Origin of the sequence: Humidesulfovibrio sp. (genome assembly GCF_031082295.1) — a bacterium.
Lineage (GTDB): Bacteria > Desulfobacterota > Desulfovibrionia > Desulfovibrionales > Desulfovibrionaceae > Humidesulfovibrio.
Map to the genome: position 1 here is coordinate 1 of NZ_JAVHLD010000026.1, position 42,822 is coordinate 42,822.

Below are 42,822 nucleotides of genomic sequence, written 5' to 3' on the forward strand. Positions count from 1 at the left end.
CCCCCGCCAAAGGTCCTGAGGCCCTCTGGCGGGGGTCCAGGGGCGGCGCCCCTGGATGTGAAGCGAACTACGTAAAAACTTTGGAGTTTACATGCGTCTGTACAACACCCTCGGCCGGGCCAAGCAGGAGTTCATTCCGCAGCGCGGCAACGATGTCTCCCTGTATGTCTGCGGCATCACGGCCTACGACCTGTGCCACGTGGGCCATGCGCGCAGCGCGGTGGTTTTCGACGTGCTGGTGCGCTACCTGCGGCACAAGGGGTACAACGTCACCTTCGTGCGCAACTTCACCGACGTGGACGACAAGATCATCAAGCGCGCGGGCGAGTTGGGGCTGAGTTCCCAGGACGTTGCCGAGAAGTACATCGGCGAGTTCTACGTCGACATGGACGCGCTGAACATCCTGCGCGCCGACGTGGAGCCCAAGTGCACCGAGCACATCGGCGAGATGATCGAGCTGACGCAGGGGCTCATCGCGAAGGGCCACGCCTATGCCACGCTCGGCGGCGACGTGTATTTCAAGGTTCGCAGCTTCCCCGGCTACGGAAAGTTGTCAGGCCGCAACATCGAGGACCTGCAAAGCGGCGCGCGCGTGGAGCCGGGCGAGGAGAAGGCCGACCCGCTGGACTTCGCCCTGTGGAAGGCCGCCAAGCCAGGCGAGCCCTTCTGGGAAAGCCCGTGGGGCAAGGGCCGTCCCGGCTGGCACCTGGAGTGCAGCGCCATGAGCGAGAAGTACATGCCGCTGCCCCTGGACATCCACGGCGGCGGCCAGGACCTTTCGTTCCCGCACCACGAGAACGAGATCGCCCAGAGCGAGGCCGCCACGGGCAAGGATTTCGCCAAGTTCTGGGTGCACAACGGCTTCGTGCAGATCAACTCCGAGAAGATGTCGAAATCGCTGGGGAATTTCTTCACCATCCGCGACATCCTGGCCCAGTTCCTGCCCGAGACCCTGCGCTATTTCCTCCTGTCCATGCACTACCGCAGCCCGCTTGATTTCTCCTTCGACGCGCTGGAGGAGGCCGAGAAGGGCGTGCGCCGCATCTACACTGCGCTTGCGCAGGCGCGCGAGGCCGTGGCCGGGACCAAGTGGTCGAAGAGCCCGCTGCCGCAGGAATTGCTCGACGAGCTCTCCGGCTACGAGCAGGGCTTCGAGGCGGCGCTTGAGGACGACCTGAACACGGCCGGGGCGCTGGGGCATCTGTTCGGCCTGGTGCGCCTGGCCGGGCGCATTCTGGAGGACAAGACCCTGCGCAAGGCCGAGGCCGGACGCGACGCGCTTTCGCGCATCCTGGCCGGGGTGGACAAGTGGTCCGGGGTGCTGGGCGTGTTCGGCCGCGAGCCCCTGGAGCTGCTGGCCGAGCTCAAGGCCTGCCGGGCCTCGCGCAAGGGCATTGACGCCGCAACGGTGGAGGGCCTGCTGGAAAAGCGCCAGGAGGCTCGCAAGAACAAGGATTTCGCCGCGTCTGACGCCATCCGCGACGAGCTTGCGGCCCTGCAGGTGGAGGTCAAGGACACCCCCGCGGGCCAGGTCTGGGACGTGCTGTAGATATCTGACGGTACGCATTTTCTGGCTCCCCCTTCCCTTTCCCAAAAAGGGAGGATATGGTTCAAGGCAGGCATCCCGCATCTGAACCGGAGGTAAGTCATGCTCGAGCGTCCCGATGTCGTCACCATGCGCGGCAACCCCCTCACCCTCCTCGGGCCGGAGCTCAAGGTGGGCGACGCGGCCCCGGATTTTTCCCTTGTGAACAACGACATGGAGCCGGTCACCCTGGCCGACTACAAGGGAATGCCCCTGGCTTTGGTCAGCGTGCCCTCCCTGGACACCCCGGTGTGCGCGGTGGAGACCCGCCGCTTCAACGCCGAGGCCGCCAAACTCGACCCGAGCGTGCGCATCCTGACCGTCAGCATGGACCTGCCCTTTGCCCAGAAGCGCTGGTGCGGGGCCATGGGCATCGACAAGGTCATCACCCTCTCGGACCACCGGGAGGCCTCCTTCGGGCTGAACTACGGCGTGCTCATCAAGGAGCTGCGCCTGCTGGCGCGGGCCGTGTTCGTGGTGGACCGCGAGGGCATCCTGACCCATGTGGAGCTGGTGCGCGAGATCGCGGACGAGCCTTACTACGCCGGGGTGCTAAGCGCCCTGGGCCGGGTCGCGGGCTAGGCTGGGCGGTAGGGATATCATGCGCATACTTGTTGTCGACGATGACCGCGCCGCGCGGGTGCACTTGGACAAGATGCTGAAGCCTCTGGGCGAGGTGTCGGACACCGGTTCCGGGCAGGAGGCGCTGGACGCCTTTGCCAACGCCCTGGCCGAGGGGCGGCCGTTCAACCTGGTGAGCATGGACATCATCATGCCCGGACTGGACGGCCAGGCCACGCTCCAGGCCATGCGCGACCTGGAGAAAAAGCACGGCGTGCAGCCCGGCAAGGAGGCCAAGGTCATGATGGTGACCGGCCTGGGCGACGCGGGCAACGTGACCAGGGCCTTTTTCAAGGGCCAGGCCGACGGCTACGTGACCAAGCCGCTGCAGCAGAGCGCCATTTACAAAACCCTGCGCCAGATGGGCTTCAAGATCGGCTAGCGGCGCGGGACCAGCAAACAACAAAAGGGCCGGGTGCAACGAAGCACCCGGCCCTTTGTTTTGCGGGGGAGGCGGTTAGGCTAGCCCAGCGTCTCGCGCTCGCGGAAGCCGATGAGGTAGAGGATGGCGTCGAGCCCCAGGGTGGAGATGCTCTGGCGCGCGCCGGCCTTGACCTTGGGCTTGGCGTGGAAGGCTATGCCCAGGCCCGCGATGCCCAGCATGGGCAGGTCGTTGGCGCCGTCGCCCACGGCGATGACCTGCTGCAGGTCGATGCCTTCCTTGTCGGCCAGGCGGCGCAGCAGCTCGGCCTTGCGCGCCCCGTCGACGATTGCGCCGGAGACCTTGCCCGTGAGCCGGCCGTCCTTGATCTGCAGGGTGTTGGCGTAGACGTAGTCGATGCCCAGGCGTTCCTTCAGGCGCTGCCCGAAGTAGGTGAACCCGCCGGAAATGATGGCGATCTTGAAGCCCAGCCGCTTCAGGTTGGAGATGAGCCGCTCCGCGCCTTCGGTCAGCGGCAGGGTGGCCGCCACATCCTCCAGCACGGCGGCGTCCAGCCCTTCCAGCAGGGCCAGGCGGCGGCGCAGGCTCTCCTTGAAATCGTACTCGCCGCGCATGGCCCCGGCGGTGATGGCCGAGACCTCGTCGCCCGCGCCGCAGCGCTTGGCCAGCTCGTCGATGACCTCCACCTGGATGAGCGTGGAGTCCATGTCGAAGGCCACCAGCCTGCGGTTGCGGCGGAACACGTTGTCCTCCTGGAGAGCGATGTCCACGCCCATTTCCGAGGAGATATCCATGAATTCCCTGCGGATGGCCGCCCAGTCCGCCGTGCTGCCGCGCACGGAGAACTCCACGCAGGCCGGGCGCGCGGCTCCGGCCTCGGCCACGGAAACGCGGCCGGACAGGCGGTTGATGATGTCGATGTTCAGCCCGTGCTTGGCCAGGGTGCCGGTGAGCCGCGAGAGGTGCGCGGCCTCCAGGCGCCGCGCCAGCAGGGTCACGATGTGCCGGGGCCTGCCCTGCACGCCGACCCAGGTCTCGTAGTCGGCCGGGCTGATGGGGGTGAGCTTGAGCTGTATCCCGGACTCGTGGGCCTTGAACAGGAGGTCTTTCAGCACCGGCGCGCTCTGGGTTTCGTTCGGCAGCGCCACCAGCATGCCCAGGGTGAGGTGGTCGTGGATGACCACCTGGCCGATGTCCAGGATGTCCACCCCGCAGGCGGCCAGCACTCCGGTGAGGATGGAGGTGATGCCGGGGCGGTCCTCGCCGGTGGCGTGGATGAGGATGATCTCGCGCATGTGTCGTTTCTACCTGGAATGACTCGGCTTGACCGGGTGCTGCTTGGCCTCGTGTGGAGCAGTGGTGTGAGGCTGCCCCGGCGGCTGCCCCTGGTCTGCTCAAGTGCCGGAAAGCCCACGTGCTGTCAATGTTCCGGCGGGGGGGCATGGCTCGCCCCGTAAGGAAAGGTACCCGCCCAATCGGACAAGGTCTGCTCCACGTGCGACAGGCAGCGGTGTTCTGGATCAAGAGATGCCAGAGCGCAGCCGCGATGGGCCGTCTGCCCGCGCTTTCACCGGGGCGCAATGCATGGGCGCCAGGCGCAGCACCCAAGCCATCAGGGGCGTGGCGGTTCAGTGTGCGGCGATGAGCGAGAACAGCCCGACCATGTTGGTGTTCAGCCCTATAATCCGCAGCATGAGATTGCTTGTGCGGTTCAGGAGCAGAAGGGTCGCGAGGGCCAGCGTCCCCGAGAGCGCCGCCAGTTCGAGGGTGATGTTGTCATGCCCCAGCAGGTCGCGCCAGGCAAAGGTGTGGGCGAAGATGACGTGATCGCCGGGGTGGTGTGTCACCACGAAGAGCAGGCTCATGCCCAGCAGGGGCAACAGCAGGGCGGTGATGGCTGGCCCCTCGCAGCCGCACCACAGGTTGGCGAGCCTTTGGGGGTATAGCAGAAAGTAGGTGCCGACCGCCAGCAGGCCAAGGGCCGAGCCGTCATGAAGCAAGTCTTGAGCCATGAGGTCGGACAAAGGGCCGAACTCCCAGTGGCCCGCTCCGAAGGCGGCCAGCAACAGCAGCAACGCCGCCGCACTCCCTCCCATGACCGCGAGGCGGTTGGCCATGGCGGACTGGCGGAACAGCGCCGCGATTCCGGAGAGGCCGTAGCGCCGCAGGCCGGTGAGGGTGCCCAGGCAGACTCCGGTCACGGTCACCACGTGGTGGGCGGCCATAAGGCCGAGATAGGGCAGGACGGTCTTCCAGCCGCCGTGGCCGTGGGCAGCCGGGATGTGGCCGAGAAGTCCCGCGCTATAGAAGCTGGCCAGGAAGGACCAGAAGAACAGCGCCTGCCCGGAGAGTAGCACCGTGAGCAGGAACGCTGCCCAGGGAAAGGCCGCCACTGCCAGTACGGGCAGGATGCGGCCATACAGCCAGGGGTGGGAGACGAGCTTCTCGCCGGTGCGGCGGCGCAGCCGGAAGCGGTACCGCAGGTAGTCAAACACGGAATCCGGGTAGCGGTCATGGCGAAGGCTCAGGCGGGGTTCGTTGGCGAAGCGCGCCACCTCGCGGGCGCGCATGCAGAACTCGAAGTCGTCCATGTCCCAGGGGATGTCCTCGGCCAGTGGTCCGGTCAGGGCGAATATCCGGCGCGGGATGACGCAGTTGCAGAACGGCACCTGGTACCAGCACACCGACTCACAGCGTTGGTTGACGTGGGACTTGGTGCCAGCCCCGAGCTTGCTGCGCGAGACGGCGTAAACGAGCTGCGCTTGCGGCCCCTGGGCCACGGGGCGCTCCGGCCCGGTGAGGATGGTGTCGCCGTCCGGGTCCAGCCCAAGGGCCGTCTCCACCCAGTGCGGGTCCGGGATGGTGTCGTCGTCCAAAAGACCCACCAGTGCGCCGCGTGACCTGGCGATGCCGATGTTTCGCCGCACGTTGGCGTGACGCGAGGCGCAGGGGACGAGGGCCAGGGCGAAGCGGGATGGCTGGAAGTCCATGCCGTCCACGTCGCCCACGGCGAAGACCTCGAAGGGTTGGCTGCCCGCCTGCGCCTCCAGCCCGCGAAGACAGTCTTCCAGGGCCTGGGGCCGCGTCACAGCGATGATGATGCTCAACTGCGGCGGTTGGGTCAGCATGCGCCGCCCACAAGACGCCGAGCCAGGATTCCAAGCCCTCGGATCGCGAGTTCCGGCATCATGCCCGGCGTGACGGCGATGGCCGTGTGCATGGCGCAGGACCATGTGCAGTTGCACTTGCCCGGCCCCAGCCTCGCGGCCCGGAACTCCGCGTAGGGCTTCCCGGCCAGGATCGGGCGGGGATCGCAGCCGGTGTCGCGCAGGTTGCCGATGCAGTGCCACAGGGGTTCGCAAGGAAATACCCGGCCCTCCTGGTCGATGACCAGCATGTGCCGCCCGGCCTCGCAGTAGCCGCCCGTGCTCCTCGCGCCGGAGGAGGCCTCCATGAGCAGGCGGCGGTACATGCCCTTCACGGCCAGCATCCCGGCCACGTGGAGGTCGGCCCGGCGGCGGCAGGGGCTGGCCTTGGCCAAGGCCCGCTCGGCCCGCGTGGCGTAGGCGGTTGCGTCCGCATGCACGGCCTGGTCCCCTCCGCTGGGCAGCAGCAGCTGGGGGTAGGACACGCTCATGCGGTCAAAGGCGAAGGTGCGGGCCAGCTCCGCCAGCACCTCGTCCAGGCGCTCGGCGTTGGCGGGCAGGTACAGGGTGCTGCCCTTGATGCGCAGGTTGGGCCGCCGTTCCCGCAGTTCTGCCATGGCGCGGAAGCTCTCCCGGGCCTTGGCGAACAGCCCCGGCACCTTGCGCGAGGCGTCGTGTCGCTCGCCAAGATCGTCCAGGGAGAGTTGCAGGTCGAAGGCCACCTCCGGGTTGGCGGCGGTGAGGCGATCCATGACCGCCCGCATGGCCTTGGTGAAGGTGAAATTGGAGGGGATGTCCACCACGCGCACCTGGCAGTGGTCGATGAAGGCCTGGACGATGTCGGCCAGATCCTCGCGCACGAAGGGTTCGCCGCCGGACACGGCCAGATAGTGCAGCGGTCCGTAAGCGCGGGCCAGGGCCTCGTATTCCTCAAGGCGCATCTCCGTGTCGCGGGCGGTGGGGTTGTCCACGGCGTGGCGATACAGGCAGAACTCGCAGCGGGCGTTGCAGCGGGCCGTGACGAAGAGGTTCAGCGTCTGGGGCAGCAGGCCCGGCTGCCTGCGGAAGAGCAGGGCCGAGGACAGGGTGTTGGCAAGCGACTTCAGGGGGGGACCTCTCCATGTTTCCAGACAGAAATGAGACGAAATATATCCGCCTAACTTTGAGCCGTCAATGAGTCCCCGCGTGATCAAAGGAGTAGGATGGCATTACTCAAGCGAAGGGCTGATGCGATGCCGCGAGGCGGAGAAGGATCCGGGCCGCGATGACCGGCCCCGGTTGTTCGCCGCGTGAAAGTGGGCGGCAACCAGCCGTCGGCAGGTCTTTCCAGTTCAGGGGGGCGGGGGGCGCGCTATTCCTTCACCGGCATGACGTGGATGGCCTTGATGAAGACCTGGATCTCGTCGCCGGGCTTGAGGCCCAGTTCCTCCACGGACTCCGTGGTCAGCACCGAGGCCATCTCGCCGGGCTCCGTGACCTGGAACTTCACCAGGGCCATGACGTCGCCCTTTTTCACGCTGGTGACCTTGGCCCTGAGCTTGTTGCGCGCGCCGTACTTCATCGCTTCCTCCTCGTGTTGCCGTTGTCCCGCAGTCTCGCGCGGGCCGATGCGCCTTTGCCTTGAGGCTGTCAGAGCAGCTCGTCCATGAGGGCGAGCAGCCGCTCCTTGTCGTCCAGGTCCTCCCGGGCCACGGCCTCCAGCCGGGCGCCCTCGCGCAGCACGAACATGCGCCGGGATTGCCGTTGGGACATGCGCCTGGCCTGGTTCAGGTTGTGCGACACCAGGAGCACCGTGTAGCGCCCGGCCAGGTCCAGCAGCAGCTCCTCCACCCCGCGCGCGGACTTGTGGTCCAGGGAGGCCGTGGGCTCGTCGAGGAGCAGAATCTTCGGGCGGAAGGCCAGGGCGCGGGCCAGGCACAGGCGCTGCTGCTGCCCGCCGGAGAGGGTCCGGGCCGGGTGGTCCAGCCGGTCCTTGACCTCGTCCCAGAGGTGGGCCTCGCGCAGGGCCAGCTCGGCGCGTTCGGCGCGCTCCTGCTGGCCAAGGCCAAGCGCCAGTTCCAGCGGCAGCTCCATGTTGCGGGCCACGCTCACGGGCAGGGGGTTGGGCGTCTGGAAGACCATGCCCACGCGCTTGCGCAGGGCCTCGGGGCTTGTTCCCGGGGCGTAGGCGTCCAGCCACTCGTTGCCAAGGCGCAGCTCCACCGAGCCGCTGGTGGCGCAGTCCGGCAGGCACTCGTTCAGGCGGTTCAGCGCGCGCAGCAGGGTGGTCTTGCCCGAGCCGGAGCGCCCCACCAGCACCGTGGGGCCGCCGGAGTCCACTTCCAGGCTCAGGGTGTCGAGCACGGTCCGGCCCGCAAAGGCCACGGAGAGGTTCTTGATGCGGATGGCGGTGGTCATGCGGTGGTCCTCTGGTAAGCGCTTGTGCCGTTGCCCCAGCGCCGCGATTTCCCGTTGAGCAGGCTGGCGCGCAGGCTCCGGGCGAGGGCGAAGAGCAGGGCCGTGAGGCAGAGCAGGGTCAGGGCGGCGCCGAAGGCCAGGTCCAGCTCCTGGGGCGACTGGTGCTCGGCGGCGAGGTAGTAGATGGTGAAGGGCAGGGCCTCGAACTTGTCCGTGAGCGCGCCCGGGGTGCCCGCGCCCACCACGACCCCCGTGAGCATGATGACGGCGGTGTCCTCGGCGGCACGGCCCACGGCCAGGATGATGCCGCCCAGGACGCCACGGCTGGCCGCCGGGAGCAGCACCCGCGACACGGTCTGCCAGCGCGTCAGGCCCAGGCTGGCGGCGGTGAGGCGCAGCTCCCGGGGCAGGGCCTCCAGGCAGGTGCGCGTGGCGCTGATGAGGTAGGGCAGCACCAAGAGGGCCAGGCACAGGGCCGAGAGCAGCAGGCAGGTGTTGGCCCGGGGCCACAGGGTGTGGCGCAGCAGGAGGATGAGCCCGAAGCCGAACAGGCCCATGAGGATGGACGGCACCCCCGCCAGCAGGTCCACGCAGGAGGAGATCAGCCGCCCGGCCCGGCCTGTGGCGAACTCCGCCAGGTGGATGCCGCTGGCCACGCCCAGGGGAATGGCCAGGCAGGAAGCCACCAGCACCAGGTACAGCGTGCCGAGGCAGGCGGGCCACAGCCCGTCGAAGACCGCCGCGCCGTGCAGAAGGGCGTCGAGCGGCGGGGTGTCGCCGAAGAACAGGGCCGCCCCCAGGGTGGGCAGCCCGCGCCAGAGCAGGTAGCCCAGCAGCGCGCAGACCCCCGCCGGCACCGCCAGGGCCGAGGTCCAGGCCAGGGCGCGGGCCAGCCTCTCCAGGCTGAGCCGCCGTGGGGCGGAAAGGGTCGCCTGAACGGGCCGCAGGCCCCGGAGGCCCAGGTTCACGGCCTGGGACATGCCGAAGAGCAGCGCCCCGCAGGCGAAGAGCGAGGTGTAGGCCGCGCTCTGGCTGTCCGTGGCCACCACCAGTGCGATGTGCGCCGTGAGGGTGCGCAGGGAGTCCAGCGGGCCGCCCGGCACCTGGGCCGCGTTGCCGGAGAGCATGAGCGGGAGGAGTGTGTCGCCCACGGCGCGGCCGAAGCCCAGCACCGCCGCGGTCTTCAGCCCGCGTCCGCACAGGGGCAGGGCCAGGTGCACCAGCTCCTGGGTCCTGGTCAGCCCCAGGGCCGCCGCCGTGAGCCGCAGGCCGGGCGTGACCAGCCGGAGCTGGCCGTCCAGCACCAGGACGATGGTGGGCAGCACCAGGAGGGCGAGCGTCAGCGCCGCCGCCAGCCAGGAGAAGCCCGAGCCGCCCGAAAAGCCGGAGCGCACCAGGGGCACAAGCAGAAACACCGAGGCCAGCCCGTAGACCACCGTTGGGACGCTGGTCATGAGCCGCACCAGGGCCATGAGCGGGCGCGCCGGATTGAAGTTCGGCCAGGCCGGGCCAAGCCCGTGGGCGAACAGGGTCAGGCCCAGGCCCAGCGGCCAGGCCAGCAGCAGGGCCGAGGAGCCGAGGAGCAGCGAGCCCACGGCCATGGGCAGGATGCCGAACTGGCCGGAGGCGGGCCGCCAGGTCCAGGAGAGGACGGAAGCGGACTGGCCTTCCGTGACCAGCGGCAGGCAGAACCAGGCCAGGAAAGCCAGGATGCCCGCCACGCAGAGCACGGACACGGCGGACGCGCCGAAGAGCAGGGCCGTGACGATTCCTTCGCCTGGAAGGTCGCCACGGCCCATGCCGCGAGTCTTCTGCTGCCGGGAGTCGGCCATGACCGCCGGGACGCCCGCTACTTCGTGGGGATGTAGCCGTCCGAGGCGGTGATGGCCGCGCCTTCCGGCCCCTGGATGTAGCTGATGAAGGCGGCCACGACGCCCGTGGGCTCGCCCTTGGTGTTCATGTAGAGCTTGCGGAGCACCGGGTACTTGCCGCTCTTGGCGTTGTCCTGGGTGGGGGCCACGCCGTCCAGGTCCGGGGCCTTGATGGTCTGGTCGATGTGGCCGATGGACACGTAGCCGATGCCGTCCATGTCGCCGGACAGGGCGGACTTCATGGCGCCGTTGGAGGACACGACGTTGGCCGAGGGCGCGATCTGGCCCTTCTTCAGCATCACCCCCCAGAACACCTCGCGGGTGCCGCTGGCCTCGTCGCGGGTGTACAGGTGGATGGCGGCGTCGCGCCCGCCCACCTGCTTCCAGTTGGTGATCTTGCCCGCGAAGATGTCCTGCACCTGCTGGTGGGTGAGGGCGTTCACCGGGTTCTTGGGGTGGACCACGGCGGCCACGCCGTCGATGGCGAAGGCGAAGGACTTCAGGCCGTACTTGGCCACCTCGGCCTCGCTGAGGGCGCGGCCCGTGTTGCCGATGTCCACCAGGCCCTCGCCCACCTTCTGCACGCCCACGCCGGACCCGCCGCCGGCAACGGTGATGCGCAGGCCGGGAGCCTTCTGCATGATGCGCTTGGCAGCCTCCTTCATCACCGGGATGTGCGCGGTGCCGCCCGCGATGTCGATCTTGCCGGTCTTTCCGGCGAAGGCGTCAAGCTCGGAGGCCTGGGCCGGGAGGGCGAAGAATGCAACGGCGAGGATCAAAAGCAGCATGGTCTTGCGCATGGTCATGTCTCCTGTGTCGACGGGCTGTTGGTAAATATAATTCCTTGAATATTCTGATGCGTGGAATTGACGTTATCTATGTCATCCTGGCCTGGGACGCAACAGGAGAGCCTCTTCGTCAACTCTTGGCACCACGAGGACGAGACTGCCGCCGCGCCGGATTTGCCCAAAGACATGCGCCGCGCCGATGATTTGTCTATTGACAAAAGATGGGCGGGCGACTAGTATTCGCCATGACGTTGGCAAGGGGCCAAGCCGGCCCGCCACAAGGAGGAGACATGCACAAGAACGGCGACGTGCGCTGCGGCGATTGCGAGAACTTCACCGACGAGGGCTGCGAGCAGGCGGCCGAGGCCCTGGTTTTGGACGGCTGGCCGCGCATGAACGCCTGCCCGGACGACTCCGCCGACGCCTCGCGCTGCCCGGAGTTCAACGCCAGCGCGGGCTACGCCCAGGCGCTCGACGAGGAGGCCAGCGCGGCCAATGCCCACGCCAGGGTCTCGGCCATCAAGCACTACCAGGGCTGGTAGGCCGCAGGCAAATCCCCCCGATTCCCCCGGCGGCCCAGGCGCGCAGCCCCCACCCTCGCGCCACGGCCTGCCCCTGCGGCCCGGCCCTGACGGTCTCCATTCCGGCCAGGCGCCGGGCCGCCATCTTTCAGCATTTTGTCATCCGGCAATGTGCGGACGGAAGCGGATGCCCACGCAGACCCCCGGGTTGGCCTGGGCAATGCGCAGCTCCCCGCGCAGCTGGTGTCGCACCAGGCCGCGGATGAGCTTCATGCCCAGGCTCTCGGCGTTGTCGGGGTCCAGGCCCTCGGGCAGTCCCGGCCCGTCGTCCTCGACCTCAAGGGAGACCTGCCCGGCGGGGTCGCGCTCGGCGCGGATCTCCACCCGGCTGGCCCGGCTGGCCAGGCTGGCCAGGCCGACGTCGACCCGTTGCGGCGGGCAGGCGTGCTTGAACACGTTGGTCAGGGTCTCGTTCAGGGCCAACCCCAGCGGCACGGCCTGGTCGAGGGACAGCGCCAGGTCGCCCAGGCGCAGCGTCAGCGACAGGTCGAGCCCGCCGGAGTAGATTTCGCGCAGCTGGTGGAACAGCGCCTGGACGAAGCGCTCCAGGCTGATGCGGCCATCGCTCCCGGCCCCTTGCAGCTGCGCGTGGATCAGGCTCATGGCCTGCACCTTGCCGCGCAGCTCCATCAGGCTCTGGCGCGCCTCGGGGTTGGCAAGCCGCCGCCCGGCCATGTCCATGAGCGAGGAGATGACCTGCAGGTTGTTCTTCACCCGGTGGTGCACCTCGTGCAGCAGGGCCTCCTTCTCGCGCAGCGAGGCGCGGATGCGCTCCTCGTCGCGCCGGGTGCGCACCTCGCGCCACATGCCGTCCAGCAGCAGGGTGGTCTGCAGGGTGTCCTCCGCCGTGTAGGGCTCGTCCTTGCCTATCAGGCCCAGCACGGCCACCGGGCGCGCGCCGTCCAGGGCAGGCACGCCGAGGAAGCGCGAAATGTCCGTGTGCCCGGGCGGGACGAGCGGTGAGCATTCCGAGAAGTCGTTGATCAACAGCGGCAGCCCGCTTTGGAGCACCGTGGCCCAGGGCAGCGGCCCGCTGGAAGGGAAGCTCGGCACCTGGCCCTCGGCCATGTCGTCCCCGGTTTCCCAGGCCTTGGGCACAAGCTGCTGGCCGTCTTCGCTGACGAAGAACAGCACCCCGGCGCTGCTGTCCGTGAGGCGGATGGCCTCGCGCAGGGTGAACGAGGCCAGCTGGAACTCCGTGGCCGGGGTGAGGCGCGAGAGCTCGTACAAGGCCTCGAACCGGGCCTGGTTGCGCCGCAGTTCGTGCTCCATGCGCGCGCGTTCGGTCAGGTCCACCACGCCGCACACCAGCCCCTCGAAGCGCCCCTGCTCCTCCATGACCGGCGAGGACAGCACGTGCGCCGGGAAGCGGCTCCCGTCCTTGCGGATGAGCACATAGTCCGTGGCGCCGGAGTAGCCGGCCTCCAGGTCCGAAAGCTGGCTCTTGGCCACATGGCGCTGGGGCCATTCCAACACGTCAGTGGGCGACATGTTCATGAGCTCCGCCGAGGCGTAGCCGAGCATGGCGCACAGCCGCTCGTTGACGAAGGTGGTGCGGCGGTTTGCGTCCACGGCCCAGACGCCCTCGTGCATGGACTCCAGCAGCTTGCGCGAGAGGCGTTCGCTCTTGAAGAGCGCCTCCTCTGCCTGCTTGCGCGCGGTGATGTCCGTGTGGGCCCCGGCCATGCGCACCACCCGGCCCGTGGCGTCGGCCAGGGCCGCGCCGCGCCCGTAGATCCAGCGGTACGAGCCGTCCTTGTGGCGCAGGCGGTACTCCACCTGGAACACCGGCACCTCGCCCAGGATGCACTGCTTGTTGGCCTCCATGATGCGGTCGAAATCGTCGGGGTGGATGCGCTCGGCCCACTCGGAAGCGTCGTGGCGGATCTCCTCCGGGGCGTAGCCGATGATCTCCTTCCAGCGGTCGGAGAAGTACACCTCGTCCTTGAGCAGGTCCCAGTCCCAGAGGCCGTCGTTGGCGCCCTTGAGGGCCAGGGCGTAGCGCTCCTGGCTGATGCGCAGGGCCTCTTCGGTGTGCTTGCGCTCGGTTATGTCGGACAAGAGGAACTGCACCGCGGAGGGCGCGCCGGTTTCGTCAAGCAGTAGCGCGCCACGCTGGTAGACCCAGCGCCGACTGCCCCAGGCGTCGAAGACCTCGTACTCGTATTCCGGCCGCAGCACGCCGTTGGCGGTTTCCTGAATCCACTGGAACACCTGCTCCCGCCACTCCGGGGCCACGGACCCCAGCACCTTCGGGTCGCCGTTCAAGTACTGCTCCGGCGTGTAGCCGAAGAGCCGCTCCACGCTGGGGCTGACGTACTCGTGGCGCATGGTGCGCAGGTTGATGCGCATGAGCACGTGCTCGGTCCAGCTTTCGGCCAGCTGGCGGTAGCGCTCCTCGCTCTCCCTCAGCGCCGCTTCGGCGCGTTTGCGTTCGGTGATGTCTCGGGCATTGACGACGATGCCCCGGATGTCCGGGTTGTCCAGCTGGTTGGTCCCCCAGGCCTCAAGGTGGACCCAGGAGCCGTCCTTGTGCCTGTGCCGGTAGTGCGCCCCACATTCCCCGTCCCTGAGGATTGTGGCGAAGGCCGCCGCCACCTGCTCCTGGTCTTCCGGGTGGACCATCTCCTCGATGATGGAGATGTTCGTCAGCTCGGACGGCGTGTAGCCGACGATGCGTTCGGCGGCCTCGCTGGCAAAGATCTGGGTTCCATTGGCGTCGAGAATGGTGATGGAGTTGGAGGAGTGCCTGATGAGCTCCGAGAAGCGCTGCTCGCTGCTGCGCAGGGCCTGCTCGGCGCGGATGCGCTCGGTGATGTCGCGGGAGGTGCCGCAGTAGCCGGTGATTTCGCCGTTCGGGCCGCGCATGGGCCGCACCAGAACCTCGAGCGGCAGCAGGGAGCCGTCGGCGTGGCGGATGTGCATCTCCTGGCGGTAGGCCTCGTCCTTTCCGCTGGGCGCGGGCTCCCGCCGCCTTTTGGCAATAAGCCCGGCGATGAGGCTCATGGACTCGGGGGTGAACAGCTCGTCGAAGCGCATGTCCATGAGCCGGGCCAGCGGGATGCCCGAAAGTCTCTCTGCGGAGGGGCTCAAGTACGTCCAGCGCAAGTTTTCGTCCGTGGTCCAGATGACGTCCACGACGTTCTCGGCCAGCAGGGCGTAGCGGGCGTTTGTGTCGCGCAGGGCCTGCTCGGTGCGCTTGCGCTCGGTGATGTCGACGAACATGGCGAAGGCGCCGTCAAAGCTCCCGGCGTCATCCCACAGCGGCTTGGCCGAGGCCAGAACCCACAGGGTGGTGCCGTCCTTGCGCCGGAAGCGGCGCTCGTAGACCTCGTCCTTGCCGGTGCGGCGCGTCGCGATGCGCTTCCTGTGGGCCGGAATGTCTTCCGGGAAGAGAAACGACTCGGTCGTGCGCCCCAGCATCTCCTGCGGGGTGTAGCCCATCATCTCGGCCATGGCGGCGTTGACGAAGGTGGCGCGCTCCAGGGCGTCCACGCTCCAGATGCCCTCGGTAGCGGTCTCCACGATGAGCCGGTTGCGGGCGTTGCTTTTCCGCAGGGCCTCCTCGGCGCGCTTCTGGTCGGTGATGTCGCGCACGATGGCCCATAAACGCCCGGGCTGGCCCGAGTCGTCTGTCTCCAGGTAGGTGCGCAGGGACACCGGGAAAAGGGAGCCGTCCTTTCGCCGGTACTCTTTCTCGTACACGTCGGAGTAGCCCCGGGTGAGCACATGCTCCTTGAGGATGCGCTCCTCCTCCGCGTGCCAGCGCTCCGGCGTGATGTCGAAGTAGGTCAGCTTCGGGATCTCCTCGTCCGTGTAGCCCAGCATGTCGCGGAAGGCGCTGTTGTGCTCCACGATGAAGCCGTCCTTGTCCACCGAGGCATAGCCGTCGCGCATGCTCTCGTGCAGGGTGCGGTACTTGTGCTCCGAGGCGGCGAGCTGCTGCTCCAGGCGCTTGCGCTCGGTGTTGTCGTAGAGCACCCCCTGCACCGCGGCGGGCGTGCCGTCCGAGGCATGGAGCAGGGTGCAGCGCAGGTGCACCCAGCGCCGCTGCCCCCAGGCGTCGATGAGCTCGAACTCGTACACCGGCTTGAGCCCCTCGCGCCAGGCCTCGGCCATCCACTCCTGCGCCGCCTCGCGCCATTCCGGCGCCACGGTGTTGCCCACGATGCCGCGCGCGCCCTGGTAGAACTCCTCCGGCGCGAAGCCGAACAGGCGCTGCATGCCGGGGCTCACGTACTCGTAGCGGTTGGTGTGGAGGTTGATGCGGATGACGGCCTGGTCGAGCCAGCCCTCGGCCAGCTGGCGGTAGCGCTCCTCGCTGGCGAGCAGGGCCTCTCTGGCGGCGTGCTCCTCGGTCTGGTCCGAGGCCACGCCCTGAAGCAGCACGCCCTGGCCGTCCGGCGTGGGCACCAGCACCAGCCGCTCCTCGATCCAGCGCAGCCGCCCGTGCCTGTCCACGATCTCGAACTCGTACTTGTCGCGCAGCTTGCCCTGGCTGACCTCGGCCATCCAGCCGCGCATCTGGTCGCGCCAAGCCGGCGCCACGCAGCGCATGAACAGGCCCGGGTCGTCGTAAAAGGCCTGCGGGGGGTGGCCGTGGATGTCCTCCACCCTGGCGCTGATGTATTCGTAGCGGCCTTCCGGCAGGCGGAAGGTGAAGAAGATGTCGCGGGAGTTCTCCGCCAGGGAGCGGAAGCGCGCCTCGCTCTCGGCCAGCGCCTTCTGCGCCTCGCGCAGGGCGGTGACGTCGGTGGCCACGCCCTGAAGCAGCGCGCCCTTGCCGCTTGGGGCCGGCACCAGCACCTGGCGCTGGCTGAGCCAAAGCAGGCGTCCGCCCTTGTCGCGCACCTGGTATTCATAGCTCTCGGCAACGCGGCCCTGGGCGATCTCGGCCATCCAGCCCTGCACGGTCTCGAGCCAGTCCGGGGCGATGCAGCGCATCAGCGTGCCCGGATCGTCGTAGAACTCCTGCGGGGAGATGGCGAAGAGGTCCTCCACGCTGGGGCTTATGTACTCGTAGCTGCCCTCGGGGAAGCGCATGGAGAAGAAGATGTCGCGGGAGTTCTCGGCCAGGAGGCGGAAGCGCGCATCCCGTTCCTTCAGGGTCTGCTGGGCGTGGCTGCGCTCGAAGATGTCGCGGGCGTTGCCGATGAGGGTGTGCGGCACGCCTTGCGCGTCGCGCAGGATGCGGTAGGAGTCGCTGATGACGCGCCAGCCGCCCTCCGGGGTGCGCAGGCGGTAAACCGCCGGGTTCTCGGGCAATTGCTCGTCGGAGCGCGAGGAGACGATGGCTGCCATGATCCTGGCGACCCGGGGCGTGTCGTCGAGATGCACGGAGGCGAGGTACTGGCTGAAGTGGTAGCCGCGCTCCAGGAAGTCGTCCGGCAGGCCCATGCGCCGGGCAAAGGCGGGCGTGGCGTAGAGCATGTGAACGTCGGGGGTGAGCGCCACGGCGTAGAGCACGTCCTGGGAAGAGTCGAGCAGGTGGCGCAGGATGTCTGCGGAAAGCGGCACGCCGCCAGCCCCGACCAGTGCGTCGTCCGCCATGTCTTCCCCCCTCCGCGCGCTTGTGCTCGACCTGGAAAAAATGTAGCATGGTTGTCGGCGGTTTGCACCCGTCCCGGAAGGTGAAAATCTTTGGGGCTTTTCTCCTTGACAGGTCCCCATGGTCCGGCTAAAAGGGCCTTCCTTCGGGGGCCGTTAACTCAGTTGGTAGAGTATATCACTTTTAATGATAGAGTCGATGGTTCGAGTCCATCACGGCCCACCAAAGACTCTTTATTTAGTCCCCATCGTCTAGTGGCCTAGGACGCTGGCCTCTCACGCCGGTAACGGGGGTTCGAACCCCCCTGGGGACGCCACACAAAATCAGGCGGTTAGCTGAAAAGCTGACCGCCTTTTTCTTTTGCCGAAGCAGACTCGGCTGGAAGTGTCACCCCGGTCCGGCGTAGCGCGGGCATGCTCAAGTGCCGGTCGGGACAAAGGAAAATTACCGACCGTTTCAGCGATGCTGCGCGCCCACTGTCCGCGCCAGCGCCTCCTGAAGCATCTCCATCTGGACCGGCTTGGTGACATAGTCATCCATGCCCGCGCCCAGGAACCGCTCGCGATCACCGGGCATCGCGTAGGCGGTCAAGGCGATGACCGGGATGTTCGCCATTTTTTCGTCCTCCGCAATGCTTCGAATGAGCCTTGTGGCCTCGACGCCATCCATGACGGGCATCTGGATGTCCATGAGGATGCAGTCGAACTCGCCCTTTCGCACAAGCTCCACAGCCTCCTTGCCATTGCCCGCGGTGGCGACGTCATGGCCCATGCGCTTGAGCATGACCTGCAGGCCAAGCAGGCCGACGGTTTCGTCGTCCACAAGCAGGATGCGCAGCCTCGGCAGGCAGGGCGGTGCATCTCCCGCGGCGCATTGCGCCACCGCCGCCGCGGTGTCCGCGGTGTCCATCAGCAGGTGCAGGTAGGCGGTCGTTCCCACGCCCTCCTCGCTATCCAGGTCGATGGTTCCGCCCATGAGGGCGACGATGCGCTTCACGATGGCAAGGCCCAACCCGGCCCCCTGGTACCTTCTCGCGTAGGAGGCGTCCGTCTGGGTGAACCGCTCGAACACGTGGTCCTGCTTGTCATCCGGTATGCCGACCCCGGTATCGGCAACAGAGATGTACACCCTGGCCTTGCCCGCATGCTTCGCGGAGGGATTGGCCCAGGCGGCGACCTGGACCGAGCCCTCCGGCGTGAACTTGAGGGCGTTGCCCACAAGGTTGAAGAGGATTTGGCGCAAACGCGCCTCATCGCCCGCAAGCAGCGCAGGCACGCTTTGGTCCACGCTGAAGGAGAGCTCCAGCTGCTTTTCCTTGGCCGCCAGGGAGAATGCGCCCTCGACATCGTCGAACAGGGTGCGCAGATCAAACGGGGCGGTGGAGAGCTGCAGGTTGCCCGTCTCCATCTGGCTGAAGTCGAGCACATCGTTCAGGAGGGCAAGCAGTCGGCTCCCGGAATTAAAAGCCATTTCGGTGTATTGAGCCCGCTCCTCCGGCGGGATGTCTTGCCTCAGCAGCTTGAGCATGCCCAGCACGCCATTGAGCGGCGTTCTGATCTCGTGGCTCATGTTGGCCAGGAATTCGCTCTTGGCGTTTGTGGCCGCCTCTGCGGCCTCCTTGGCGGACACCAGGGCCTGCTCGGCAAGCACGCGGTCCGTGATGTCCTCAAGGGTGACCACCAGGCTCTGGGCGTTTGCGCCGCCCTGGCCCGAGAGGGGGCTTGCGTTGATGTTGATGGCCCTGCGGTCGCTTGATGCCGGGGCCTGGTGCCAGGCCAGTTGTCCGAGAATGGGCTGTTGCTGGTCGAGGGCCGCCAAAACGGGCGATGCGGCGCCGACAAGCGGCTCCCCCAGGGCGTCCTCGAACAGCACTTCCGCTGGCAGTTGGGCCTTTGGCTCAATCCCGAGGATGCTTCTGGCCTTCGCGTTCATGTAGAGGGGCGTTCCGCTCTGGCTGAAGGTGATGATCCCGACGGGGCTCAAGTCCGTCAGCGTGCGTTGGTCGGCTTCCGCGTTGCGCAGGTTGAGCAGCGTCTTGCGCAGAAAGCCCAGGGCAAGGGTCACAAGGGCCAGGATGAGCACGGACATGCCCGCGATGAGGGTAGCGAGCCTGGTGGCCGGAGCAAGAACCTCGGCCTCGTCGGCCTCGATGACGAGCGTCCAGCCTGTGATCTGGTTGCGCTGGGCGACGCAGACCCGCTGAGCGCCCTGGCGGTCAAAGTGGAAGAACGAGTCCGCGCCGGCATTGGCGATGAGTTCCCTCGCCACCGGGCCTGGGGCGAACTGGCCGTCTGCCGCCCAGGAAGGCTGCGCCACAAGCACGTCCGCGGGGCCAAGGATGTACGCGCCGCCGCTGTTGCCGATGCGCATCTGCGCCAGTACGTCCTTGGCGAAGGTGTTGGTGTCGGAAATGGCGACAAGCACGCCCACGACGGCGCCATCCGGTCCGCGCACGGGATGCGAGGCCACGAGGATGGGGCGTTTGCTCACACGCGAAACCGGGATTGTCTCCAGGTATGGATGGCCCGCCTTGGCTTGCAGGTAGTATTCCCTGTCGGAGATGTTGAGGACGCCTGCGAGGGCGGGATTGGAGGCCAGCACGATGACCCCGTGCATGTTCATCAGATAAAAGCGCTCGAAGAGCCCGTCTTCCATATACCCCAGAAGCTTCCTCTGCGCCGCGACCTTGGCCGAGCGGCCGATGTAGGAGTCTTCCAGGGCCAGGCGCAGCACGCCGTCCTGGCTCACGAGCCGGCTCTTGGTCACCATGTCGCGAACCTGGGCGCTGATCTGCTGGTCGAGCAGCTTCAGGCTCTGGGTGGTCTGGCTCTGGGCCAGGCGTTCAACGGCGTTCTTGGTGTTGAGGTAGACCACAAGGGTGCTGATGAACGCCCCGATGAGCACGACGGAGAGCACGGGCATCAGCGGGCGGTCGAAGGCCAGCCGCCGTTGGGCTCTTGCCCAGAGGGTGGTCATTGCACCACCACCTCGGCTGCCTCGATGAGCTCGTAGGGGATGCTCAGGCCGAAGCGCTCGGCGGCCTTGAGGTTCAGGAAGACGATGCCCCTCTGGTTGAGGCGCACGGGCAGGGAACCGGCCGCCACGCCCTTGGCGATGACCTCGCGGGCCATGGTCCCGGCAAGGTAGCCCTGCTCGTGCCCGGACTCCAGCACGCCGCACATGATGCCTTGCCCCTGGGCGTAATCCGAGAAGCCCAACGTAGGCCTTTTGTTGACGGAATTGGTCCACGCGATGACCTTTTCCGGCGGGACGACCTGCCCCGTCGCCGTGTCCACGAGGGAGTGGAAGATGCCGATGGCCAACGCATCCGCCTGCCTTTGATAGGCCAGGATCTTGCTTTGCCAGGCCTGGAAGGTGTGCACCTTTTCAACCCCGGCGAGCTTGAGGGCAAACGCTCCGGCCTTCTTCTGGTCCTCGGCCAAGTTATCAAGGACGTACCCGGAAGATTCCGAGTCGTCCGAAATCACCGCGACCGACCGCAAGCTCGGGGAGATTTTTCTCAGCAGGGAGAACCCTTCCCGGAAATGCCAGCGTTCGCGCACGCCGGACACGTTGGACGCGGGAAAGCCATAGAGTGAAATGGGGGCGTTGACGCCGCAGAAGATGACCTGGGGGCTGGCGAGATCCTTGAGAAACGGCTCCACAAGGTAGATTTGTGCGGCGTCGTCCACGGCGATGACAACCTGTGGGGCCTGTGCCTTGATCGCCCACAGGATGTCCTGCGCGGCTTGACGCAAGGCCTGGGGGTCTGGCCTGCGCTTGGCGTCCATGTAGAAGTACTGGAACGTGGCGCCAAGGCCGCGCAAGCCTTCCCGGATGCCCTCATTGATGTTCTGGGTCCAGATGTATTCCTTGTCGTAGCTTTGGACAACGAAGACACGCGGCTTCGCGGGGCTGCCCGGCTGGGCCGCAAGCGAAACGCCGCACACGAAGGAGGAGCAAAGGAAGGCAAGCGCCAGCAACATGCTGGCGGGACGAGAGAGCCTGGTCATGGTGCGTCCCTCAACAACGTCTGCAGAAGCAAGGTCCGGCGTGGCGTGGGGGGGCCACAGGCGTATAGTACCCAGTGTTGCGCGCGCTTGTCCAGCGGCAGCAGATTATAAGAGCGCATTGTGGCACAGTCCGTCTCCCCTGGGAGCACAGCAACGACGGCAGGGAGTCGGGGGCACGGCCCGGGCAGTCTGCCTTTTCTTCACGATGCCTCGGCCCCGGCACCTCAGAGCGGTTTCCAGTCCTCGCGCGGGGGCACGGGCTTGCCCGCGGCCTTGAACAGGGCCTCGACCTCCCGAAAGGCACCCTCCAGGTTCTTGGCCGTGCAGACCTGTGTCGTCACGCCCTTGTCGGTAAGGGTGACCCGGACGCTGCCCGGTCTCTCCGTCATGTCGAGTTCGAACTTCTTGGCCGGGTCCTTGTAGACATATGTGGTCATGCGTTCCCCCGAGGTTTGCCCAGGTCCGGCGGACGGTGGCGCTATTTCATTCTCTCGCAGAATTGCCCGGGTAGCGCAAGGGCGCGGACGCGCGAAACGCAAGCCAAAGTCCCGTTTCGGGCAGTGCGGAACCCCTTGGAGTCTGGACTCAGCAATACGTAGATGCTACGGACTTTAAACCGCCTGGCGAGGGCCCCCCCAACACCGTGGCGGTTCCTGTTCGGCTGGATGGGTGCGCCGACAGGCTGGCGTGGCGGGTCGTTCTCATCACAATGAAGCGAGGAGGGGCAGGGCGTGAAGAAGCTTCTGGCCATTTTGTTTGCGTTGCTGGGTATGGGCGCTGCGGGGTGCATGCCGCTCATGAAGGCCAACATGGCCTTCTACAATGGCGATTACCAGGCCGCCATTCCCACGTTCCGGGAGCGTCTGGCGCAGCAGCCCGACGATTGGACCATCCGACAACGGCTTGGCTACGCCCTGCTCAAGACGGGAGAACCCCGAAGCGCCGCCGAGGAGTTCAAGCAAGCCATCGCCCAGGCGCCCACCATGGTCCCCCTGTCCTATCTCTACCTGGGCTCCGCTCAGCTGGAGCTTGGCGACCCGGTGGCGGCGCTCGCGTCCCTGCGCTCCTTCGACGACAAGAAAATGACCGTCGTGAAGGAGGAGGTGGACCGCCTCATCACCCTGATCGAGCTTGAGGCCAGCCGCACGCTGGCCAAACAGGCCCTGGCGCAGGAGGCCAAGCTGGCCACCGCCGCCGTGAAGGCGGACAGCTACGCTGTGCTCAACTTCGGCCTGCCCGGCCCGGACGAAAACCTGCGGGCGCTCCAGAAGGCGCTGACGGCCATGACCATCAGCGATCTGGCCCAGGTCAAGACCATCACCGTGGTGGAACGCGCGCGCCTGCAGGCCCTGCTCGACGAGATGAACCTCGGCCAGACCGGCGCCGTCAACGCCGCGGGCGCGCCCAAGGTCGGGCGGCTGCTCGGCGCGGACAACCTCGTGGTCGGCAACCTGCTCGCCCCGAGCGGACAGCTCGGCGTGGCCAGCAGCACGGCTTCCTGCACTCGTGGGCAGGTGGTCGGGTCCTTCAGCGCCAGCGTCAGCAAGGACAAGTTCTTCGAGTTGCAGAAGCAGGTGGTGGCGGGCATCCTCAAGGTGAACAACATCAAGGTCGAAGCAGACACCGAGAACGCCCTGCTGCGCCAGTACCACACCAAGAGCCTGCAGGCCGCGACCTACTACGGCCAGGGCCTGGACGCCATGGACCGGGGCGACTGGCAGGTGTCCAAGGACTTCTTCGTCCTGGCGGCCAAGGAGGACCCGAACTTCGGCCTGGCCAAGACCGCGCGCGACAAGTCTCCGGCGGGCCTGGCCAAGGGCTTTGCCGGGCCATTTGGCAGCCTTGCCGTCGCCACCGTCGAGGCGGCGGTGGACGCCCAGCAGAGCGCCGACGGCCTGACGGTGGGCCGTTCGAACACGGGCGGCGGAGGCGGCGGAGGCGGCTGATAGCCTCGACTGTTCCAGCCGTGCGCTGGAAAGAATAGCCACAGCAAGCCCCCTGCCCGGTCAAGGCGGGGGGCTTTTCGTCGGCCCACGGCGCAAGCTGGCCGCCACCAAGACGGGGCGGTTGTGCAACGGACTGTTGTGCGATGGGCCGGTTTCGGGCTACATGCAGGGGCGGGGGCTAAATCGACCATGAACGACACGCTGCACAAGCTCTTGCTGCTGGCCCTGGCCGGCGCCTGCGGCACGCTGGCCCGCTACGGGCTCTCCGGCGCGGTCCACGGCGTCATGGGGCGCGACTTCCCCTGGGGCACCGCCGCGGTGAACCTGCTGGGCTGCCTGCTCTTCGGGCTGGTCTTCGTCCTGGCCGACGAGCGCCAGCTGTTCCGCGCGGAGCTGCGCCTGGTCCTCCTGGTGGGCTTCATGGGCGCGTTCACCACCTTCTCCTCGCTCATCTTCGAAACCGGAGAGCTCCTGCGCGGCGCCCAGTGGGCCTATGCCGCGCTCAATCTCCTGGGCCAGAACATCCTGGGCTTCGCGGCCTTCTACGCGGGCGCGAGCCTGGGGCGGCTCATTTGACGCACGTCGGCGGATGACCTGCGCCGCGCCCTGGCCGGGCCGCACGAAACCGCACAGACAAACGGGGGGGCCATGAAGATTCGTTCCGAAGCGGAAGTCCTGCGCATCTACATCGGCGAGAGCGACCACGTGGGCGCCAAGCTGCTCTACGAGGCCATAGTGGAAGAGGCCCACCGCCGGGGGCTGGCCGGGGCCACGGTCACGCGGGGGCTGCTGGGCTTCGGCGCGGGCAGCCTGGTGCACACGGCCAGGATTTTGCGGCTGTCACAGGACCTGCCCGTGGTGGTGGAGATCGTGGACAGGCCCGAGCGCATCGCGGCGTTCATGCCCCTGCTGGAGGAGATGGTCGGCGAGGGCGCCATCACCCGGCACAAGGTGGCGGCCACCTTCCACTGCTCCATGCGCGTGCGCGACGTCATGACCCACGAGGTCGTCACCGTGCCCCCGGACATGCCGCTGCCCGAGGTGCTGGACCTGCTGCTGGCGCGCGGCATCAAGGCCGTGGCCGTGGTAGAGGGTAGGAAGGCCGTGGGCATGATCACCGGCGGCGACCTTTTGGCGCGCGCGGGCATGGCCTTTCGCCTGAGCCTCTACGCGGAGCTGCCGCCGGAGATGCGGGGCGAGGAGGCGCGCAAGCTCATGGTGCAGGGCAAGACCGCGCGCGATGTCATGAGCGGCCAGCTGGTGACGGTGAACATCCGCGCTTTGGTGCCGGAGGCGGCGGCGCTCATGGCCGCGCGCAAGCTCAAGCGCCTGGTGGTGGTGGACGACGCGGGCGACCTGGCCGGCATCCTGAGCCGCATCGACATCCTGCGCACCGTGTCCACCGCGGCTTCCATGTCCGAGCCCCAGTCCGAGCACATATCCGGCCCGGAGGCGGACTCCCGGCAGGCCGGCGCGGCCGCACACGGGGTGGAGCCCGCCCGGCTGCCCACGGGGCTCAAGCTCACCGCGGGCGATGTGATGCTGAAGAACGTGCCCGCCATCGGGCCGGACGAGCCGCTGGAGGCCGCCCTGGACAAGCTCGTGGCCTCGCCCCTGCGCCGCGTGGTGGTGGTGGACGACGAGGGCCGGGTGCTGGGCATCGTCCTCGACCGCGAGCTGCTCAAGCGCTACAGCCAGCGCGAAAAGCCCGGCCTGCTGCGCGCCCTTGCGAACCTCCTCACGCCGGGCCGGAGCCGCGACCAGGCCTTCGGGGCGCTGGTGCGAGAGGCCATGGAGCCGGACGTATTCAGCGTGCGCGAGGACACCCCGCTGCCAGAGGTGCTGCGCCGCATGCTGGAGACCGGCGGCAAGCGCCTCGTCGTGCAAGACGCCGAAGGCCGCCTGAAGGGCATGGTGGACCGCGACAGCATGCTCGGCATTATCGGCGGCCCGTAAAGCATGAGCGATAGCCGTTGCGCTGTTGCCCGCGCATGCTGCGCCGCAGGGCCGCGGACGGTTGCCTCAAGGGCGTTATTGTGGTAATATGAATAGAGCGGGCCAGCGCTGCAGGTCATCGGCGGTGCGAGATCAGGTCTGTTCCCGGAGCGAAGCGATGCGCATCCTGATCGTTGAAGATGACGAACTGGGCATGCAGTACATGATGTCGGTGCTGAAGGCGCATGGCGAGTGCCATGCAGCGACGAACGGCAAGGAGGCTGTGCAGGCCTATTGTCAGGCCGTGGAGGATTCCGCGCCGTTCGACCTTATTTTCATGGACATCATGATGCCTGTCATGAACGGGCTGGACGCCCTGGAGCGCATCCGCGAGTTCGAGCTCTACAACGCCCACCGCATCAAAAGAAACGCCATCGCCGTCATGGCCACAGCCACCAACGACTCCCAGGAAGTCGTGCGGGCCTACTGCTGCTGCAGCGCCTTCGCCTATCTCGTCAAGCCCGTCCAGGTGCCCGACGTGGAGGACATCCTGGGCCGCATCCGGCTGGAGCTGCAGTCCAAGCCGACCTGAGCGCCGGCGCCCCTGTCTCCTGGCATTTCCGCCCGAGCCTCGTTGCCCGAAAGCAGCGAGGCTTCGATTATATCGCCCTTAGCCCTTGCAACGCCCCCCGGCCTGTGGCATCGTTAAGCAGAGTCCTCTTGTCCGCATTGACCGGTCGCCCCGGAGAAGCCTGTGCAGCAGTTGAAAAGAGTCGCGCTCCTGCCTCTGCTCATGGCCGTCTTGGCCCTCTGGCTGCTCGCCCTGTCCTCGCCCGGCGCCACTGTCGCCAACTCCACCGGGCGGCAGGTTGTGCGCGTCGGCGTGTACAACTTCGCGCCTCTGGTGTTTTCAGAGGCCGGCCAGGCCAAGGGCTTCTTCATCGACATGCTCAAGGACGTGGCCCAGCAGGAGCAGTGGGAGCTGGCCTTCGTTCCCGGCTCCTGGGACCAGTGCCTGGAGCGGCTCAACAGCGGCGAGATCGACCTCTTGCCGAGCATCGCCCAGACCCCAGAGCGCGACAAGACGCTTCGCTTCACCGAGGACTACCTGTTCATCGACTGGGGCGTGATCTACAGGAAAAAGGGCTCGGACATCCGCTCGGTCTTCGACCTGAAGGGCAAGACCATCACGGCCCTGCGCGGCAGCGTCTACACCGAGAGGCTCAGGACTCTGCTCGAGCAGTTCGACATCAAGGCCTACATCGTCACCAAGCACGAATACGCCGAGGCGCTGGCCTCGGTGGACCGGGGCGATGCCGACGCCGGCGTGTGCACCAACTTCCTGGGCACCATCCTGGAGCAGAAGCTGGCCGTGGAGCGCACGGACATCGTCTTCGCCCCCATAAAGATACGCTCCGCCGTCCAGCGCGGAGGCCGGGAAGACCTGCTGCCCATTCTGGACCGGCACCTTTCGAGGCTCAAGGCCGAGCCCGGCTCCCTCTACTACCAGCTGCGCGACAAGTGGCTGGGCCTGGCCGGGCAAGAGCGCGTGCCCAAGTGGCTGCCCTGGGCCTTGGGCATCGCTGCTGGCGTGCTTGTCCTGCTGGTCGCCTTCATCTTTTTCCTGCGGATGCTGGTGCTGCGCAGGACCGAGGAGCTGGCCGAGAGCGAGCAGCGTTTCCGGACCATTGTCGACGAGCAGACCGAACTGGTCAGCCGGTTTACCTCTGACGGCGTCTTCCTGTTCGTCAACCAGGCGTTCTGCGACTTCTTCGGCAAGACGCAGCAGCAGCTTGTGGGCAGCGTGTGGGGGCCCGTGGTGCTGGAGGAGGACCTGCCCGCGGTGCGCGCGCAGATGGCCCTGCTGGCCCCGGACAACCCCGTGGTGGTCATCGAGAACCGCAACGTGAACGCCCAGGGCGTGGTGCGCTGGATGCAGTTCGCCAACCGGGGGTTCTTCGATGCCCGCGGTGCGCTCATGTACGTCCAGTCCGTCGGGCGCGACATCACCGACCGCAAGCTGGCCGAAGAGGCCCTGCGCGAGAGCGAGGAACGCTTCCGTGAGGTTGTGGAAGGAACCCAGAGCTTCATCACCCAGGTGGATGGATACGGTCGGTTCACCTATGTCAATCCCATCGCACGCACGTTGCTCGGCATTGATCCTGAGGACTGCATCGGCTGCCTGGCCTTTGATATCGTCCACCCGGATGACCGCGAGCCCACCATGGCCGCCTTCCAGGGTTGGCTGGCGCAAAAGCTCACCCATACGACATTTGAGAATCGTCTGGTGTCCGCCACCGGGGAGACCCGGCATTTCTCCTGGTCCATACGCCTGCACTACGACGATGCGGGGGGCATCACGGTCATCGACAGCATTGCGCGCGACGTCACCGAGCAGAAACGCGCCGAAGAGGCCCTGCGCGAGAGCGAGGCGCGCTATACCACGACGCTTGCCGCCGTGAACGACGGCCTCTGGGACTGGCACGTGCCAAGCGGCGAGGCCTACTTCAACCCCCTCTATTACGGCGTCCTCGGCTACGAGGACGGGGAGTTTGCGGCCAACTACGCCAACTGGCGGGTTCTGGTGCATCCGGATGACATCGAGCGGGTGGAGGACGGCCTGAAGCATGCCATCAAGAGCGGCCAGGGCTTCAACATCGACCTTCGTTTGCGCACCAAGGGCGGCGAATGGAAGTGGGTCTGCACGCGCGGCAAGGCCATCGAGCACGATCCCGACGGGCGCGCGGTCAGGATGGTCGGGACCTTGAGCGACGTCACCCACCGCAAGGGTCTGGAGGCCAGCCTGCGCGAGAGCGAGCAGCACTTCCGCACCCTGGCCAACCTGGGCCAGGCCCTCATCTGGACCTCCACGCCGGACAAGCTCTGCAACTACTTCAACCAGCCCTGGCTCGACTTCACCGGCCGCACCCTGGAGCAGGAGCTGGGCAACGGCTGGGCCGAGGGCGTGCACCCCGACGACTTTGACCGCTGCCTCGACATCTACGTCACGGCCTTTGACAAGCGCGAAAGCTTCAGCATGGAGTACCGCCTGCGCCACCACAGCGGAGAGTACCGCTGGATCGTGGACCAGGGGTCGCCGCGCTACGACAGCCAGGGCGAGTTCCTGGGCTTCATCGGGCACTGCCTGGACATCACCGAGAGCAGGCAGGCCGCCCAGGCCCTGCGCGACAGCGAAGAGAAGTTCCGCATGCTCACCACCCTCGCCCCGGTGGGCGTCTACCTGACGGACCCAGGCGGCAACTGCCTCTATGTCAACGGGAAGTGGCTGGAGATGTCCGGCGGCACGCTGGAGGAGGCGCTGGGCATGGGCTGGGTGCAGGCCATCCACCCCGATGACCGTGAGCGGGTCCAGTCCTCTTGGCAGCGCGTGGTCGAGTCGGGCGGCACATGGGGGCTGGAGTACCGGTTCTTAAGCCGCAGCGGCAAGGTCACCTGGGTGTACGGCGTGGCCATGGAGCGCCTGGACGACGAGGGCCGGGTCATCGGCTACGTCGGCGCGAACAGCGACATCACCGACCGCAAGCGCTCCCAGGACGAGCTTCTGGCCAAGACAGAGTACCTGGACGCCATGTTCGAGAACACCTCCACCCTCATGCTGCTGGTCAACTCGGAGGCCAGGCTGGTGGACGTGAACCACGCGGTGGTGGCCAGGCTCGGCCAGTCCAAGGACGCGCTGCTGGGGCACCTCGGCGGCGAGGTGCTCAGGTGCGTGAATTCCTTCCAGAGCGGCGGCTGCGGCCGCACGGAGAAGTGCCCCAACTGCCCCGTGCGCACACGCGTCATGCGCACCTTCCGCACCGGCGAGAGGTCGTTCAACGAGGAGGGGAGCTTGACCCTGCTGGTGGACGACAAGCCGGTCAAGGCCCACTTCCTGATCTCCACCGCCCTGGTCCGGCCCAGGGACGAGAACTTCGTCCTCTTGAGCCTCATCGACATCACCGAGAGCAGGCAGGCTGCGGAGGCCTTGGCCCAAAGCGAGGTCCGCTTCCGGAGGGCCATCGAGGAGGCCCCGATTCCCATCATGATCCACGCCGACAACGGGGAGGTGCTGAACCTCAGCCGTACCTGGACGGAAATCTCCGGGTACGCTCTGGCCGACATTCCGACCATAGGCGATTGGACGCAAAAGGCCTACGGCGCCAACAGGAGAGAAATCAAGAGCTACATCGACAGCCTGTACACGTCGGATGAACGCAGGGACGAAGGCGAATATGCCGTTGCCTGCGGCGACGGCTCGACGCGCACCTGGTACTTCTACTCCGTGCCCCTGGGCAGCCTGCCCGACGGCCGCCGCACGGCTCTCAGCATGGCCTTCGACATCACCAGCCGCAAGGAGATGGAGCACGTCATCCTGCAGGCCAAGGAGGCGGCCGAGGCCGCCAACCGCGCCAAGAGCGAGTTTTTGGCCAACATGAGCCATGAGCTGCGCACCCCCATGAACGGCGTGCTCGGCATGCTCCAGCTGCTCATGCTGGAGGATCTGAAGCCCTCCCAGCACAAGTACGCCAACAACGCCTGCGAGGCCGCCAACCGCCTCCTGTCCCTGCTGAACGACATCCTGGACTTCTCGCGCATCGAGGCCGGGGTGCTGGTGTTCCGGCAGGATCCGTTCAACCCGGACGACATCCTCGCGGCCGTCCGGGGCGTCTTCGAGCACATCTGCTCGCGCAAGGGCTTAAGCCTGGACATCCTGCCCGAGGCCGGCCTGCCGGCAGCCCTCATCGGCGACGAGGCCCGCATCCGCCAGATCGTGTTCAACCTCGTGGGCAACGCCGTAAAGTTCACCCGCAAGGGCTCCATCAAGATCGAAGCCTGGCACCGCGCCGGGCTGGGCGACGCTCCGAGCCGCCTGTTCCTCTCCGTGTCCGACAGCGGCGTGGGCATTCCCGAGGCCAAGCTTGGCGGCATCTTCGACCGCTTCAGCCAGGCCGACGCCTCCTACACCCGGCAGTTCGAGGGCGCGGGCCTTGGCCTGGCCATCGTCCGGCGCATCGTGGAGGCCCTGGGCGGCACCTTGTGCATCGAGAGCGAGGCCGGGGAGGGCACCACCGTGGTCCTGTCGCTGCCGGCGCAGGTAGACAAGGCCGTGCGCGTGGAGGTTGCGGCGGCCAGCGAGGCCGAGGAGCCGCAGTCCGTGCCGCTGCGCATCCTGCTGGCCGAGGACGAGCTCATCGGCCAGCTTGGCGCGCGCATCATGCTGGAGCGCATGGGCCACAGCGTGCTGGCCGTGAACGACGGCAAGGCCGCGGTGGAGGCCGCCCTGGAGGGAGATTTCGACTGCGTGCTCATGGACATCCAGATGCCCGAGATGGACGGGCTGGAGGCCACGCGCATCCTGCGCAACACCAGCCTGCCGGGAAAGAGCCGCATCCCCATCATCGCCATGACCGCCTACGCCTTGTCCGGCGACCGCGAGAAGTTCCTGGCCGCGGGCATGGACGAGTACATCGCCAAGCCCTTCCAGCAGGAGAACCTGCGGGAACTGCTGCAGGCCGTGGCCAGGAAGCGGGCCAAGGCGCAGCTGCACTAGCCGGGGCGCCCGGCGCCATGTGTCCGGAGCGGCCTCAGGCCTTGGGTTCGGCGAGCCAGTGCTCCAGGGTCGGGGCCGGGCGCAGGGTGCTCGGCACCGCGGGCCACACCGGCGGACGCGAGATGTCCGCCCCCTTCTGCATCACCGAGACAGGACGGTCGGAGGAGACCACCACCACCAGCAGTTCCGGGTGGGAGTGCGTGAAGCGCAGGGCGGAGTTGTAGCGCGCCCCGCGCGAGCGGTCCTCGCCGGGGAAGCTTGGCCCGTCCATGAGGCAGGCGAACCCGCAGAGCTGGTTGCGCACGGCCGAGACGTGCAGCGCCCCGTCCACCTTGGCCAGGGCGGCGGCCAGGGCCAGGTGGTCGGCGTCCTCCAGGGGCAGCGGGGTCTCCAGGCTGTGGCCGGAGACCGGCAGGAGCGGGGTGTAGGGGTCGACGATGATGGCGCAGCCGTATTTCTGCTCCCCGGCATAGGCCACGATGCGCGACACCGAGCTGAACAGGGCGTCGCGCTGGTCGGCGTCGAGCGGCCACTCCAGCAGGGCCTCCTCAAGGATCACCAGGTTGGGCTTGCGGTTGGTGGACTGGAAGGCGCCGTCGGAAAAGCTGCACACCAGGCCGCCGTCCAGGGAAAGCATGCCGTGGCGGCCGTTGAACAGGGCGCACAGGCTGGAGGGCGGCAGCTCGCCCGAGGCGATGCCGATGATGTGCTCGCCATCGGACACGAGCATGCGCGGGCTGCGCTCCACGGACTGGAGCATCTTGCGCACGTGCTTGCTGTTGTCCAGGCGCGGGCGCTCGGCCCTGGGGAAGCGCATCAGGTAGTGCAGGCGAGACAGCCGCGAGGGCTCCACGAAGGCCAGGTGCCCGCGCGCCCAGGCGCCCTCCTCCGGGGTCTTGGAGATCTGCATGATGGCCGCGAGGATGTTGTACACCCGCAGGCGCGTGTCCGGGCCAAGGGTGCGCGCGCGCATGTCCACGATGAAGTCGTGCACGGCGTGGGGCGCCATCTCCTGGATCATGTGCGCGATGGAGCCCGTGTCGGGGATGTCGCGGGCGCACATGCTGTGGGAGAACTGCAACAGGGCGTGCTCCAGCCAGCGCCGGATGGGGCCGGGAGCGCAGAGGTCCACGTGGCGGTCGGTGAACCACATCTGGTAGGCCACGCCGGGCGCCCGCCCGCCCAGGCTGACCACCCCGGCCAGGCCGATGCGCTTGCTTTTGGCCTGGTCGAAGTAGGTCACGAGCTCCGGGTCGGGCAGGCCTTCGCACCATTCCCCGGAGTCCAGGTAGTATTCCTGGAGGCGTGGTTCATGTCCGGCGAGCAGCCCCTGCGGGTCCACCACGCGCAGGGGCTCGCCGGGCTCCTGGGCGTAGATCAGCGCCACCCGCGACGGGCCGGAGAAATCGCACAGGCCAAGCCGCAGCCCCTCAAGCACGTTGTGCAGGCTGAGCATGTGGTGGCGGTCCAGGCTCATGTGGTCCCCTCACGCTGGCGCGATTTCTTGGAAATAATGTGAACAGTATCCGCAGGCCAGGGTGAACGCAACGAAAAACCCGATGCGGCATAGGGCAGGAGCGGGCTCTCAGCGCAGGAGCGGGCGGTCGCCGGGGCCGAAGCAGCGGCGGCGGATGATGAGCGTCAAGAGCGTGCTGCCCAGCGCGGTGGCGCCCACGATCATGAGCATGACCACGATCTGGTAGCGGATGGCCTGGGAGGGGTCGCTGCCGCCCAGAATCTGGCCGGTCATCATGCCCGGAATGGACACCAGCCCCACGGCCATCATGGAGTTGATGGACGGGATCATGCCCGCCCGCACGGCGGTGCGCACGATGTCGGCGCTGGCCTCGGCGGCGTCGGCCCCGAGGCAGAGCTGCATCTCCACCACGCTCGCGCGGGCGCGCAGGTCCGAGAACAGGCGGTCCAGCGCCACGGCCACGGAGTTCATGGAGTTGCCCAGCACCATGCCGCCGATGGGCAGGAAATATTGCGGCGTCCACCATGGCTCGGCGTGCACGATGGCCCCGGTGACCGTCACCGTGATGACCAGGTAGACCGCCGCCATGGACGCGTACATGGGCCAGGCGAAGCCGATGGCCTTCTCGCGCACGCGGCCGCGCGCGGTGTGCGCCGCCGCCCCGGCCATGACCAGGAACAGCGCCAGCACCAGCCAGGGCGACTTGAGGTCGAACACGATGCCGAGCACCCAGCCCATGAGGAAAAGCTGGGCCACGGTGCGAGCGGTGCCCAGGGCCAGGTCGCGCCCCAGGCCCAGCTTGAGCGCCAGCGAGCAGCCCCCCGCCAGGAGCGAGAACACCAGGGCCAGGGCCAGCCGCCAGAGGTCGATGTGCAGCGCGCCTCCGCTCATGCGGGGCTCCGTTGCTCAAGACTGCCGCCCTGCAGGGCGAAGGCCAGCGGCGCCACGCGCTCCGGCCGGAACTCGGCGTGGCTCACCAAAACGACGGTGCCGCCGTGGTCCAGGCAGAAGGACTCCGCCGCGGCCAGCACGGCGCCGGCGCTTTCGGGGTCGAGGGCGCTGGTGGGCTCGTCCAGCAGGAGCGCCTCGGGCCGGGTCAAAAGCGCCCGGGCCAGGCACAGGCGCTGGCGCTGGCCCACGGACAGGGTGGAGGCCTCCTGGCCGAGAGGGACGTCGCTGGCGGCGAGCCCGGCCAAAAGGGCCAGCAGGGCCGCGTCGTCCGGCCTGGGCTGGAGGCTCGCGGCCTTGAAGCTGAAGGGCAGGAGGAGGTTGTCGCGCACGCTGCCGGGGATGACGGTGGGGGTCTGCTGGAGGTAGCTCACCCGGCGGCGCAGCTGGGTCGGCGGCAGCTCGCTCACGTTCTGCCCGCCGAGCAGCACCTGGCCCTGCTGCGGCTCCTCCAGGCGGCAGAACAGCCGGAGCAGGGTGCTCTTGCCCGCGCCGGACGGCCCGGTGAGCAGCACGAAGGATCCGCGCGGCGCGCTGAAGGAGACGTCGGCCAAAACGGGCCGCCCGCCCTCATGGGCAAAGTGCACGCTTGAGAGGGCCAGATGGGTCATGGCGCCCGCGCCTATTTCTTCTTGTCCAGGAACTCGATGAACTTGGCCACTTCCTCGTGGGTGGGGTTGAGGGCCAGGGCGCGGTCCAGGTGCTCGCGGCACTTCGCCAGGTCGCCCTTGTCGTAGTAGGCGCGCGCCGCATTGTAGTGCAGGTTCTCGTCGCTCTCGGTCATGGTGAGGGCGCGGGTGTAGTACTCGATGGACTGGTCCACCATGCGGCTCTTGCGCAAGGAGATGCCGAACTCGTTGAACAGGTGCTTGTGCTCCGGGGCGAAGGCTGCGTCGAGCCCCACGATGCGGCCCAGGATGTCCTTGGCCTTGGTCGCCTCGCCGCGCTCCACGTAGGTCAGCCCCAGGCCGAAGTTGGCGCGCACGTTCTCCTCGTCCACGGCCAGCGCGTTCTCGTACTCGAACTGGGCGCTGTAGAGCGCGCCGCGCTGGCGCTGTTCCTCGGCGCGCTGCACCGTGGAGTTCAGCTCCTGCATCTTCGGGTACACGCTCTTCAGGTACATTTCCGGTTCGGGATTGTACTTGGCCAGGAAGTCTTCCAGCGGCACGGCGGTGCTGGCCCCGGCGGGAACCATGTTCTTGTTCAGCGCCTGGACCATGACCTCGCCTTCGTCGTTCTGGTTGCAGAACCAGAACATCTTGCTGATGGTCTTGCGCTGGGTGGTGCCGGTGCCGACCTTTTCCACCGTCTGGGTGGAGAACAGGCCTTTGATCTTCTTGCCGCCGTCCGGCCGGTAGACCGGGGCGTGCTCTTCCTGATGCTGCTTGTCGTCCATCGTGCGGGCTCGATCTGTTGCAGGTGCCGGAGGAATCCTGAAACCCCAGGTTATCACCCCTTTGCCTGTGCTGGCAAGGCTCGGCTGAACGCTCGTCAGGGAAGAAAAGAATCCTTCGTAAAGTGAGCGATCACTTTGCACGGGTCGACAAAAACCGCGAGATGGGATAAGCCCCGGCGCAATGTGGGAACTGCGGCCCTGGCCCGGGCGTCGGGCCTGGCAGCGTGCGGGCAGAACAGCAACACCAGCGCGAATTGGGGATGACAGCATGGATAAGAGAGTGGGTGAGCGCATACGCGCCTTTCGCGAAAAGCAGAACCTGAGCCTGGCCGATTTTGCGGAGCGCACCGGCCTGGAGGAGTCCTTCCTCCTCGCCGTTGAGACCGAGGACCTCTATCCGTCCCTGGGGCCGCTTCTGAAGATCGCCCGCGCGCTCGGCCTGCGCCTGGGCACCTTCCTCGACGACCAGGTGAGCCGCGACCCGCTCATCGTGCGCCAGGGCGAGAGAACCCGCGAGATGGCCATGCGCGTCGACGGCACCATGAACGCGAGCCACCTCTACTCCTCACTGGGCCGCGGCAAGACCGACCGCCACATGGAGCCCTTCTTCATCGAAATGACCCCGGAGGCCGAGGCCGACAAAAAGCTCTCCAGCCATGAGGGCGAGGAGTTCATCGTGGTGGTGAGCGGCCAGGTGCAGCTTGTCTTCGGCCGCGAAACGAGCATCCTGAACCCCGGCGACAGCATCTATTTCAACTCCGTGGTGCCGCACAACGTCTCCGCGGTGGGCGGGCCGGCCTCCATCTACGCCGTGCTCTACTTCCCGGAGTAGCCCATGCCGCGCGACACAGCCTTACGCGAGATCACCCTCGGCCAGATGCTGGCCGAAACCGTGGAGCAGTGGCCCCACCGCGACGCCGTGGTCTACGTGGACCGCGGACTGCGCCTGACCTGGCTGCAGTTCTCCCAGCTGGTGGACGAGGTGGCCATGGGGCTCATGGCCCTGGGCGTCCAGCGCGGCGAAAAGGTCGCCATCTGGGCCAACAACGTGCCCTACTGGGTGGTGCTGCAGTTCGCCACCGCGAAGATCGGCGCGGTGCTCTTGACCGTGAACACCCACTACCGCCGCGCCGAGCTGGAGTACCTGCTCAAGCAGTCCGAGTGCGAGAACATCTTCCTCATGGACGGGTTCCGCGACATCGACTACGTGGGCACCCTCTACGACCTCGTGCCTGAGCTCAAGACCAGCGAGCGCGGCCGGCTCAAGGCCGAGAGGTTCCCGTTTCTCAAGCGCGTGCTGTTCCTGGGCGCGGAGAAGCACCGCGGCATGTACACCCTGCCCGAGATCCAGGCGCTTTCCGTCATGACCTCGCCCGAGGACTACGAGGCGCGCCAGGCGACGCTCGACCCGCACGACGTGGTGAACATGCAGTACACCAGCGGCACCACGGGCTTCCCCAAGGGAGTGCAGCTGACCCACTACAACATCGGCAACAACGGCTACTGGATCGGCGAGAACCAGCGGTTCACCGAGAAGGACCGCCTGTGCCTGGCCGTGCCGCTGTTCCACTGCTTCGGCTGCGTGCTGGGCGTGCTGGCCTGCGTGTCCCACGGCACGGCCATGGTGCTCCTGGAAAACTTCGACCCGGTCCTGGCCATGACCAGCATCGAGGAAGAAAAGTGCACCGCCGTCTACGGCGTGCCCACCATGTTCATCGCCATGCTGGAGCACAAGCTCTTCTCCCGCTTCGACCTGTCCACCCTGCGCACCGGCATCATGGCCGGGTCGCCCTGTCCCATCGAGTTCATGAAGCGCGCCATAAGCGAGATGCACATGCGCGAGATCACCATCTGCTACGGCCTCACCGAGGGCAGCCCGGTGATGACCCAGACGCGCATCGGCGACGACCTGCGCCAGATGACCGAGACCGTGGGCCGCGAGATGCCCGAGATCGAGGTGCGCATCTTCAATCCTGAGTCAAGCGACCCCGGGACCAACGAGGAATGCCCGCGCGGCACGGTGGGCGAGATCTGCTGCCGTGGCTACAACGTCATGAAGGGCTACTACAACAACCCCGAGGCCACGGCCAAGGCCATCGACGAAGAGGGCTGGCTGCACTCCGGCGACCTGGGCACCATGGACGAGGACGGCTACGTCACCGTCACCGGGCGCCTGAAGGACATGATCATCCGCGGCGGCGAGAACGTCTACCCGCGCGAGATCGAGGAGTTCCTCTACCGCATGGACGGCATCCTGGACGTGCAGGTGGCGGGCGTGCCCAGCCGCAAGTACGGCGAGGAGGTCGGCGCCTTCATCATCCTCAAGCCCGACGTGAGCATGGAGCCAGAGGATGTGCAGGACTACTGCCGCGGCCAGATATCGCGCTACAAGATTCCCAAGTACATCGCCTTCGTCGAGTCGTATCCCATGACCGCCAGCGGCAAGATCCAGAAGTACAAGCTGCGCGAGCTGGCGGCGGAGCTGTTCCCCCAGGCCATGCAGGAACCACCCAAGGCCTGAGGCGGCGAAGCGTCGCCAGAACCGTGTGATGGAAAGCACGGAAAGGAGTTCTGCCTCATTGGACATTCCGCGTATATTCAACATAGCCGAGAGCGCTCACCGCATCCACAACCCGTTCACGCCAGAGAAGTTCGCCACCCTTGGGGCGGCCCTTCGCCTGGAGCCGGGAACCCGGGTGCTCGACCTAGGCTCCGGCTCGGGCGAGATGCTGTGCACCTGGGCGCGTGACCACGGCGTCACAGGAACCGGCGTCGACATGAGCAGGCTTTTCACGGAACAGGCCAAGCAACGCGCTGAAGAACTGGGCGTCGCCGGCCAAGTCGAATTCATCCATGGCGACGCAGCGGGGTTCGTCTCCGAGGAGAAAGCCGGTGTGGCGGCCTGTGTCGGCGCCACCTGGATCGGGGGGGGCGTCGTAGGCACTGTGGCGCTTCTGGCCCGGAGTCTGCGCGCCGGGGGGATCATCCTCATCGGCGAGCCATACTGGCGGCAGTTGCCGCCGACGGAGGACGTGGCCAGGGGCTGTCTTGCCAACTCCACCTCCGACTTCCTCTTGCTTCAGGATCTTCTCGCGTCCATGGATAGTCTGGGCTACGATGTGGTTGAAATGGTTCTGGCCAACCAGGACGGTTGGGACAGATACGAGGCGGCCAAATGGCTCACCATGCGCAGATGGCTTGAAGCCAATCCCGGCGACGAGCTTGCAGGCGAAGTGCGGGCCAAGCTGACCTCGGAACCCGTGCGCTACGCCACGTATACGCGAGAGTATCTTGGCTGGGGCGTGTTCGCGCTGATGCGGCGCTGACGCGTCGGCGCAACCGACGGACAAGTCACCGGCTGCGCCGTGCGACAGCGGCCCGCCGAAATCTGGATTGCGCCGGAGCTCAAGGATTGAGGGCCTTGTTGCCGCGGCGCAGTCAATGGAAGGGCCAGCCACTGGCAGGCCGAAGAAGGAGAATCCGCCATGCAGATGGAACAGGCTTACAAGGACATCGCACCGCGCCTGCGCGGCCTGCGCGACGCGCTGGACCTCACCGTGGAGGAGCTGGCCGCCAAGACCGGCGTGGACGTGGAGTCCATCCGCAGCTACGAGTCCGGCACCATGGAGATCCCCGTGGGCTTCCTGATGAAGGTGGCCCAGGCCTGCCACGTGGACCTGACCGTGCTGATCAGCGGCATCGAGCCCCACCTGAAGGGCTATTCCCTGGTGCGCCAGGGCGAGGGCTTGAGCGTGGAGCGCCGCAAGGACTACGACTACAAGTCGCTGGCCTACCGCTTCTCCGGCCGCAAGATGGAGCCCTTCCTCATCACCGTGCCGCCGAAGAAGCCCGAGGACATGACCCAGGTCTCGCACTCCGGCCAGGAGTTCATCCACGTGATGGAGGGCCGCCTGGAGCTGCGCCTGGGCGCGGAGGTTCTGGAGCTCGCCCCCGGCGACTCGCTGTACTTCGACGCTCAGACCCCGCACGCCTTGCGCGGCCTGGACGGCAAACAGGCCGTGTTTCTGGACGTGATCCTTTAAGCCCCCTGGAGCAGCAAGCATGGAAAAACTGCGCGTGAACAACGACCGCGACTTCAAGGCGGCCTACAAGAACATCGTGCCCGAGGGCTACAACTTCGCCTTCGACTTCCTCGACCCCAAGGCCGCCGCCGAGCCCGGCGCAACGGCCCTGATCCACGTGGACGACGCGGGCCACCGGCGCGAGTTCTCCTTCGGCTTCTTCCGCGAGGAGTCCGCCCGCCTGGCCAACGCCTTGGCCGCCCACGGCGTCAAGAAGGGCGACCGCGTCATGCTCGTGCTCTACCGCCGCGTGGAGTACTGGGTTTCCATGCTGGCGCTGGCCCGCATCGGCGCGCTGCCCATTCCCTCGCCCTCGCTTCTGACCCCGCACGACATCGAGTTCCGCGTGAACTTTGCCAAGGTCTCCTGCGTCATCTGCGAGGACTCCATCACGGGCCGCATGGAGGCCGCCCGGCCCAAGTGCCCGGGCCTCGCGCTCATGGTGCAGGTGGGCCAAAGCGCAGCCCCGGCCGGCTGGCTGGACTACGAGACGCTCAAGGCCACCGGCGCGGAGCAGTTCCCGCGCACGCCGGACTCCCCCGGCGGCGACGACCCCATGGTTATCTTCTTCTCCTCCGGCACCACGGGCATGCCAAAGATGGTGCTGCACACCCACACCTATCCGCTGGGGCACCTGGCCACCGGCGCCTACTGGCACGACCTGGAGCCCGGCGACATCCACCTGACCCTGTCCGACACGGGCTGGGCCAAGAGCGTGTGGGGCAAGTTCTACGGCCAGTGGCTGGCCGGGGCCGTCATCTTCGTCTGGGACTTCCGCGGCAAGTTCGAGCCGCGCGAGCTCCTGCGCATCCTCTCCGAGCACAAGATCACCACCTTCTGCGCGCCGCCCACTGTGTACCGCTTCCTGGTGCGCGAGGATTTGAAGGAGTTCGACCTGTCCTCCCTGCGCCACTGCACCACCGCGGGCGAGCTGCTGAACGACTCCGTGTTCGCCGACTGGCAGAAGGCCCTCGGCCTGCCCATCTACGAAGGCTACGGCCAGACCGAGACCACGCTGCAGGTGGCCACCCTGCCGTTCATGAAGCCCAAGCCGGGCTCCATCGGCAAGCCCATGCCCGACTGGGACATCGTGCTGCTGAACGCCGAGGACAAGCCCTGCGCCCCGGGCGAGGAGGGCGAGATCTGCATCCGCCTGAAGTCTGAAAAGTCCACCGCGGGCATCCCGGGCCTGTTCTCCGGCTACCTGGACGAGCAGGAGCGCACCGACAAGGTGGTCTACGGCGGGTTCTACCACACCGGCGACAAGGCCTGGGTGGACGAGGACGGCTACTTCTGGTTCCTGGGCCGCACCGACGACCTCATCAAGAGCTCGGGCTACCGCATCGGGCCGTTTGAGGTGGAGAGCGCGCTCGTGAGCCACGACGCGGTGGTGGAGGCGGCCGTCACCGGCGTGCCCGACCCCGTGCGCGGCATGGCCGTGAAGGCCACGGTGGTGCTCGGCCCCGGCTACCAGCCCGGCGACGCCATGACCAAGGAGCTGCAGAACCACGTGAAGACCGTCACCGCGCCCTACAAGTACCCGCGCATCATCGAGTACGTGGCCGAGCTGCCCAAGACCATCAGCGGCAAGATCAAGCGCGCCGAGATCCGCGCCCGCGACCAGGAGCGCATGAACATGTAGCCGCGCGGGGGGTTCCCCGGCCGACAGAAAGGCTCCGTCCGGCAGTGCGCCAGGCGGAGCCTTTTGATTTGGGCGGGGGGCGCCGTGAAGCGCCCGGTGTCGGGGTCAGGCGTGGGCCGGGGGGGCCGCTGGCGGATCGGTGAAACGCGTTGGCAGTTCCTTGATGCGCCAGAGCTTGATGGAACCACCGAAAAAGTAGCTCTGAATAATCATCTGATATGCTAGATAGATGTCGAATCTTTGAGGCTGGATCACATTGATCCAGACAAATCCAACGGCATTATACGTGATAATAACGGCGAGAATCCGACTCGCGAGACGTTTTGCACGGAACGTGAGCCAAGACAGCAACAACACAAGCGCAACCCAGCCCAAGTCCAATGCAAGGCGCACTGGCTCGTCGTGGTGCTTTGCAACATTCATGAACAAATGAAGCACGGAAAAGAAGCAGTATACTTCCACAACGTACCAGGCGCCTTGCATGTGACTCACCTCACTCGTATCGTTGTAGTTGGACCCCTGACCTAATCCTTACGGTTTTTATAATCGTAATACCACATGAAGGGCGTGACGATTGGGTCAAAAAAGTCAAGCACAAACGACTGTCCCCCTTCGCGCGTTTCAATAGGCTTGTAATCCCCTTGCATCGTCCCATTGTCGTCGCACGGGTGGTCCTTGCAATAAGGGTTGTCGTCTTGCCCGGTTCGTGGCTGCGCCTTCTCCTCGCCTCCATCGGCGGCAGCGGACTCGCCGCCACCGCCAAACAGTGACCATGCCAGCCCCCGCACGTCCACCCGATTGACCGGATCATCGACGCAGTAGCCGTACCAGTCGCTGTCGCCGCCTTTCTCCCGCAGTGGGTCGATTCCCCCATCAGGGCGCCGTGAAGCGCCCGGTGTCCGCGTCGTAGTCCCGCCAGACAACTTGGCGCTAGTTGTCCTTGCCGACTTTGCGCTGGGGCACGTGTATGCCCTTGAGCCAAAGGGCGGTCAGCCCGCCTATCGGAAGCGTTAACGAAGCATAGGTGAACATCTTGTGACTATACTTGAGCCATTCAAGAGGGTGTTCAACGGGAGTAGCCGCGACCCAACCAGCGAACATCCCGAGGTAGATATAGCGAAGCCAAACCAGTATCGTGGCGCCTAGGATGATGTTTCCGAGCCACCGGCGTGATGCAGCGAGACCTGCGAGTCGTTCAGTGGAAGGTTTCCAGGCTATCCAGAGGAGTAGAATGCCCGCTGGAATGCCGAAGAAAGCAAAGAGGGCGAGTGGCTGAGAACCAGAATATCTGCTTCCGGGGGTCCATGTCTCAAGGAAAGCGACATAGCCTGACCTGTGGATCAAGTTGGCCAGCAGGGCGCACCCCAAAAACAGTGGTGGGAATACTCGTTTCATGGAATGCACCCCGCTGGCGTGTTTCGTCTAATTGCCGTCGTTGCGGCAGTAGTTCAAGACCGCCGATGTGTTGCCCTGGCAATCATTTATCGTCGGGAGCCAAGGCCCTTCCGGAGTGCCTTGGCGCGTCAACGCGTTTACACAGTTCTCATCCACGTTCGGCAACACCTCACATTTCGCATTGGATTCTTGTGCTTGTCCCGTATGGTCAATCCATTGCGTTGGGGAGCCGAGTCCAGCGGAGTCGCCATTCTGGCCGGGGATTCGCCCCGGCGCCGTTCCCAGTCCAGTTTCCTGCGTGTCGGTCTTGAGCCAGTAGTGGTTGGTCCAACGGAGGCCGTCTATGTCCGCTGGCCGCTTGCAAACCTTCACTTCCAGCCCCCACACGTCCACCCGGTTCACCGGGTCGTCGACGCAGTAGCCGTACCAGTCCGTGTCGCCGCCCTTTCTTTCCCCAGCGGGTCGATTCCCCCATCAGGGCGCCGTGAAGCGCCCGGTGTCCGCGTCGTAGTCGCGCCAGACGAAACGGGTCTATTTCATGTCGTCGCCATTGCGCGGGGGCATGCGAATACCCATCAGCCACAGGGAAAGCAAACCACCGAGGCCGAGAGTAAGTGCCGCGCAGTTGGCCATGAACGCGTATTGGCGCTCCCAGTATGCGGGGTCCACCACCGGAGTCGCAGTAAGCCATGCCGCGAAAGACGCTCGGTACAGAAAACCAAGCCAGAGCAAGAGGGTCAGCGCCAGCAACACGTACCCCGCAAATCGGCGGTACTTAGGCAATGCGGCGCGTTGTTCCGGGCTGGGGCGCCACATGCGTCCGAACAGGATAAGGCCGAGCGGGATGGAGAAAAACGCAAACAGCGCGATCCAGGGCGGCATGCCATATTCTGCGCCGGGGTTACGCTCATCAAGAAAGCGTGCGTACGACACCCGCTCTACAACATTGGCCAGCAGGGCGAACGCAACGAAAAGCGGTGGAAACCAACGTTTCATCTTGATCCTCCCTGCTGGCCTTAGATCATTACTCCACGTCCGTCCGGCAATAGTCGAAGACTTCCGTTGGGTTCGTCCGGCAATCGTTCATGCTTGGCGCCCACCACCCCGCCTCGGTGCCGACACGGATATTCCGATTAACACATTCTTCATCAACATTCGGAACAGGATCACAGTGTGCATCAAGCCTGTCAGATTGCCCGGAATGGTCCACCCACTGTATTTGGGAATAGGGCATATCAGAGTTGCCGTTTTGGCCTGGAATCTGACCATTTCCAATCCCAGATTCGGTGGTATCCGTTTTGATCCAATAATGATCTAGGCCGGTTCGGCGCAAGTACTTATTCTCCGGCGGCCGCTTGCAGACCTGCACCTCCAGCCCCCACACATCCACCCGGTTCACCGGGTCATCGACACAATACCCGTACCAGTCGTTGTCGCCGCCTTTCTTCCCCAGCGGGTCCAGCGCCGTGAAGCGCCCGGTGTCGGCGTCGTAGTCTCGCCAGACAAACCGCGTCAGGC

General features: G+C 66.5%; 33 protein-coding genes and 2 tRNA genes. 16 read left to right on the top strand and 19 right to left on the bottom strand.

Annotation, left to right across the window (positions count from 1 at the left end):
• Positions 1–91 precede the first annotated feature (91 nt).
• The 3 genes from cysS to RDU24_RS12265 all read left to right on the top strand — a co-directional run bounded on the left by cysS (position 92) and on the right by RDU24_RS12265 (position 2,588).
• Positions 92–1,549 (top strand): cysteine--tRNA ligase, encoded by a 1,458-nt coding sequence (gene cysS, locus RDU24_RS12255; protein ID WP_308736056.1) that lies wholly within the window; start codon positions 92–94, stop codon positions 1,547–1,549.
• A 99-nt stretch (positions 1,550–1,648) separates the two neighbouring features.
• Positions 1,649–2,167 (top strand): thiol peroxidase, encoded by a 519-nt coding sequence (gene tpx / locus RDU24_RS12260; protein ID WP_308736057.1) that lies wholly within the window; start codon positions 1,649–1,651, stop codon positions 2,165–2,167.
• Positions 2,168–2,186: 19 nt separating this feature from the next.
• Positions 2,187–2,588, top strand: coding sequence for a response regulator (locus RDU24_RS12265; RefSeq protein WP_308736058.1), 402 nt, complete (start codon positions 2,187–2,189; stop codon positions 2,586–2,588).
• 80 nt (positions 2,589–2,668) lie between these two features.
• Here RDU24_RS12265 and serB read toward each other — a convergent pair whose 3' ends face one another.
• The 7 genes from serB to RDU24_RS12300 form a co-directional block, all read right to left on the bottom strand.
• The gene (serB, locus tag RDU24_RS12270; RefSeq protein WP_308736059.1) at positions 2,669–3,883 is read right to left on the bottom strand and encodes a phosphoserine phosphatase SerB; all 1,215 of its coding nucleotides are present in this window, start codon (positions 3,881–3,883) and stop codon (positions 2,669–2,671) included.
• Positions 3,884–4,216: 333 nt separating this feature from the next.
• Complete coding sequence (locus RDU24_RS12275) at positions 4,217–5,716, bottom strand: glycosyltransferase family 2 protein (protein ID WP_308736060.1); 1,500 nt, start codon at positions 5,714–5,716, stop codon at positions 4,217–4,219.
• Positions 5,710–6,927, bottom strand: a complete 1,218-nt coding sequence (locus tag RDU24_RS12280) for a radical SAM protein (RefSeq protein ID WP_308736061.1) — start codon at positions 6,925–6,927, stop codon at positions 5,710–5,712. Before RDU24_RS12280 ends, RDU24_RS12275 begins: the two co-directional genes overlap by 7 nt.
• A gap of 158 nt (positions 6,928–7,085) precedes the next feature.
• Entirely contained in the window at positions 7,086–7,295 is a 210-nt protein-coding gene (locus tag RDU24_RS12285; protein WP_308736062.1) for a TOBE domain-containing protein, read from the bottom strand.
• Between the two features lie 68 nt (positions 7,296–7,363).
• Positions 7,364–8,131: a phosphate ABC transporter ATP-binding protein gene (locus RDU24_RS12290; RefSeq protein WP_308736063.1), complete on the bottom strand. Its 768-nt coding sequence runs from the start codon at positions 8,129–8,131 to the stop codon at positions 7,364–7,366.
• On the bottom strand, positions 8,128–9,963 hold the full coding sequence (locus tag RDU24_RS12295) for a phosphate ABC transporter permease (RefSeq protein WP_308736064.1): 1,836 nt from the start codon (positions 9,961–9,963) through the stop codon (positions 8,128–8,130). Before RDU24_RS12295 ends, RDU24_RS12290 begins: the two co-directional genes overlap by 4 nt.
• Before the next feature lie 17 nt (positions 9,964–9,980).
• The gene (locus RDU24_RS12300) at positions 9,981–10,802 is read right to left on the bottom strand and encodes a phosphate ABC transporter substrate-binding protein (RefSeq protein ID WP_308736065.1); all 822 of its coding nucleotides are present in this window, start codon (positions 10,800–10,802) and stop codon (positions 9,981–9,983) included.
• Between the two features lie 278 nt (positions 10,803–11,080).
• On the opposite strand from RDU24_RS12300, the gene RDU24_RS12305 reads away from it, so the two are divergent.
• The gene (locus RDU24_RS12305; protein ID WP_308736066.1) at positions 11,081–11,332 is read left to right on the top strand and encodes a hypothetical protein; all 252 of its coding nucleotides are present in this window, start codon (positions 11,081–11,083) and stop codon (positions 11,330–11,332) included.
• A gap of 138 nt (positions 11,333–11,470) precedes the next feature.
• Here RDU24_RS12305 and RDU24_RS12310 read toward each other — a convergent pair whose 3' ends face one another.
• Entirely contained in the window at positions 11,471–16,921 is a 5,451-nt protein-coding gene (locus RDU24_RS12310; protein WP_308736067.1) for a PAS domain-containing sensor histidine kinase, read from the bottom strand.
• 147 nt (positions 16,922–17,068) lie between these two features.
• On the opposite strand from RDU24_RS12310, the gene RDU24_RS12315 reads away from it, so the two are divergent.
• Both RDU24_RS12315 and RDU24_RS12320 read left to right on the top strand, forming a co-directional pair.
• Positions 17,069–17,144, top strand: a tRNA-Lys gene (locus RDU24_RS12315).
• Between the two features lie 15 nt (positions 17,145–17,159).
• Positions 17,160–17,235: transfer RNA gene (locus tag RDU24_RS12320), tRNA-Glu, on the top strand.
• A gap of 140 nt (positions 17,236–17,375) precedes the next feature.
• Here the strand turns inward: RDU24_RS12320 and RDU24_RS12325 are convergent.
• The 3 genes from RDU24_RS12325 to RDU24_RS12335 form a co-directional block, all read right to left on the bottom strand.
• Positions 17,376–19,895, bottom strand: coding sequence for an ATP-binding protein (locus RDU24_RS12325; RefSeq protein ID WP_308736068.1), 2,520 nt, complete (start codon positions 19,893–19,895; stop codon positions 17,376–17,378).
• Positions 19,892–20,932 carry an ABC transporter substrate-binding protein gene (locus RDU24_RS12330; protein ID WP_308736069.1) on the bottom strand — a complete coding sequence of 347 codons (1,041 nt, stop codon included), beginning with the start codon at positions 20,930–20,932 and terminating at the stop codon, positions 19,892–19,894. Before RDU24_RS12330 ends, RDU24_RS12325 begins: the two co-directional genes overlap by 4 nt.
• A 224-nt stretch (positions 20,933–21,156) precedes the next feature.
• Positions 21,157–21,369, bottom strand: coding sequence for a hypothetical protein (locus RDU24_RS12335; protein WP_308736070.1), 213 nt, complete (start codon positions 21,367–21,369; stop codon positions 21,157–21,159).
• Between the two features lie 294 nt (positions 21,370–21,663).
• On the opposite strand from RDU24_RS12335, the gene RDU24_RS12340 reads away from it, so the two are divergent.
• The 5 genes from RDU24_RS12340 (at position 21,664) to RDU24_RS12360 (ending at position 30,364) form a co-directional block, all read left to right on the top strand.
• Positions 21,664–22,878, top strand: a complete 1,215-nt coding sequence (locus RDU24_RS12340; protein WP_308736071.1) for a tetratricopeptide repeat protein — start codon at positions 21,664–21,666, stop codon at positions 22,876–22,878.
• Positions 22,879–23,067: 189 nt separating this feature from the next.
• Positions 23,068–23,454, top strand: a complete 387-nt coding sequence (gene crcB, locus RDU24_RS12345; protein WP_308736072.1) for a fluoride efflux transporter CrcB — start codon at positions 23,068–23,070, stop codon at positions 23,452–23,454.
• Between the two features lie 72 nt (positions 23,455–23,526).
• On the top strand, positions 23,527–24,834 hold the full coding sequence (locus tag RDU24_RS12350; protein ID WP_308736073.1) for a DUF190 domain-containing protein: 1,308 nt from the start codon (positions 23,527–23,529) through the stop codon (positions 24,832–24,834).
• 157 nt (positions 24,835–24,991) lie between these two features.
• Entirely contained in the window at positions 24,992–25,405 is a 414-nt protein-coding gene (locus tag RDU24_RS12355; protein ID WP_308736074.1) for a response regulator, read from the top strand.
• A 162-nt stretch (positions 25,406–25,567) separates the two neighbouring features.
• Positions 25,568–30,364 carry a PAS domain S-box protein gene (locus tag RDU24_RS12360; RefSeq protein ID WP_308736075.1) on the top strand — a complete coding sequence of 1,599 codons (4,797 nt, stop codon included), beginning with the start codon at positions 25,568–25,570 and terminating at the stop codon, positions 30,362–30,364.
• 34 nt (positions 30,365–30,398) lie between these two features.
• Here RDU24_RS12360 and RDU24_RS12365 read toward each other — a convergent pair whose 3' ends face one another.
• The 4 genes from RDU24_RS12365 to RDU24_RS12380 all read right to left on the bottom strand — a co-directional run bounded on the left by RDU24_RS12365 (position 30,399) and on the right by RDU24_RS12380 (position 34,185).
• Positions 30,399–31,841 carry a DNA integrity scanning protein DisA nucleotide-binding domain protein gene (locus RDU24_RS12365; RefSeq protein WP_308736076.1) on the bottom strand — a complete coding sequence of 481 codons (1,443 nt, stop codon included), beginning with the start codon at positions 31,839–31,841 and terminating at the stop codon, positions 30,399–30,401.
• 108 nt (positions 31,842–31,949) lie between these two features.
• Positions 31,950–32,732: an ABC transporter permease gene (locus RDU24_RS12370; RefSeq protein ID WP_308736077.1), complete on the bottom strand. Its 783-nt coding sequence runs from the start codon at positions 32,730–32,732 to the stop codon at positions 31,950–31,952.
• Positions 32,729–33,400: an ABC transporter ATP-binding protein gene (locus RDU24_RS12375; RefSeq protein WP_308736078.1), complete on the bottom strand. Its 672-nt coding sequence runs from the start codon at positions 33,398–33,400 to the stop codon at positions 32,729–32,731. Before RDU24_RS12375 ends, RDU24_RS12370 begins: the two co-directional genes overlap by 4 nt.
• An 11-nt stretch (positions 33,401–33,411) precedes the next feature.
• On the bottom strand, positions 33,412–34,185 hold the full coding sequence (locus tag RDU24_RS12380) for a tetratricopeptide repeat protein (protein ID WP_308736079.1): 774 nt from the start codon (positions 34,183–34,185) through the stop codon (positions 33,412–33,414).
• A gap of 268 nt (positions 34,186–34,453) precedes the next feature.
• On the opposite strand from RDU24_RS12380, the gene RDU24_RS12385 reads away from it, so the two are divergent.
• From RDU24_RS12385 to RDU24_RS12405, 5 genes are all read left to right on the top strand, one after another.
• The gene (locus RDU24_RS12385; RefSeq protein ID WP_308736080.1) at positions 34,454–35,017 is read left to right on the top strand and encodes a helix-turn-helix domain-containing protein; all 564 of its coding nucleotides are present in this window, start codon (positions 34,454–34,456) and stop codon (positions 35,015–35,017) included.
• A 3-nt stretch (positions 35,018–35,020) separates the two neighbouring features.
• Positions 35,021–36,706 (top strand): AMP-binding protein, encoded by a 1,686-nt coding sequence (locus tag RDU24_RS12390; protein ID WP_308736081.1) that lies wholly within the window; start codon positions 35,021–35,023, stop codon positions 36,704–36,706.
• 58 nt (positions 36,707–36,764) lie between these two features.
• Positions 36,765–37,511, top strand: coding sequence for an SAM-dependent methyltransferase (locus RDU24_RS12395; RefSeq protein ID WP_308736082.1), 747 nt, complete (start codon positions 36,765–36,767; stop codon positions 37,509–37,511).
• Between the two features lie 159 nt (positions 37,512–37,670).
• The gene (locus tag RDU24_RS12400) at positions 37,671–38,228 is read left to right on the top strand and encodes a helix-turn-helix domain-containing protein (protein WP_308736083.1); all 558 of its coding nucleotides are present in this window, start codon (positions 37,671–37,673) and stop codon (positions 38,226–38,228) included.
• A gap of 19 nt (positions 38,229–38,247) precedes the next feature.
• Positions 38,248–39,909 (top strand): AMP-binding protein, encoded by a 1,662-nt coding sequence (locus RDU24_RS12405; protein WP_308736084.1) that lies wholly within the window; start codon positions 38,248–38,250, stop codon positions 39,907–39,909.
• A gap of 105 nt (positions 39,910–40,014) precedes the next feature.
• On the opposite strand, the gene RDU24_RS12410 is transcribed toward RDU24_RS12405, so the two are convergent.
• From RDU24_RS12410 to RDU24_RS12425, 4 genes are all read right to left on the bottom strand, one after another.
• Positions 40,015–40,392, bottom strand: a complete 378-nt coding sequence (locus tag RDU24_RS12410) for a hypothetical protein (protein ID WP_308736085.1) — start codon at positions 40,390–40,392, stop codon at positions 40,015–40,017.
• Positions 40,393–40,433: 41 nt separating this feature from the next.
• Positions 40,434–40,832, bottom strand: a complete 399-nt coding sequence (locus RDU24_RS12415) for a hypothetical protein (RefSeq protein WP_308736086.1) — start codon at positions 40,830–40,832, stop codon at positions 40,434–40,436.
• A 1,003-nt stretch (positions 40,833–41,835) separates the two neighbouring features.
• The gene (locus RDU24_RS12420) at positions 41,836–42,300 is read right to left on the bottom strand and encodes a hypothetical protein (RefSeq protein WP_308736087.1); all 465 of its coding nucleotides are present in this window, start codon (positions 42,298–42,300) and stop codon (positions 41,836–41,838) included.
• Between the two features lie 28 nt (positions 42,301–42,328).
• On the bottom strand, positions 42,329–42,822 hold a 494-nt coding region (locus RDU24_RS12425), incomplete at its 5' end, for an RHS repeat-associated core domain-containing protein (RefSeq protein WP_308736088.1).

Excerpts from the sequence above, each read along its gene's own strand:
- RDU24_RS12330 (WP_308736069.1), bottom strand. The coding sequence starts at position 20,932 with ATGACCAGGCTCTCTCGTCCCGCCAGCATGTTGCTGGCGCTTGCCTTC.
- RDU24_RS12375 (WP_308736078.1), bottom strand. The coding sequence starts at position 33,400 with ATGACCCATCTGGCCCTCTCAAGCGTGCACTTTGCCCATGAGGGCGGG.
- RDU24_RS12285 (WP_308736062.1), bottom strand. The coding sequence starts at position 7,295 with ATGAAGTACGGCGCGCGCAACAAGCTCAGGGCCAAGGTCACCAGCGTG.
- RDU24_RS12325 (WP_308736068.1), bottom strand. The coding sequence starts at position 19,895 with ATGACCACCCTCTGGGCAAGAGCCCAACGGCGGCTGGCCTTCGACCGC.
- RDU24_RS12290 (WP_308736063.1), bottom strand. The coding sequence starts at position 8,131 with ATGACCACCGCCATCCGCATCAAGAACCTCTCCGTGGCCTTTGCGGGC.
- RDU24_RS12380 (WP_308736079.1), bottom strand. The coding sequence starts at position 34,185 with ATGGACGACAAGCAGCATCAGGAAGAGCACGCCCCGGTCTACCGGCCG.
- RDU24_RS12275 (WP_308736060.1), bottom strand. The coding sequence starts at position 5,716 with ATGCTGACCCAACCGCCGCAGTTGAGCATCATCATCGCTGTGACGCGG.
- RDU24_RS12295 (WP_308736064.1), bottom strand. The coding sequence starts at position 9,963 with ATGGCCGACTCCCGGCAGCAGAAGACTCGCGGCATGGGCCGTGGCGAC.
- RDU24_RS12300 (WP_308736065.1), bottom strand. The coding sequence starts at position 10,802 with ATGCGCAAGACCATGCTGCTTTTGATCCTCGCCGTTGCATTCTTCGCC.
- RDU24_RS12420 (WP_308736087.1), bottom strand. The coding sequence starts at position 42,300 with ATGAAACGTTGGTTTCCACCGCTTTTCGTTGCGTTCGCCCTGCTGGCC.
- RDU24_RS12385 (WP_308736080.1), top strand. The coding sequence starts at position 34,454 with ATGGATAAGAGAGTGGGTGAGCGCATACGCGCCTTTCGCGAAAAGCAG.
- tpx (WP_308736057.1), top strand. The coding sequence starts at position 1,649 with ATGCTCGAGCGTCCCGATGTCGTCACCATGCGCGGCAACCCCCTCACC.
- crcB (WP_308736072.1), top strand. The coding sequence starts at position 23,068 with ATGAACGACACGCTGCACAAGCTCTTGCTGCTGGCCCTGGCCGGCGCC.
- RDU24_RS12305 (WP_308736066.1), top strand. The coding sequence starts at position 11,081 with ATGCACAAGAACGGCGACGTGCGCTGCGGCGATTGCGAGAACTTCACC.
- cysS (WP_308736056.1), top strand. The coding sequence starts at position 92 with ATGCGTCTGTACAACACCCTCGGCCGGGCCAAGCAGGAGTTCATTCCG.
- RDU24_RS12355 (WP_308736074.1), top strand. The coding sequence starts at position 24,992 with ATGCGCATCCTGATCGTTGAAGATGACGAACTGGGCATGCAGTACATG.
- RDU24_RS12350 (WP_308736073.1), top strand. The coding sequence starts at position 23,527 with ATGAAGATTCGTTCCGAAGCGGAAGTCCTGCGCATCTACATCGGCGAG.
- RDU24_RS12335 (WP_308736070.1), bottom strand. The coding sequence starts at position 21,369 with ATGACCACATATGTCTACAAGGACCCGGCCAAGAAGTTCGAACTCGAC.
- RDU24_RS12370 (WP_308736077.1), bottom strand. The coding sequence starts at position 32,732 with ATGAGCGGAGGCGCGCTGCACATCGACCTCTGGCGGCTGGCCCTGGCC.
- RDU24_RS12405 (WP_308736084.1), top strand. The coding sequence starts at position 38,248 with ATGGAAAAACTGCGCGTGAACAACGACCGCGACTTCAAGGCGGCCTAC.
- RDU24_RS12365 (WP_308736076.1), bottom strand. The coding sequence starts at position 31,841 with ATGAGCCTGGACCGCCACCACATGCTCAGCCTGCACAACGTGCTTGAG.
- RDU24_RS12410 (WP_308736085.1), bottom strand. The coding sequence starts at position 40,392 with ATGCAAGGCGCCTGGTACGTTGTGGAAGTATACTGCTTCTTTTCCGTG.
- RDU24_RS12390 (WP_308736081.1), top strand. The coding sequence starts at position 35,021 with ATGCCGCGCGACACAGCCTTACGCGAGATCACCCTCGGCCAGATGCTG.
- RDU24_RS12310 (WP_308736067.1), bottom strand. The coding sequence starts at position 16,921 with ATGGCGGACGACGCACTGGTCGGGGCTGGCGGCGTGCCGCTTTCCGCA.
- RDU24_RS12400 (WP_308736083.1), top strand. The coding sequence starts at position 37,671 with ATGCAGATGGAACAGGCTTACAAGGACATCGCACCGCGCCTGCGCGGC.
- serB (WP_308736059.1), bottom strand. The coding sequence starts at position 3,883 with ATGCGCGAGATCATCCTCATCCACGCCACCGGCGAGGACCGCCCCGGC.
- RDU24_RS12265 (WP_308736058.1), top strand. The coding sequence starts at position 2,187 with ATGCGCATACTTGTTGTCGACGATGACCGCGCCGCGCGGGTGCACTTG.